This is a genomic window from Halomonas sp. DN3 (assembly GCF_024137905.1).
GTDB classification, from domain to species: Bacteria; Pseudomonadota; Gammaproteobacteria; order Pseudomonadales; family Halomonadaceae; genus Halomonas; species Halomonas litopenaei.
Genome location: NZ_CP099965.1, coordinates 3565836 through 3623253, shown reverse-complemented (window position 1 = coordinate 3623253; position 57418 = coordinate 3565836). Strand labels below are relative to the sequence as shown.

At 65.2% G+C, this 57418-nt stretch carries 48 protein-coding genes and 1 pseudogene (1 of these 49 running past the window's edge); 29 read left to right on the top strand and 20 right to left on the bottom strand.

The window, feature by feature from the left end; genetic code table 11:
• Both NKF27_RS15595 and NKF27_RS15590 read right to left on the bottom strand, forming a co-directional pair.
• Positions 1-821, bottom strand: the 5' portion of a protein-coding gene (locus NKF27_RS15595; RefSeq protein ID WP_253553019.1) for a lysine exporter LysO family protein. The gene continues 106 nt to the left of window position 1, outside the view; only the first 821 of its 927 coding nucleotides appear in the window; its start codon is at positions 819-821; its stop codon lies off the left edge, out of view.
• A 346-nt stretch (positions 822-1167) separates the two neighbouring features.
• On the bottom strand, positions 1168-1857 hold the full coding sequence (locus tag NKF27_RS15590) for a hypothetical protein (RefSeq protein WP_253553017.1): 690 nt from the start codon (positions 1855-1857) through the stop codon (positions 1168-1170).
• A gap of 172 nt (positions 1858-2029) precedes the next feature.
• Here NKF27_RS15590 and NKF27_RS15585 point away from each other — a divergent pair, with 172 nt between their 5' ends.
• From NKF27_RS15585 to yghU, 5 genes are all read left to right on the top strand, one after another.
• Positions 2030-2587, top strand: coding sequence for a DJ-1/PfpI family protein (locus tag NKF27_RS15585; RefSeq protein ID WP_045992037.1), 558 nt, complete (start codon positions 2030-2032; stop codon positions 2585-2587).
• A 196-nt stretch (positions 2588-2783) separates the two neighbouring features.
• Entirely contained in the window at positions 2784-3368 is a 585-nt protein-coding gene (locus tag NKF27_RS15580; protein ID WP_253553015.1) for a TetR/AcrR family transcriptional regulator, read from the top strand.
• 285 nt (positions 3369-3653) lie between these two features.
• Positions 3654-4760, top strand: coding sequence for an alkene reductase (locus NKF27_RS15575; protein ID WP_253553013.1), 1107 nt, complete (start codon positions 3654-3656; stop codon positions 4758-4760).
• 123 nt (positions 4761-4883) lie between these two features.
• The gene (locus tag NKF27_RS15570; protein WP_253553011.1) at positions 4884-5642 is read left to right on the top strand and encodes an SDR family oxidoreductase; all 759 of its coding nucleotides are present in this window, start codon (positions 4884-4886) and stop codon (positions 5640-5642) included.
• 178 nt (positions 5643-5820) lie between these two features.
• Positions 5821-6696 (top strand): glutathione-dependent disulfide-bond oxidoreductase, encoded by an 876-nt coding sequence (yghU, locus tag NKF27_RS15565; protein ID WP_253553009.1) that lies wholly within the window; start codon positions 5821-5823, stop codon positions 6694-6696.
• A 155-nt stretch (positions 6697-6851) separates the two neighbouring features.
• Here the strand turns inward: yghU and NKF27_RS15560 are convergent, their stop codons facing one another.
• Entirely contained in the window at positions 6852-7796 is a 945-nt protein-coding gene (locus tag NKF27_RS15560) for a glyoxylate/hydroxypyruvate reductase A (RefSeq protein ID WP_253553007.1), read from the bottom strand.
• 31 nt (positions 7797-7827) lie between these two features.
• Entirely contained in the window at positions 7828-9234 is a 1407-nt protein-coding gene (locus NKF27_RS15555) for a PLP-dependent aminotransferase family protein (RefSeq protein WP_253553005.1), read from the bottom strand.
• 210 nt (positions 9235-9444) lie between these two features.
• Here NKF27_RS15555 and doeA point away from each other — a divergent pair, with 210 nt between their 5' ends.
• The 8 genes from doeA (at position 9445) to NKF27_RS15515 (ending at position 18831) form a co-directional block, all read left to right on the top strand.
• Positions 9445-10644, top strand: a complete 1200-nt coding sequence (gene doeA, locus NKF27_RS15550; protein ID WP_253553003.1) for an ectoine hydrolase DoeA — start codon at positions 9445-9447, stop codon at positions 10642-10644.
• 258 nt (positions 10645-10902) lie between these two features.
• Positions 10903-11916: a N(2)-acetyl-L-2,4-diaminobutanoate deacetylase DoeB gene (doeB, locus tag NKF27_RS15545; RefSeq protein WP_124803228.1), complete on the top strand. Its 1014-nt coding sequence runs from the start codon at positions 10903-10905 to the stop codon at positions 11914-11916.
• Between the two features lie 114 nt (positions 11917-12030).
• The gene (locus NKF27_RS15540; RefSeq protein ID WP_045992028.1) at positions 12031-12516 is read left to right on the top strand and encodes an Lrp/AsnC family transcriptional regulator; all 486 of its coding nucleotides are present in this window, start codon (positions 12031-12033) and stop codon (positions 12514-12516) included.
• 244 nt (positions 12517-12760) lie between these two features.
• Positions 12761-14230 carry an NAD-dependent succinate-semialdehyde dehydrogenase gene (locus NKF27_RS15535; protein ID WP_108448275.1) on the top strand — a complete coding sequence of 490 codons (1470 nt, stop codon included), beginning with the start codon at positions 12761-12763 and terminating at the stop codon, positions 14228-14230.
• Positions 14231-14337: 107 nt separating this feature from the next.
• A complete protein-coding gene (locus tag NKF27_RS15530) occupies positions 14338-15747 on the top strand; it encodes an aminotransferase (protein ID WP_253553001.1) in 1410 nt (469 codons plus the stop codon).
• A gap of 157 nt (positions 15748-15904) precedes the next feature.
• On the top strand, positions 15905-16939 hold the full coding sequence (gene eutB / locus NKF27_RS15525; protein ID WP_253552999.1) for a hydroxyectoine utilization dehydratase EutB: 1035 nt from the start codon (positions 15905-15907) through the stop codon (positions 16937-16939).
• 58 nt (positions 16940-16997) lie between these two features.
• Positions 16998-17957 carry a cyclodeaminase gene (locus tag NKF27_RS15520; protein WP_253552997.1) on the top strand — a complete coding sequence of 320 codons (960 nt, stop codon included), beginning with the start codon at positions 16998-17000 and terminating at the stop codon, positions 17955-17957.
• 61 nt (positions 17958-18018) lie between these two features.
• Positions 18019-18831, top strand: coding sequence for a DUF1206 domain-containing protein (locus tag NKF27_RS15515; protein ID WP_253552995.1), 813 nt, complete (start codon positions 18019-18021; stop codon positions 18829-18831).
• 16 nt (positions 18832-18847) lie between these two features.
• Here the strand turns inward: NKF27_RS15515 and NKF27_RS15510 are convergent, their stop codons facing one another.
• Positions 18848-19720, bottom strand: coding sequence for a DMT family transporter (locus tag NKF27_RS15510; protein ID WP_253556490.1), 873 nt, complete (start codon positions 19718-19720; stop codon positions 18848-18850).
• Between the two features lie 666 nt (positions 19721-20386).
• On the opposite strand from NKF27_RS15510, the gene dctP reads away from it, so the two are divergent.
• The 8 genes and pseudogenes from dctP to NKF27_RS15470 all read left to right on the top strand — a co-directional run.
• Complete coding sequence (gene dctP / locus NKF27_RS15505; RefSeq protein WP_083970293.1) at positions 20387-21556, top strand: TRAP transporter substrate-binding protein DctP; 1170 nt, start codon at positions 20387-20389, stop codon at positions 21554-21556.
• Between the two features lie 93 nt (positions 21557-21649).
• Positions 21650-23845, top strand: coding sequence for a TRAP transporter large permease subunit (locus NKF27_RS15500; RefSeq protein WP_253552993.1), 2196 nt, complete (start codon positions 21650-21652; stop codon positions 23843-23845).
• Positions 23846-24137: 292 nt separating this feature from the next.
• The gene (locus NKF27_RS15495; RefSeq protein WP_108132478.1) at positions 24138-24527 is read left to right on the top strand and encodes a DUF4168 domain-containing protein; all 390 of its coding nucleotides are present in this window, start codon (positions 24138-24140) and stop codon (positions 24525-24527) included.
• 183 nt (positions 24528-24710) lie between these two features.
• Positions 24711-25196, top strand: coding sequence for an antitoxin Xre/MbcA/ParS toxin-binding domain-containing protein (locus NKF27_RS15490; protein ID WP_253552986.1), 486 nt, complete (start codon positions 24711-24713; stop codon positions 25194-25196).
• Positions 25196-25693: an RES family NAD+ phosphorylase gene (locus NKF27_RS15485; protein ID WP_253552984.1), complete on the top strand. Its 498-nt coding sequence runs from the start codon at positions 25196-25198 to the stop codon at positions 25691-25693. Before NKF27_RS15490 ends, NKF27_RS15485 begins: the two co-directional genes overlap by 1 nt.
• A gap of 181 nt (positions 25694-25874) precedes the next feature.
• Entirely contained in the window at positions 25875-27773 is a 1899-nt protein-coding gene (locus tag NKF27_RS15480; RefSeq protein WP_108448281.1) for a DUF294 nucleotidyltransferase-like domain-containing protein, read from the top strand.
• 5 nt (positions 27774-27778) lie between these two features.
• Positions 27779-28501: a 3'-5' exonuclease gene (locus NKF27_RS15475; protein WP_253552983.1), complete on the top strand. Its 723-nt coding sequence runs from the start codon at positions 27779-27781 to the stop codon at positions 28499-28501.
• 84 nt (positions 28502-28585) lie between these two features.
• Positions 28586-28696, top strand: a pseudogene (locus NKF27_RS15470) (3'-5' exonuclease); the annotation flags it as partial.
• A gap of 109 nt (positions 28697-28805) precedes the next feature.
• Here the strand turns inward: NKF27_RS15470 and NKF27_RS15465 are convergent.
• The 10 genes from NKF27_RS15465 to NKF27_RS15420 form a co-directional block, all read right to left on the bottom strand.
• The gene (locus tag NKF27_RS15465; RefSeq protein ID WP_108448282.1) at positions 28806-30476 is read right to left on the bottom strand and encodes a BCCT family transporter; all 1671 of its coding nucleotides are present in this window, start codon (positions 30474-30476) and stop codon (positions 28806-28808) included.
• 345 nt (positions 30477-30821) lie between these two features.
• On the bottom strand, positions 30822-31676 hold the full coding sequence (locus tag NKF27_RS15460; RefSeq protein ID WP_108448283.1) for a glycine betaine ABC transporter substrate-binding protein: 855 nt from the start codon (positions 31674-31676) through the stop codon (positions 30822-30824).
• A gap of 106 nt (positions 31677-31782) precedes the next feature.
• The gene (locus NKF27_RS15455) at positions 31783-32616 is read right to left on the bottom strand and encodes a proline/glycine betaine ABC transporter permease (protein WP_045992040.1); all 834 of its coding nucleotides are present in this window, start codon (positions 32614-32616) and stop codon (positions 31783-31785) included.
• A 5-nt stretch (positions 32617-32621) separates the two neighbouring features.
• On the bottom strand, positions 32622-33824 hold the full coding sequence (locus NKF27_RS15450) for a glycine betaine/L-proline ABC transporter ATP-binding protein (RefSeq protein ID WP_045992017.1): 1203 nt from the start codon (positions 33822-33824) through the stop codon (positions 32622-32624).
• 361 nt (positions 33825-34185) lie between these two features.
• On the bottom strand, positions 34186-35316 hold the full coding sequence (locus NKF27_RS15445) for a PQQ-dependent sugar dehydrogenase (RefSeq protein ID WP_213229219.1): 1131 nt from the start codon (positions 35314-35316) through the stop codon (positions 34186-34188).
• Between the two features lie 121 nt (positions 35317-35437).
• The gene (locus NKF27_RS15440; protein ID WP_045992015.1) at positions 35438-36313 is read right to left on the bottom strand and encodes an AEC family transporter; all 876 of its coding nucleotides are present in this window, start codon (positions 36311-36313) and stop codon (positions 35438-35440) included.
• Positions 36314-36329: 16 nt separating this feature from the next.
• Positions 36330-38579 carry an FUSC family protein gene (locus tag NKF27_RS15435; RefSeq protein WP_253552981.1) on the bottom strand — a complete coding sequence of 750 codons (2250 nt, stop codon included), beginning with the start codon at positions 38577-38579 and terminating at the stop codon, positions 36330-36332.
• A complete protein-coding gene (locus NKF27_RS15430; protein ID WP_253552979.1) occupies positions 38579-39442 on the bottom strand; it encodes an efflux RND transporter periplasmic adaptor subunit in 864 nt (287 codons plus the stop codon). Before NKF27_RS15430 ends, NKF27_RS15435 begins: the two co-directional genes overlap by 1 nt.
• Positions 39443-39661, bottom strand: a complete 219-nt coding sequence (locus tag NKF27_RS15425) for a DUF1656 domain-containing protein (RefSeq protein WP_253552977.1) — start codon at positions 39659-39661, stop codon at positions 39443-39445. It lies immediately after the preceding gene.
• 88 nt (positions 39662-39749) lie between these two features.
• On the bottom strand, positions 39750-40685 hold the full coding sequence (locus NKF27_RS15420) for a LysR family transcriptional regulator (protein WP_253552975.1): 936 nt from the start codon (positions 40683-40685) through the stop codon (positions 39750-39752).
• Here NKF27_RS15420 and NKF27_RS15415 point away from each other — a divergent pair.
• From NKF27_RS15415 to NKF27_RS15390, 6 genes are all read left to right on the top strand, one after another.
• Positions 40684-40914 carry a hypothetical protein gene (locus NKF27_RS15415; RefSeq protein WP_253552968.1) on the top strand — a complete coding sequence of 77 codons (231 nt, stop codon included), beginning with the start codon at positions 40684-40686 and terminating at the stop codon, positions 40912-40914. The two genes, NKF27_RS15420 and NKF27_RS15415, sit on opposite strands and share 2 nt — an antisense overlap.
• A 361-nt stretch (positions 40915-41275) precedes the next feature.
• Positions 41276-43177 (top strand): ligand-gated channel protein, encoded by a 1902-nt coding sequence (locus NKF27_RS15410; protein ID WP_253556489.1) that lies wholly within the window; start codon positions 41276-41278, stop codon positions 43175-43177.
• A gap of 169 nt (positions 43178-43346) precedes the next feature.
• Positions 43347-44330 (top strand): iron-siderophore ABC transporter substrate-binding protein, encoded by a 984-nt coding sequence (locus NKF27_RS15405; protein WP_253552967.1) that lies wholly within the window; start codon positions 43347-43349, stop codon positions 44328-44330.
• Between the two features lie 29 nt (positions 44331-44359).
• Positions 44360-45328: an iron ABC transporter permease gene (locus tag NKF27_RS15400; protein WP_301271194.1), complete on the top strand. Its 969-nt coding sequence runs from the start codon at positions 44360-44362 to the stop codon at positions 45326-45328.
• A gap of 101 nt (positions 45329-45429) precedes the next feature.
• The gene (locus tag NKF27_RS15395; protein WP_253556488.1) at positions 45430-46446 is read left to right on the top strand and encodes an iron chelate uptake ABC transporter family permease subunit; all 1017 of its coding nucleotides are present in this window, start codon (positions 45430-45432) and stop codon (positions 46444-46446) included.
• A 61-nt stretch (positions 46447-46507) separates the two neighbouring features.
• Positions 46508-47383 (top strand): ABC transporter ATP-binding protein, encoded by an 876-nt coding sequence (locus tag NKF27_RS15390; protein WP_083970345.1) that lies wholly within the window; start codon positions 46508-46510, stop codon positions 47381-47383.
• A 235-nt stretch (positions 47384-47618) separates the two neighbouring features.
• On the opposite strand, the gene NKF27_RS15385 is transcribed toward NKF27_RS15390, so the two are convergent.
• The gene (locus tag NKF27_RS15385) at positions 47619-48221 is read right to left on the bottom strand and encodes a hypothetical protein (protein WP_108132487.1); all 603 of its coding nucleotides are present in this window, start codon (positions 48219-48221) and stop codon (positions 47619-47621) included.
• Between the two features lie 384 nt (positions 48222-48605).
• On the opposite strand from NKF27_RS15385, the gene NKF27_RS15380 reads away from it, so the two are divergent.
• Both NKF27_RS15380 and NKF27_RS15375 read left to right on the top strand, forming a co-directional pair.
• Entirely contained in the window at positions 48606-50309 is a 1704-nt protein-coding gene (locus NKF27_RS15380; protein ID WP_253552963.1) for a multidrug ABC transporter permease/ATP-binding protein, read from the top strand.
• Between the two features lie 316 nt (positions 50310-50625).
• Entirely contained in the window at positions 50626-52764 is a 2139-nt protein-coding gene (locus tag NKF27_RS15375; protein WP_367399242.1) for a TonB-dependent siderophore receptor, read from the top strand.
• 227 nt (positions 52765-52991) lie between these two features.
• Here the strand turns inward: NKF27_RS15375 and NKF27_RS15370 are convergent, their stop codons facing one another.
• From NKF27_RS15370 to NKF27_RS15355, 4 genes are all read right to left on the bottom strand, one after another.
• Positions 52992-53558 (bottom strand): peptide-methionine (S)-S-oxide reductase, encoded by a 567-nt coding sequence (locus NKF27_RS15370; protein ID WP_253552962.1) that lies wholly within the window; start codon positions 53556-53558, stop codon positions 52992-52994.
• A 50-nt stretch (positions 53559-53608) separates the two neighbouring features.
• Positions 53609-55615, bottom strand: a complete 2007-nt coding sequence (gene fhuB / locus NKF27_RS15365) for a Fe(3+)-hydroxamate ABC transporter permease FhuB (protein WP_253552960.1) — start codon at positions 55613-55615, stop codon at positions 53609-53611.
• Positions 55602-56501, bottom strand: a complete 900-nt coding sequence (locus NKF27_RS15360) for an ABC transporter substrate-binding protein (RefSeq protein ID WP_253552958.1) — start codon at positions 56499-56501, stop codon at positions 55602-55604. Before NKF27_RS15360 ends, fhuB begins: the two co-directional genes overlap by 14 nt.
• A gap of 107 nt (positions 56502-56608) precedes the next feature.
• Positions 56609-57376 carry an ATP-binding cassette domain-containing protein gene (locus NKF27_RS15355; protein ID WP_045992323.1) on the bottom strand — a complete coding sequence of 256 codons (768 nt, stop codon included), beginning with the start codon at positions 57374-57376 and terminating at the stop codon, positions 56609-56611.
• Positions 57377-57418: the final 42 nt, after the last annotated feature.

Genomic DNA, 57418 nt, shown 5'->3' with positions numbered 1-57418 from the left:
ACCGGCAGGGTGAAGTCCATCGATGTGGCGCCGCCATAGCCGATCGCCAGGGGCGCGTAGCGTCGCATGACCAGCGGAATCAGCACGAAGGCCAGCAGTTCCCGGGTCAGATCATTGAAGAAGGCGACACCGCCCAGCGCCGGACCCAGGTGCTCGCCGATCAGGATGCCGGACAGCGAGTACCAGCCGAAGCCCGAGGCCATGGCCAGGCCCTCGTTCCAGTCGAGCCCGAGCATCGGCGCCGCGGCCAGCCCCCCTGCCAGCGAGCTTGCCGCCAGGGTCACGGCGATGAACAGGCCATGACGATTGAGCAGGATCTGCTTGAGCGGCATGCCGGAGTTGCGCAGCTGGCAGCCGATCAGCGCCAGCAGCACGTAGAGCACCCATTCGGCCAGGTGTTCCGCCAGCTCGAAGGGCGTCGTTCCCCAGCGTCCCACCAGCATCAGCCCGATGACCAGCCCGGCGATAACGACCCCGACCAGTGACAACGAACCGGCCATGGCCGCCAGCTTGCTGGTGGGGGCGCCGTCGACCACGCGCTTTTCGCCAAGGTCCAGGCGCAGTCGTCGCGACAACCACCACAGGGCGGCCAGATTGAAGGCCGAAATGACCACAAACAGCAACAGCGCCTGGCCGCCCATGCGCGACAGCTGGGTGCCCAGGTCGGGCAGGCCCGCCAGGCTTACCCCCATCAGCAGCAGGATCAGGTAGATCGATGCGCTGACGCCGCGATTGATCCAGGCCATGATGCTTGCGCGATGTACCGGCACCAGATAGCCCAGCACCAGCGGCAGCAGCACGATCAACAGACCGGTGAACATGAGGGAACGTCCTTGCTCGATGGAGGCGGTGCGCGTGGATCGGGCACCGCATCGATGAATTGCTGCGCTCGTGATTCCGTCCGTCGAGGATGAACAGGACAAATCGGTGGTCACCGGCGCGATCAAAAGCGCAATACTCTATGCAAGTTTCACAAGGGAGGAAAGACGACCAAAGCGTCAGTGGTCGACCGGTACGGCGCAATACTCTTGGCGTCGACCACGCATCCTGGCATCGAGCCGTTGGCCTTGGCGGACGGAAGGCCGGAGGGTGGTGACGCAGGGCAGCTGAATAAGCGCCTTGAAAGGCGCCCAAGCAGGTGTTCGAAGAAGAAAAAACGGAGCAGCTTCAGTTATCGGTCGTGGTCAATGAAGTCAGACTGAGCCGACTGACCCGCTCGCCGCGCTTGGTGTAGTCCACCCCCAGCAGCAGGCCAGGCAGGTCCGGGTGGAAGGCGACCTCCATGTGGCGGTCGTCCTTGCCGGGCTCGACCAGGCGGACCCGGAGGGCGTTCACCGTACGCCCGTTGACGTCGATGGCGGCGGTCGGAAGGGGGGTAACGACCAGGGTCTCGATGTCGCCCTTGTGATCGAGGTAGCGAATCTCGCAGCCGCTGACGCAGCGCTCTTGCTGGACACTACGCGACAGGTCCACCAGGGCGGTCTGACGGTCGGGGTGACGCTGAAGCTGACGGTTGTCCAGTCGGTAGCTCTTGCCGATGCCCAGCAGACGATAGCCACTGGAATAGCCCAGCGCACGCAAGTCGTCGCCGTTCTCGGCGAAGCGCGCGGTTTCCTGACCTTCGGCGATGGCCACCTGGGCGCGCATGTCGCTGCGCCAGTGATCGCCTTCGCGGTACACCCGATGATGCACGGTGGCATCGGGCCAGCCATCCACCGACAGGTGGTAGCGGGCATCGAAGCTGGCCATCGATGTGGCTTGTGCCGCAAACGGCAGCAAGAACAGCAGCCAGAGCAGCCCCGCGGCGAGGCGTGGGCGGAGAAACGGCGAGCGGTAGACGATGGAGTTGCTGGGCATAGTAGCGTCCGCTGCTTGAGTGGCATGTGGAAACGAGCTGTCACCTTGGGAGGTCGGTGTGCCCTGAAGGTTCCCCGGCAGGCTGGCACAAGCACGGTCCAGTGGTTACGCTGCATTACAGCATGGTCGCCATGACCCTGCGCCGCCCCTCAATGACCAAGGAGTTTGCCACATGGCACGTTTGCTGCTGCTCGCGGGAGATTTTGTCGAGGACTACGAAATCATGGTGCCCTTCCAGGCGCTGCAGGCCATGGGGCATCGTGTCGATGCGGTGTGCCCCGACAAGAAGGAAGGCGACAAGGTCAAGACCGCCATCCATGACTTCGAGGGCGACCAGACCTACACCGAAAAGGCCGGGCATCTGTTCGCGCTCAACGAGACCTTCGCCGATATTACCCTGGCCGACTACGACGCCCTGGTCATCCCCGGTGGGCGAGCGCCGGAGTACCTGCGTCTGGACGAACGCGTGCTGGAAGTGGTGCGCCACTTCGTCGACAGCGAGAAGCCGGTGGCCGCGGTCTGCCACGGTGCCCAGCTTCTGGCGGCGGCGGTGTCGCTGTCCGGACATCGCATCTCGGCCTATCCGGCCTGTGCCCCCGAGGTACGCCTGGCGGGTGGCGAATTCGTCGACATCGAAGTGACCGACGCCATCACCTGCGGCAAGTTCGTGACCGCGCCGGCCTGGCCCGCACACCCGGAGTGGCTGCGCCAGCTCAACGAATTGCTGTAGGCCCGCCAGGCGGGCCCTTCTGGCCTGGGTACAGGCCCAGGCCAGATGGGAGGCCTGGCCCCTGGATGCCAGGCCTCTGGGCTCCAAGTGCAAAGGTTCTTGGTAGAAGGAGCCTAGGTAGAAGGGGCCTCGGTAGAATGACCCTCGGTAGAAAGCCCCTTGACGACGACTAGACGACTGGTCTAGTGTCGGAGGCATGACAACCAAGGCTCCCACACGTGACCTGTTGATACAGGTCGGCATGAATACCTTTGCCGAGCACGGCTATACGGCGACGGGCATCAATACGGTGCTCAAGGCTGCCGGCGTGCCCAAGGGTTCTTTCTACCACTACTTCTCCAGCAAGGAGGCCTTCGGCCTCGCCGTGGTCGAGGTGTTTGCCGAAGACTACGACGAACGCTTCCAGGCGCTGCTGGTGCATTCCCACGACGCCCCCGTAGTGCGTCTTCGCCACTATTTCGAGGACGTGCGCCAGGCGATGGCCGAGTGTGGCCATACCCGGGGCTGCCTGATCGGTACCCTGGGTCAGGAAATGTCATCCCAGAGCGATTGCCTGCGCGATGCTCTGGACGCCATCTTCAAGCGCTGGGAAGGGTACTTTGCCAGCTGCCTCAAGGAAGGACAGGCAGACGGCAGCGTGCGTGACGATATTGCACCAGAGGCCATGGCAGCCTTTATCCTGGCGGGCTGGCAGGGGGCGCTGCTGCGCTCCAAGATGGCCAGAACCTGTGAGCCTTTAACCGAATTCGAGAATACGTTACTGGCCTGTATCAAGCGCTAACGCGTCAAGGTGAAGGCGTGGCAGGGTGGGTCCTCGATTCCCCTGCCGTTTTCTTGACCCTAAGCAATAATAGACTGGTCTATAAAAGTCCCTATTTTTGTACAAAACCGCTTGATATGTGATGCATGAGTTGTACGGTATGGGCAGAACGTTCGCTAGATCATTAGTCGAACACCTTGGGCAACCGCTGGCGACGAGCCAACGAAGCGCCAGCCACCGTTCAGCCGTGCATCCTCGCTGAGGCCGCAGCGCCTCGTGGTATCAGCTTCCCGACAGGAGATTTCCATGAGCGAGCAAGATCCCCTCTTTACCCCGCAGGTCCTCGGTGACATCAGCCTGCCTAACCGGGTGCTGATGTCGCCGCTGACCCGCTCCCGCGCGGCTCAACCGGGCGATGTGCCCCAGGCGATGAACGTCGAGTACTACCGTCAGCGGGCCGGTGCGGGCCTGATCCTGAGTGAGGCCACCCAGATCTCGCCCCAGGGCAAGGGGTACGCCTTTACCCCGGGCATCCATAGCCAGGAGCAGATCGCTGGCTGGCGCCGTGTCACCGACGCTGTGCATGACGCCGGCGGTCGTATGCACGCCCAGCTATGGCACGTGGGAAGAATCTCGCATCCGGAGCTGCAGCCTGGTGGCGCCGACCCGGTGGCGCCCTCGGCAATCAAGCCGGAAGGCGCCAAGACCTTCATCAGCGCCGAGTCGGGCATGGTCGAGGTACCCACCCCGCGTGCGCTCGACACCGACGAGCTTCCAGGCATCGTCGAGCAGTACCGCCAGGCGGCGATCAACGCCCGCGAAGCCGGCTTCGACGGCGTCGAGGTGCACGCCGCCAACGGCTACCTGCTCGATCAGTTCATCAAGTCCGACAGCAACGCGCGCACCGATGCCTACGGTGGCAGCCTGGAAAACCGCCTGCGACTGCCTCTCGAAGTGGTACGTGCGGTGGTCGATGTCTGGGGCAAGGGCCGTGTCGGGGTGCGCATCAGCCCGACCGGAAGCTTCAACGATGTCCACGACCAGAAGCCCGAGGAGACCTTCCCGGCCTTCGCCGCGGCGCTCGACGAGATCGGCATCGCCTACCTCGAGGTGGTGGAGGATTCGTTCCAGGGCAACCACGAGAACGGTCGCCCCGAGTCGATCATCAGCGCCATCCGTGAGCGCTTCAGCGGTGTCTATATCGCCAATGGCGCCTATACCGCCGAGGAAGCACGTGAGCGCATCGCCGCCGGCAAGACCGACCTGGTGACCTTCGGGCGTTCCTTTATCGCCAATCCGGACCTGCCGGAACGCTTCCGTCGCGGAGCAGAGCTCAATGAGCCGGACTACGACACCTTCTACGGCGGTGATGAAAAGGGCTATACCGACTACCCGTTTCTCGAAGACCGCTAGCGCTTGAAGTTCGCTGGCGCGATGACATCTTTTTCTCGATGACGGCCAAGCGGTTCGCCGTCTTGCCAACGTCATCGATCTGGAACATTTCAAGGGGCCTTGGAGGCCCGAAAGGAGGACCGCATGGACGTGAACAACCTGAACACCGACGGTATCAAGGACAAGGTCGTGATCATCACTGGTGCCAGCAGTGGGCTGGGTGAGGCCACCGCCAAGCGCCTGGCCAAGGGCGGAGCCCGCCTGGTGCTGGGCGCGCGTCGCGAGGACCGCCTCAAGGCACTGTGCGACGACATCAAGGCCGACGGTGGTCAGGCCGTCTACCGTGCCACTGACGTGACCAGCCGTGAGCAGGTCGAGGCCCTGGCCAAGCTCGCCCGCGATGAATTCGGGCGTATCGACGTGCTGGTCAACAACGCCGGGCTGATGCCGCTGTCGCCGTTGGACAAGCTCAAGGTCGACGAGTGGGAGCAGATGGTCGACGTCAACATCAAGGGCGTGCTCTACGGCATCGCTGCAGTGTTGCCGACCATGCGCGAACAGCATCAAGGCCACGTGATCAACCTGTCCTCGGTCGCTGGTCATGTGGTGTTCCCCGCCGCCTCGGTCTATTGCGCGACCAAGTTCGCGGTCAAGGCGCTGACCGAAGGCCTGCGTCAGGAATCCAATGGCGAGATTCGCGCGACCAATATCTCTCCCGGCGCGATTGACACCGAATTGACCCGGACAATCAGCGATGATGAGACCGCCGAGGGGGTCAACGAGCTGTACACCCTGGCCATCGACGCCGATGCAGTGGCTCGGGCGATCGCCTTTGCGGTAGAACAGCCGGGGGATGTCGACGTCAACGAACTGATCCTGCGCCCGACTCGCCAGGAGCTGTAAGGGCTGGCGTTCGACTGGCTCAGCCGTCCTGGAGACGCTGGTCCGGCCGAGGCGCAATACGCCTGGTCGCACGAGCGCGCTTCGTCCGACGCTATTTTTCGCTAGGCTTGTGTATCTTTAGTGCCTCAATGAAGCCCGGCGGTGCCGGGTGGTGCCCCACTCTACGAGAAGGAACATCATGAGCAACGATGCCGAGTATCAGCCGCCGAAAGTCTGGAAGTGGGAAGGGGAAAGTGGTGGCCATTTCGCCAGCATCAACCGTCCCATCGCCGGTGCGACCCATGACAAGGAGTTGCCGGTGGGCAAGCACCCGCTGCAGCTCTACTCCCTGGCCACCCCCAACGGGGTCAAGGTCAATATCCTGCTCGAGGAGTTGCTGGCGCTGGGCCATGATCAGGCCGAGTACGACGCCTGGCTGATCCGTATCGGCGAGGGCGACCAGTTCTCCAGCGGCTTCGTCGAGATCAACCCCAACTCCAAGATTCCGGCCCTGGTGGACCACACCACCACGCCGCCGACCCGGGTCTTCGAGTCGGGTTCGATCCTGCTCTATCTGGCCGAGAAGTTCGGCGCCTTCCTGCCGACCGAGCACAAGGCGCGTACCGAAGCGATGAGCTGGCTGTTCTGGCAAATGGGCTCGGCTCCCTACCTGGGCGGTGGTTTTGGCCACTTCTACGCCTACGCGCCGGAAAAGTACGAGTATCCGATCAACCGCTTCACCATGGAGACCAAGCGCCAGCTCGACGTGCTCGACCGTCATCTGGCCGAGCACGAGTACCTGGCCGGTGACGAGTACAGCATCGCCGACATGGCGACCTTTGCCTGGTACGGCCAGCTTGCCCTGGGTCGGCTGTACGACGCGGCGGAGTTCCTGTCCGTGCACGAGTACGAGCACGTCCAGCGCTGGGCCAAGGCTATCGATGCGCGCCCGGCGGTGCAGCGAGGACGCATGGTCAACCGCACCTTCGGCGAGCCGGAAGAGCAGCTCCACGAGCGTCACGACGCCAGCGATTTCGAACTGCGTACCCAGGACAAGATCGGCGACGACGCTTGATCCACTGAAGTACCAGCGCAGCTTTCAGCATCGACAAGGGCGCCTCCGAGGAGGCGCCCTTTTTTTGGATTCGGTCTGGGGCTTGATCCGGGGCCGGGTCTGGAATGTGAGGCGATCGCCGCCTCGTCCCTTACCGGCCCTTGCTGGCTCCTGCTTCAGTACCCCGCGTCGGGGTCGACGGTCTCGATATCCTCGCCCTTGTTCAGGGCGTCGAGGCTTGAGGCGACCTGATCGAGCGCCTCGCTCAACGGTGTCGGTCCCGCCATGTGAGGGGTGACGATGACCCGCGGGTGGCGCCACAGCGGGCTGGATTGCGGCAGCGGCTCTGTGGGGAAGGCATCGAGCAGCGCGCCCCGGAGGCTTCCTTCCTGGCGCTGGTCCTTGTCGCCCAGCGCTGCGAGCAGGGCATCCTCGTCGATCAGGGTGCCGCGCCCGGGGTTGATCAGGCTGGCCCCCTCGCGCATCTTGCCCAGCGTCTCGGCGTTGATGATGTGACGGGTCGAGGAGGTGTCGGGCAGCAGCAGGACCAGGGTCTTCACCCGGGACAACAGCTGGTCGAGCCCCTCGTCACCGCTCAGACATTCGATGTCATCGATGTCCTTCTGCGAACGGCTCCAGCCGAGCACCGGGAAACCATCGGCGGCGATGGCGCTGGCCACCTTGGCGCCGATGGCGCCGAGACCGAGCACGCCCACCTCCCAGTCCGGCTTGTCGATTACCTCGTGCTCGCGCCACTCGCATTGCTGCTGTTGGCGAGCGTAGCGGTCGAAGTCGCGCTGGAAGTGAAAAAGCCCGTAGCGAACATAGTCGGCGATCAGCTCGGCCATGCCGGCGTCGCGCAACTTGACGATGGGGACGTCGCGGGGCAGGGCGGGGTTGCCGAGCAGGGCATCGACGCCGGCCCCCAGGTTGACGATGCCCTTGAGTCCAGTGCACTCCCGCAGCAGCGTCTCGTCTGGCTTCCAGGCCGCCAGAAAGTCCGCCTGGGCACGTTGTTCGCGGTCGGTCTCCTGGCTCTTCCAGATGGTGGCATCTGGCAGCCGCTCGCTTAGCGCCTGCTGCCACTGGTCGGCCTGGTCGGTATGTACGATCACCTTCATGACAATTCCGCTCCGGTCGAATGAATGGGGTTCAGTAGACAATCTGCATCATGGGCGGCGGAGCGTCATCCAGCAGGCTGGCAAGACGCTTGAGGCCGTCCTCGAGACGCTCGATCTCGGGCTCCGCCCCGAGGCTCAGGCGCACTCGGCGTGGCGCTGGACTCTGTTCGACCATGAAGGGGGTCGCGGTGGTGATGGCCACCCCCTCCTGTTCAGCCAGCTGCTGGAGTTCCTCGGCCCGCCAGCTGCCCGGCAGCGACAGCCAGACGTGCAGGCTGGTAGGGCGGGAGTCCCTGCCATGGCTGTGCAGGATGCGTGCGGCAAGCTGCTGGCGCTCTGCCAGCAGTTCGCGTTGCTGCTGTGCCATGCGCTCGACGGTACCGTCCTCCAGCCATAGATTGGCGACCTCGAAGCACAGCGGTGTGGCCATCCAGGAGGTCGCCCGCAGGCGGGGCAGGGTGTGGTGCAGCTGACTGCGAGGCACCGTCAGATAGCCGGCGCGAAGCCCGGGCAGGGTGGCCTTGGTCAGGCTGGTGACGTGGAACGCGTGGGTGGGGATGCGCGCGCTGATCGGCATCAGCGGCTCGGGCTCGAGCAGGGTGTGGACGTCGTCCTCGATCAGCCATACGCCGTGGCGCTCCAGAATCGCGGCGATCTCGTCGCGGCGCGTCTCGTCCAGGGTGGCCCCGGTGGGATTGAGCTGGCACGAGGTCAGGCACACGGCGCGCGGCTTGAAGCGATGACAGGCAGCGTCGAGGGCGTCGGGTACGATGCCCTGGCTATCGATGGTGACGCCACGCAGCTGGAAGCCCAGGGTGCGCGACAGGGCGATCAGGCCATGGTCGGTCAGCGCCTCGGTCAGGACCAGGTCGCCGTGCTGGACCACGCTGGAAATCGCCAGCATGATGCCGTGGGCGCCACCGTTGGTCAGGATGCGGTCGTCCGCTTCGCCGGGCATGCCGAGGCGCTCGCTCAGCCACCAGCTGGCGCGCTCGCGCTGATGGGGCAGGCCGGCGATCGGCCGGCAGGCCGTAAATACGTCAGGATGTGCGCTGTCGGCCAGCGTTCTCAGGGCATCGCGAAAGTGCTGGTCATGGCTTGGCGGGCAGACCGGATGGGCGATCGACAGGTCGATCACCGCCTGTTCGGTTCGCGGCTCGCCGGCCCGCAGGTAGGCGGATTCGCGGTTGTCATCGAGGGCGTTGATCCAGGTGCCGCTGCCGACCCTGGCCTGCACCAACCCCATCTTTTCTGCCTGTGAATAGGCCCGTGACACCGTCTGCACGCTGACGCCTATGTGCTCCGCCAACTGTCGGTGGGGCGGCAGCCGGGTCCCTGGCGTAAGCTCACCGGAACGGATTGCGCGAGAAAGTGCCCGCGCAATCGCAAGATACTTGGGTTGGCTATCATCCAGATACGGCAGCAGGTCAATTGTCATGATCCAATAAAGCCTTTGACCGGGAGCTTATTCGTAGTGCTAGTATCAGCAAGACGGCATTGATCAGTCATTGTCATGACGCTGTTAAGAGCTTCTCATGACAATTGTGACCTGTCAGCACGCTACAGGGGATGCAATGTCGCTTCAAGGGCGCGCCGGACTCCTGTGAGTCCGGTTTTTCGGTGATGACATTGTGTGGCGAGTGGTTTCATGATTCAGGTATCCCTGCCGTTCACTCGTGAGGAATATGCTCAGCGCCTGCAAAAGGTGCGTGCCGAGATGGCCATGCGAGGCATCGATGTGCTGATTGTCAGCGATCCCTCCAATATGGCCTGGCTGACCGGCTATGACGGCTGGTCGTTCTATGTCCACCAGTGCGTACTGGTGGGGCTCGAAGGCGAGCCCGTGTGGTATGGACGGCGTCAGGACAGCAATGGTGCCCTGCGTACCTGCTGGATGGACCCTGACAATATCACCTACTACCCCGACTACTATGTCCAGAATCCCGAGATGCATCCGATGGAGTATCTGGCGCAGTCGATCATGCCGGATCGTGGCTGGTGCGAAGGCGTCGTGGGCATGGAGATGGACAACTACTACTTCTCCGCCAAGGCCTACCAGAGCCTGATCAAGGAGATGCCCCACGCGCGCTTCCAGGATGCCAACGCGCTGGTCAACTGGTGTCGGGCGATCAAGTCGCCGCGTGAAATCGAGTACATGCGCATCGCCGCGCGTATCGTCGAGGGCATGCACTCGCGCATCCTCGAGATGATCGAGCCGGGCCTTGCCAAGTCCAAGCTGGTCTCCGAGATCTACCGCGTCGGCATCGAGGGCTGGACCGACAGCGAAGGGCGCGTCTACGGTGGCGACTATCCCGCCATCGTGCCGCTGCTGCCCACCGGCAGCGATGCGGCTGCCCCCCACCTGACCTGGGACGACACGCCGTTTCGCGAAGGCGAGGGCACCTTCTTCGAGATCGCCGGCTGCTACAAGCGCTACCACTGCCCGTTGTCGCGCACGGTGTTTCTCGGCAAGCCGCCGCGGGACTTCGTGCGTGGCGAGTCGGCACTGCTCGAAGGCATCGAGAACGGCCTGGCCGTGGCCAAGCCGGGTAACCGTACCGCGGACATCGCCCTGGCCCTCGGCGCGGCCATGGACAAGTACGGCTTCGACCGTGGCGGTGCGCGCTGTGGTTACCCCATCGGCATCAGCTACCCGCCGGACTGGGGCGAGCGCACCATGAGTCTGCGTCCGTCCGACGAGACCATCCTGCAACCGGGCATGACCTTCCACTTCATGCCGGGGATGTGGATGGATGACTGGGGGCTCGAGATCACCGAGAGCATCCTGATCACCGAAAACGGCGCCGAGCCGCTGGCGGAGTTTCCGCGACAGCTGTTCGTCAAGTAGGGCAGGGTCGGCTGAACAGGGCCGGCTGAACAGGGCTTGTCGATCAGGCCCTGTTGATCGACCGACAGCGAACGACCCGGTGTGTTCGGCCCAGTGTGATCATCCCTGTGTGACCGGCCCGGTGTGACCGGCCCGGTGTGACCGGCCCGGTGTGACCGGCCCGGTGTGAACAGCCCGGTGTGAACAGCCCTCGGTGACCGACGTTGCCCAACACCACTACAATCAAACCTGACCGTTGTCCCTGTTTCTGGAGTCACCATGAGCAAGCGCAAGAGCCCCATCTCCGCCACCGTCGACTTCGACGCCCAGGGTGTGCAGCACGGCTTTCTGAAACTGCCCATTTCCAATGACGAGTCCGCCTGGGGCGCGGTGATGATCCCGGTGACCGTGATCGCCAACGGCGAAGGCCCCACCGCCCTGCTGACCGGTGGCAATCATGGCGACGAGTACGAGGGGATCACCGCGCTGCAGAAGCTCTCGACCTCGCTCAAGGCCGAAGACGTCAAGGGACGGGTGATCATCGTGCCGATGATGAACACCCCGGCGGCCCAGGTCGGCCGCCGCACTTCGCCGATGGACGGCGGCAACCTGAACCGCAGCTTCCCCGGCGACCCGGACGGCAGCGTGACCGAGAAGATCGCCGACTACTTCACCCGGGAGATGGTGCCCATGGCCGACGTGGTGCTGGACCTGCACTCCGGCGGCCGCACTCTGGACATCATTCCCTTCGGCGCCTCCCACGTGCTCGACAACCCCGAACAGCAGCGCCAGGCGCTGGAAGGGGCCAAGGCCTTCGGCGCGCCCTACGCGATGATGATGTTCGAGCTCGACGCCTCGGCGCTGTTCGACACCGTGGTCGAGAACCAGGGCAAGATCTTCATCGCCACCGAACTCGGCGGCGGCGGCACTTCCACGCCGGAGAGCCTGGCCATCACCGAACGTGGCATCGACAATGTGCTGATCCACTTCGGGCTCAAGGACGGCGAGGTGGCCATGCCCGAGACCCAGGTCTACCTCGATATGCCGGACGCCAGCTGCTACGTGCAGAGCGAGCACACCGGGCTCTTGGAATTGACCTACGCTCTCGGCGACAGCATTGCCAAGGGTGACGTGATCGCCCGGGTCTACGACATGACCCGCAGCGGTGCCGAGCCGATCGAGTACCGTGCCGAGCGTGACGGTATCCTGGCGGCTCGACGCTTCCCCGCCCAGGTGAACATGGGCGATACCATCGCCGTCATCGCCGAGGTGGTCGAGACCCTGGGCGACTGAATGGGTTAGTGCTCGGGGCACCGTCTTGCTCGAGCCCGCCCGCTGTTTCTCGTCATCAGCGCCCCGCCGAGAGCCTCTCGCGGGGCGGTCCCGTTCAACCACACAAGCCCGGCCATGAAACTCGACCGCTACGACCTCAAGATCCTCTCCATCCTGTCCCGCGACGGCCGCATCACCAAGTCCCGCCTGGCCGAGGCCATCAACCTGTCGGTGAGCCCCTGCTGGGAGCGCGTCCGCCGCCTCGAGAAGGCCGGCATCATCGAAGGCTACTGCGCCCGGATCAACGCAAGCGCCCTGGTCCGGCGCACCCCCGTGTGGGTCCAGATCGAACTCAAGGCCCACAATGCCGAGAGCTTCCAGCGTTTCGAGTCGCTGGTGCATGCCACCGACGCGGTCACCGAATGCGTGGCGGTAGGCGGCGGGGTCGACTACCTGATCAAGGTCGAGTCCGAGACCATCGACGCCTATCAGCGGCTGATCGATGACTGGCTGACCTCGGACGTCGGCATCGAGCGTTACTTCACCTATATCGTCACCAAGACGGTCAAGGCTCCTCGCGAGGGAGTCGATATCGACGAACTGGCCAACGGGGCGCTCTGAGCGCCACCGGCACAGGCCCGGAAGTTCCTGTCGGCTTGCAGGTTTTTGCTAAAACAGGCGTTGCAGAAAAAACCGCGTTTTCGCGGGCCTGGACAAAAAAAACGCCATCGACAGGCGTGCGCTTCAAAAAGTCCGACCCTGGCTTCTCCCTTACCATGACGGCAGTGCATGGCGCAGGCCATGACATCGTTTTCGTGTTCCGCCCCCTGACCTTGCGGCGGGACACACATGGGGAGGTAGTGTCATGAAACTCAGCGATCCGCGCCTGTTCCGTCAGTACGCCTATATCGGCGGCAAGTGGACCCACGGTGACGAAGGCCGCGAGGAAGCGGTGGTCAACCCCGCCAACGGCGAGGTGATCGGCCATATCCCGCTGCTCGAGCCCGAGCAGATCCGCGCCAGTGTCGACGTCGCCGACGAGGCCTTTGCCCAGTGGCGGGCGCTGCGCGCCGATGAGCGCTGCGAGCGGCTGCTGGCCTGGTACGACCTGCTGCAGGCCCATCGCGAGGATCTGGCCACCATCATGACGCTGGAGCAGGGCAAGCCGATGCCCGACGCCCGTGGTGAGGTCGAGTACGGCGCCAGCTTCGTGCGCTGGTTCGCCGAAGAAGGCAAGCGTACCTACGGCGAGACCATCCCCAGCCACATCCCCAATGCGGCGCTGGGCACCATCAAGGAGCCGGTGGGCATTGCGCTTCTGATCACGCCGTGGAACTTCCCGCTGGCGATGATCACCCGCAAGGCCGCCGCCGCCATGGCCGCCGGCTGCCCGGTGATCGTCAAGCCGGCCAACGAGACCCCGTTCTCGGCGCTGGCGCTGGCTGAGCTGGCCGAGCGCGCCGGTATTCCGGCGGGCATCTTCAATGTGGTGCTGGGTGACGCCGCCCAGGTGTCCTCGCTGTTGTGCGCCGAGGATCGCGTCAAGGCGGTATCCTTCACCGGCTCGACCCGGGTCGGCCGCCTGCTGCTCGAACAGTCGGCGCCGACGGTCAAGCGCGTGTCGATGGAACTCGGCGGCAATGCGCCCTTTATCATCGGCCCGGACATGGACCCCAAGGAAGCGGCCCTGGCCGCGGTGGCGGCCAAGTTCCAGACCGCCGGTCAGGACTGCCTGGCGGCCAACCGCATCCTGGTCCACGAGTCGATCCACGACGCCTTTATCGAGCATTTCACCGAGCGCATGGCCGCGCTGACCGTGGGCAACGGCATGGAAAGCGAAGTCGATCTCGGCCCGCTGATTCACCGCCGGGCGGTGGAAAATGCCCGCGCCACGGTGGATGACGCCCTGTCGAAGGGTGCCACCCTGGTAGCCGGGGATCAGTCCCAGGCGCCGGGCGAGAACTTCTTCATGCCGGTGCTGCTGACCGGGGTGACCCAGGACATGCAGGTGTGGCGCCAGGAGTGTTTCGCGCCGGTGGCCGGCGTCACCGCCTATCGCGATGACGACGAGGTGATCGCCCTGGCCAACGATACCGAGTATGGTCTTGCCGCCTACGTCTACACCCACGATATCCGCCGCATCTGGAAGCTGTTGCGGGCGCTGGAGTTCGGCATGGTATCGGTCAACTCGGTGAAGATGACCGGCCCGCCGGTGCCCTTCGGCGGCGTCAAGCAGTCCGGCCTTGGCCGTGAAGGCGGCGCGACCGGCATCGACGAGTATCTGGAAACCAAGTACTACTGCCTCGGCGCCCTGGGCTCCGTCTCCGGCAGCTGATGCCCTGAGCGGCAGTGATCGCCGGCCCGAGTGCGGGCCGGCCACCTTTCGATGAACAGATGACGCCGCCCTCCCGGCGAGGGCGGTCCAAGGAAAAAGGAAACGAGATGAGCACCCATCAGGACCTGATCGACCGCGACCGCAAGGTAACCTTCCACGCCTCCACCCACCTGCGTGACTTCGCCCATGGCGACGCACCGGGCCGCGTGATCACCGGCGGCAAGGGCATCAACATCGTCGACAAGGACGGTCGCGAGTTCATCGACGGTTTTGCCGGGCTGTACTGCGTCAACATCGGCTACGGCCGTACCGAGGTGGCCGAGGCCATCTACCAGCAGGCGCTGGAGATGTCCTACTACCATACCTACGTGGGCCACTCCAACGAGCCGCAGATCGCCCTGTCCGAGCAGATCCTCAAGCTTGCCGGCCCCGGCATGTCCAAGGTCTACTACGGCCTCGGCGGCAGCGATGCCAACGAGACCCAGCTCAAGCTGGTGCGCTACTACAACAACGTGCTCGGCCGTCCGCAGAAGAAGAAGGTAATCTCGCGTCAGCGCGGCTATCACGGTTCCGGTCTCGCCACCGGCTCGCTGACTGGTCTCAAGGCCTTCCACGACCAGTTCGACCTGCCCATGGCCGGCATCCTGCACACCGAAGCGCCGCACTACTACCAGCGCAGCGCCGAGCAGGAAAACATGAGCGAGCGCGAGTTCTCTGCCCACTGCGCAACCAAGCTCGAAGAGATGATCCTGGCCGAGGGCCCGGACACCGTGGCGGCCTTCATCGGTGAGCCGGTGCTCGGCACCGGTGGTATCGTGCCGCCGCCGGAAGGCTACTGGGAGGCGATCCAGGCGGTACTGAACAAGTACGACATCCTGCTGATCGCCGACGAGGTGGTGTGTGGCTTCGGTCGTATCGGTGCCGACTTCGGCAGCCATGCCTACGGCATCAAGCCCGACCTGATCACCATCGCCAAGGGCCTGACCAGCGCCTACCAGCCGCTGTCCGGGGTGATCGTCGGCGATCGCGTGTGGCAGGTGCTGGAGCAGGGCACCAGCGAGCTGGGCCCGATCGGCCACGGCTGGACCTACTCCGGTCACGCCCTGGGCTGCGCCGCCGCCCTGGCCAACCTGGCGATCATCGAGCGCGAGGACCTGACCGGCAACGCCCGTGATACCGGCGCCTATCTGCAGAGCCGCATGCAGGCCGCCTTCGGCGATCACCCGATCGTCGGCGAGACCCGCGGCGTCGGCATGCTGGCGGCACTGGAATTCGCCGTGGACCCGGAGACCCGTCGTCCCTTCGATCCCAGCCACAAGGTCGGTGCGCGCATCGCCGCCGCCGCGCTGGAGCAGAACCTGATCGCCCGGGCCATGCCTCAGGGAGACATCCTCGGCTTCGCGCCGCCGCTGGTCACCACCCGTGACGAGGTCGACGAGATCGTTGCCCGCGCCGAGCGTGCGGTGAACAAGGTCACCGACGAGCTGGTCAAGGAAGGCGTGCTGCAGACGGCCTGACGCCCGGCCTGACGTGAGCAGGTTCATGGGGCCGCTTCCTTGAAGGAGGCGGCCCCTGTCGGTTTACATGCAGGTAGGCGAGCGCCGAACCGCCGACAGGGCCTGCCCTCCCGGCCTTGGCAACCGGTCTTCACGATATGAGTTCAAGGAGAAGGTCATGAAGGTGGATTCATCCCCCTGCCCGAGTCACGGCGTGACCCTGGACGAAATCTTTCAGGCCCGGGGGCGCATCGCTGGCCAGGTAACGCGCACGCCACTGGTGTTGTCGCGGACCCTTTCCGAGCGCTTCGACGCCGAGATCTATCTCAAGCTCGAGACGCTGCAGCCCACCGGCGCCTTCAAGCTGCGCGGTGCCACCAACATGATCGCCGCACTGATCGAGCGCCATGGGCGCGAGGCCCTGGCCCAGGGAGTCACCACCGCCTCCACCGGCAATCATGGTCGTGCCGTAGCCTACGCCGCCTCCCGACTCGGGGTGCCGGCGGTGATCTGCCTGTCGCGGCTGGTGCCGGCCAACAAGGTCGCCGCCATCGAGGCACTGGGGGCCGAGGTGCGCCGCGTCGGCGCCAGCCAGGACGAGGCCTTCGAGGAGGTGGCGAGGCTGGTGCAGGAAGAGGGCATGACGCTGATTCCGCCCTTCGATGATCCGTTGATCGCGGCGGGGCAGGGCACCATCGGTATCGAGATCCTCGAGGACCTGCCGCGGGTCGACCGGGTCATCGTCGGGCTGTCCGGCGGTGGTCTGCTCGGCGGCATCGGCGCCGCACTCAAGGGCGTTCGCCCCCAGGCCAGGATCAGCGGGGTCAGTCTGTCGGCGGGGGCGGCCATGTGCGAAAGCCTCAAGGCCGGCAAGCCGGTGGCGGTGGAAGAGGTCGAGAGCCTGGGCGACTCGCTGGGCGGCGGCATCGGCCTCGACAACCGCTGCACTCTGGCGCTGGTCGAAGCGGTGATGGACGACCACTGTCAGGTGTCGGAAGGTGCCATCGCCCAGGCCATGGTGGACATGCTCGAATCCGAAAAACTGCTGGTCGAAGGCGCCGCTGCCGTGGGACTGGCGGCACTGGCCGAGGGCCATCTCGAGGTCAAGGGCGAGCGCGTCGTGCTGGTACTTTCCGGCAACGGGGTGTCACTGGATACCCTCGATCAGGCGCGCCGCCTGGCGGCGGATCATGCTCATGAAGGCCCGCGATAGACCGTCAAGACCAACCACCGACAGACAAGCCCAGCAACAACCCGATCAGGAGCCAAGGATGCAACTCTACAAGCGTGAGCAGATCAGCCAGGCGGTCGCCATCGACCAGGACGCGCTGGCGGCGGTGGAAGCCGGTTTCGCCGCCCTGGGTCGTGGCGAGGTGGTGCAACCGCCGATCCTGTCCATGGCCATCGAGGAGGCCAACGGCGAAGTCGACGTCAAGACCGCCCATATCCGTGGCAACGAGCGCTTCGCGATCAAGGTCAGCCCCGGCTTCTTCGACAATCCCAAGCTGGGACTGCCAAGCCTCAACGGGCTGATGATGGTGTTCTCCGCGCGCACCGGGCTGGTCGATGCGGTGCTGTTCGACGAGGGCTACCTGACCATGGTGCGCACCGCCCTGGCCGGCGCCATCGCCGCCAAGCACCTGTCGCGGGAGAACAGCCATCGGGTCGCGGTGCTGGGGGCCGGCGAGCAGGCGGTCAAGCAGGTCGAGGCGCTGCGGCTGGTGCGAGACATCACCGCCATCGATGTCTGGGCGCGAAGGCCGGAGGCCGCCGAGGAATACGCTGCCAGCATGCGCGACGCGGGTCTCGAGGTCACCGTCCACGACAGCGTGCGCGAGGCCTGCCGCGCGGCGGACATCATCGTCACCACGACCCCGTCGCAGACACCGATCCTCGAGGCGGCGGACCTGCCTGAAGGCGTCCACGTCACCGCCATGGGCTCTGACAGTCCCGACAAGCGCGAACTGGCCGAGAGCGTGCTGACCCGGGCGGACGCCTTCGTCTGTGATACCCGCGCGCAGAGTGAGTCCAACGGCGAACTCAAGGCCCTTGCCGGTCGCGAGGTACCCTTCAAGGTCCACGAACTGGGCGCGGTCATCGCCCGGGGCGAGCGTCTGCGGTTGTCGGACGCCACCATCACGGTATGCGACCTGACCGGTACTGGTGTCCAGGACACGGCGATCGCCGGGTTCGCCCTGACGCGTCTGTCGACTGAGGATTCGGCGCGATAGGCTTTGCCGTATCGGGCATTTTTGGGGAGGATGGGGGACCCTAATCCCGACAGGAGCCCCCATGCCCTCGTTGCAGTGCCTGCTGCGCCACCGGCGCCGACTGATCGTCATCATCGCCCGCCTGGGCTATACCGCCAAGGGGCTGGTGTACCTGCTGATCGGCGTGCTGGCGGCTCTCGGCGCTGCGGGCCTTGGCGGCGACAACGTCGGCACCAAGGAGGCGCTGGCGCACCTGGCTCGCCAGCCCTTCGGCACCCTGATGCTGGGGGCCCTGGTGCTGGGGCTCTACGCCTACGCCGCCTGGCGGGGCTTGCAGGGGCTGTTCGATGTCGAGCACCGCGGGCGTAGCTGGAAGGCCCTGGGCACCCGCCTGGCGCTGGTCATCAGCGGTGGCATCTACGCCAGTCTCGGCTGGTACGGTGTCGAGTTGCTCGACGATCCCCAGGAGACCACCGGCGGTGTCGAGGAGCGCACCGCCATGCTGATGTCGCACCCCGGTGGCGTCTGGCTGGTGGCGATCCTGGGGGCGATCTTTATCGGCGTGGGGCTGCGTCAGTCGTGGCGCGCGCTGGCGCGCAGCTATCTCAATCGCTGGCGTCAGCAGGACATGAGCCAACGCCAGCGTGATCTGGCCTCGGGCCTCAGCCGCTGGGGGCTGGCCGCCAGGGGGCTGGTGTTCGCGCTGATCGGCAGTTTCCTGCTGGTGGCCGCCTGGCAGGTCGATCCGGCCAAGGCCGAAGGGCTCGGCGGCACCCTGGATACCCTGGCCGCCCAGCCCTTCGGCCCCTGGCTGCTCGCCGCCGTGGCCGGAGGACTGATGAACTACGGTACCTACTGCGTCATCAATGCCCGCTTTCGCAAGGTGAAAGTGTAGCGCCTGCAACGGCCGTTCAAGACGCCCGTGGCTTCCTGGCCCGTACGGTCAGGGCGACGCCGGCGATGGCCAGCGCCATGCCGACCAGGGATACCGGCGGGAGTCCTTCATCGAACAGCCACCAGGCCTCCACCGCGGTGACCGGCGGCACCAGGTAGAACAGGCTGGCGACGCGGGACGCCTCGCCACGCTTGATCAGCATCATCAGCAGCATGATGGCGGCGATGGACAGCACCAGCACCAGCCAGCCCAGCGTCAGCACAAAGGTCAGCGACCACTCCACCTCGCGGGTTTCCAGCAGCAGGCTGCCTACGCCAAGCAAGGCCAGCGCCCCGAGGTACTGCACCACGGTGCCGCCGAGCAGCGGCATGCCGCTGCAATAGCGCTTCTGATACAGCGTCCCCAGCGAAATCCCCACCAGCGCCACCAGGGTGCAGGCCAGCGCCGGCCAGCCAAACCCCTCGAAGGACAGCGCCGACAGGTCCATCTTGCCTCCCAGCACCAGACTGACCCCGGCCAGTCCCAGGGCCAGCCCCAGCCACTGCAGCGCAGTCAGCCGCTCGCCCAGCAAGGGGCCCGCCAGCGCTGCGGTCAGCAAGGGTTGCAACCCCACCAGCAGGGACGCCAGTCCCGCCGGCATGCCCAGGCTGATGGCGTAGAACACACCGCCCAGATAGCCGCCGTGAACCAGACAGCCGGACACCGCCACATGCCCCCACAGGCGGGGACTCGACGGCCAGGCCGAGCGAGTCAGCCAGACGATGGGGACCAGCAGCGCCAGGGTGGCGGCGAAGCGAATGCTCAGGAAGGTGAAGGGCTCGGCGTAGGGCAGGCCGAACTTGGCACCGATGAAGCCGGTGCTCCACAGCACCACGAACACCAGCGGCATGGCCGGCAACAGCCAGGGCGGCAGGGCGGGGCGACTCACGGGCACCTCGCAAAAGGCGCGGCTATCGTGGACCTCGCAGAAGCGGCGGTAAGCGGGGGCTGGACGGTGATCACTGAGGGGGGCATCGCGGGGACTTCCTTGTGGTTCATGTCATCGCCAGGTGACGGCCTGGGGACGGGGGCGCGCGCCCCATCATGATGCCCTATCCAGACCCCCTCAAGGAGGGGATTGCCAAGCGTTGTTCTCGTGCTTTGGTCGTAGGTCGCGGCGGCAGAGTGAGATTGGTCTGACCGCGCCGATGCTTGTTTTTGCGCAGTTTATCGGCGAAATGGCCGCTGGTCAGACCAATAATGCAGGCAGGTTGCGTTGAATGGGGCCGTTGGCCGCCTGGGGCCTTTTCGCTAGCTTTCTTTTCGATGACACCCCGGGAGGGGGACGCCTCGCTTGCATCGAAGCGATGTCCCGTTCGTGCCCCGAGGAGGTCCTCGCAAGGACGCGCACGGGCAACGCCCGGCTCAAGAGCGCAGCGGCGCAAATCGCTTGCAACAGGCGGGCATCGCTTGCTGCGAAAGTGCCTCGAGCGCTCATGACGATGCCATGGATCGACAACAACAACACATCGGGTGCGGCAGATCGAGACCGTACCGATCCACCAGGAGTTATGCCATGTCCCGGCTAGACAAGCCCCAGCAAGACCTTGATACGGCCTCGCCAACGGCCTCCCTGTCCGAACGCATCGCGACCCCGGACCGCCGCCGCTTTCTGAAGGCTGCTGCGGTTGGTTCTGCCGCCGCGGTGGCGGCACCCTGGGTCGGCAACGTCCAGGCTCAGCAGGGCATCCGCATCCGCATGCAGTCATCCTGGCAGCCCGGCACCACCGGCTACCGCATCTTCGAGGAGTGGGCCGCCGGCGTCGCCGAGGCCACCAGCGGCGAGGTCACCATCGAGCCGTTCCCGGCCGGAGCCGTGGCCGGTGCCTTCGAGGTGGCCGACGCGGTGCGCAACGGCGTGCTCGATGGCCAGAACTGGTTCACCGTCTACTGGCCGGGCAAGATGCCCGCCGGGGTCTTTCTCACCGCCTATCCCATGGGCCTGTCGGTACCCCACCAGTGGGACATGATGTTCGGTGCCTACGGCGGTTTCGGCATCGCCAAGGACCTCTATCGCAAGCAGGGCCAGGAGCTGCTGGGCTACGTCCACCACGACCTCAACCTGATCCACTCCAAGGTACCGCTGAGAAGCTTCGATGACTTCGAAGGCGTGAAGATCCGCATGCCCGGCGGCATCGTCGCCGAGACCTTCGCCAAGATCGGTGCGCGTACCACGCTGCTGCCGGGCTCCGAGGTCTACCCGGCGCTGGAGAAGGGCACCATCGACGCCGCCGACTACACCGGTGCGGCGGTCAACTTCGAGCTGGGCTTCTGGCAGGTGACCGACTACATCATCATGGGGCCGCCCTCTACCCCCTGTCTGCACCAGGCGGTCGACCTGATGGATATCGCGGTCAATCGCCGGGTCTACGAGCGCATGTCCGACCAGACCAAGGACCTGATGCATGACCTGGTCGCGGCCTACTCCCGCGAGCACTACGCCGCCATCCAGAAGGCCAACGCCGAAGCCTGGCCCAAGTACCGCGAGAAGGGCGTCGAGATCATCCACCTGTCCGAGGACGACGCCGACCGCTTCCGCGACGCCGCGATTCCGCTGTGGTTCGAATGGGCCAACAAGGATCCGGACGCGGCCAAGCTGTTCCGCGCCCACCTCAACACCATGCTCGATCCGTCGGTGGCACTGATCACCGAAGAGGACATCAAGGACTTCGAGCTCAACGCCTAGGCCTGCACGTGTCGACCGGGGAGACCCGGTCGACGTCGATGAATATTCCGTGGTCGCCTGGCGAAACGCCAGGCGGCCAGCGGAGGAGCGTCAATGAATCTACAGATTGATTTCGTTCTGCCGCACTGGCTCTACTGGTCGGTGCTGGCAGGACTGCCGCTGATCGTGATGCTGCTGGTGGACCGAAGCTTCCGCCGGGGCGGCGAGGTGAGCGGTGGCGATACCGCCGAGACCCCCGTCGCGACGAGCGAGCAGGCCTACGCAGCGCCAGGCAATGTCGTGACCCGTGGCATCGACCGAATTTCCGGCTTTGCCGGGCGCTACGTGGCCTACTGGTCGCTGATCGCGCCCTTCGTGTTCACCTACGAGGTGGTGCTGCGCTACGCCTTCAACTCGCCGACCAACTGGGCTCACGAGTCGATGACCCTGATGTTCGGCATGCAGTACCTGCTGGCCGGTGCCTTCGCGCTGCGCGAGGGCGGGCATGTACGGGTCGATATCCTCTACCAGCGGGCGGCGCCGCTCAACAAGGCCGCACTGGACCTGGTCACCTCGATCTTCTTCTTCATCTTCACCCTGGCGCTGTTGACCACCGGCTGGCGTTTCTTCTCGCAGTCGGTCAGCGACGTCTGGTGGTTCGGTGACAGCTATGCCAACGAGGTGTCCTTCACCGAATGGGCGGTGCAGTACTTCCCGGTCAAGTTCATGCTGTTCTTCGGTGCCCTGCTGCTGCTGTTGCAGGGGATCGCGCAGTTGATCAAGGACCTCCAGGCTTATCGTCACCACCGCGAGCATCATGAAGGCTCGACGGTGTTTGCCAGCATTCTGGTGGTGCTGGCGGTGATCCTCGGCGCCTACACCATCCACGAAATCGTCAATATCGCCCTGACCGACTACGAGAGCCTGGCGCTCAGCCTGGAGAACTCGCTGTCCACGGTAGGTATCGGCGCGCTGACCCTGTTGATGTTCGGCACCCTGATGGTGGTGCTGGTGGCGGGGCTACCGCTGGCCTTCGTTACCGGCGGTCTGGGGGTGGTGTTCCTCTACCTGGTGGGCGATCAGCACATGCTGAACCTGATGCCTTCGCGCATCTTCCCGATGATGACCAACTACCAGCTCTCGGCCATTCCGCTGTTCATCTTCATGGCCTCGGTACTGGAGAAGGCCGGCATCATCGAAGAGCTGTTCGATGTGGTCTACAAGTGGATGGGCGGTCTCAAGGCGGGCCTGGCGATCGCCACCATCATCGCTTCGACGCTGCTGGCCGCCATGGTCGGGGTGATCGGCGCGGCGGTGGTGACCATGGGCCTGATCGCGCTGCCGGCCATGCTCAAGCGCAACTACCAGCCGGAGATCGCGCTGGGATCGATCATGGCCGGGGGTACCCTGGGTATCCTCATCCCGCCGTCCATCCTGGCCATCATCTACGGCGTCATCGCCCAGCAGTCGGTGGGCGAGCTCTACCTAGGCTCGCTGATTCCTGGCCTGTTGCTGGCCGGCATGTACGCCTTCTACTGCTGGCTAAGGGGCACCCTGAACGTCAAGGTGGCGCCGCCGATGCCGGAGGAAGACCGGGTCTCCACCGCCGAGAAGCTGCGCCTTTTGCGCAATATGCTGGCGCCTATCGCCCTGGTGTTGCTGGTGCTCGGCATCATCTTCACCGGGGTGGCGACCCCGGTGGAAGCGGCGGGTATCGGCACCTTCGGTGCGCTGGTGGTGGCGGCGATGCACAAGCGGCTGACCTGGCCCAACCTGCACGCCGCCTGCATGACCACCCTGGTGGCGACCGCCATGGTCATGTGGATCATCTTCGGTGCCAGCATCTTCGTCGGCTTCTACATCCTGCAGGGCGGCCAGACCTTCGTGCAGGAGCTGATCGCCGGGGCAGGGCTTGGCCCCTACGCGGTGCTGGCGCTGATGATGGTGCTGCTGGTGGCGCTGGGGATGTTCCTGGACTGGGTCGGTATCCTGCTGCTGGCGGTGCCGATCTTCGTACCGCTGATCAAGGGGCTGGACTTCACCGGGGTATTTGGCCTGCCCGGTGTGGACCCCGCCGACGTCTCGCTGTGGTTCGGGGTGATCTACCTGGTCAATATGCAGATGTCCTTCCTCAGCCCGCCGTTCGGCTATGCGCTGTTCTACATCAAGGGGGTGTGTCCGCCGCATATCACCATGGGCCAGATCTTCCGTTCGTCCTTTCCCTTCCTTGCGCTGCAAGCGCTGGGCCTGCTGCTGGTGATCATGTTCCCGGCGCTGGTCACCTGGCTGCCCAACCTGGCCTACGGCTAGTCGGGCGGTGTCATGACAACGCCTCCGGCCGACTTGGCCGGAGGCGTTTTTGCAAGATGTTCAGCAGTGGCAGGCAACACGCCTTTTTCGGTGCTTCGCCGAAGAATTGCGTGGCGTATCATGACGCTTATCTCCATGGCCTGCCGTGGCCTCTGGCGGTTGTCGCCGACCGGCGACGCAGAGGCGAAAATGGCTTGCATTTCGTAACACGATTGTGGGGAACCCTCATGCAACTGCGTCGTCACACTGTGCGAGCGATTGACGAATTCTCAACCACCTCCTGGAGGACTTCATGCAACGATTCACCGCCCTGATCACCGCCGCCCTGCTTTCTGCTGGTCTGATGAGCGCCACCGCCCATGCCCAGGAAGCAAACGCGCAGGCGTCAGGCAACGCTGACGTCGAGGCTGCCGCTCAGGCGCAGAATTTCTCTGATGCCCAGCTCGAGAAATTCGCCGACGCTTCCAAGGAGATCGCCGCGATTTCTCAGGACTACACCCAGCAGCTGCAGGAAGCCGAAGGCCAGCAGGCCCAGCAGGATGTGCGCACCGAGGCCAACCAGAAGATGGTCGAAGCCGTCCAGCAGAGCGGGCTCGAGGTCGAGACCTTCAACGCCATCGGTCAGGCCATCCAGCAGAACCCGGACATGATGAAGCGCGTACAGGAGATGGCGCAGTCGTGAGCTGACCGCCACTCTCGCCAGTCAAAGAGACTGGCCGCCTAGATCGACGCCCGCCGCCCTCGAGGTCGGTGGGCGTTGTTGTTTGCAGTGCTGAAGATGTTTGCACAGGGCGAAGAATCTCGACGTGACTGCCAGGTGGCGCTAACCTGATGACAGGTGGCAACGAAGGAGGTCGCCGTGAGCATGAGTACCGCCGAATGCCTTGCAGAGCAGTCGTCCAGCCTGCTCGAGCGGACGCTCAAGCGTCTGCTGGGTGCGCGAGGCCTGACGTCTCGTGGTCTGATGAGCCCCTCCGCCCTTGAGGTCCACGAGTTGATCGAGCAGGGGCTTTCTTCCGAGGACGTTATCCGCTTTATCGAGTCGGTCGAGTTGTTGCACGACAGAAAGTTGGTCAGCCAGGTCATCGGCATGTCCGAGCGAACCCTGTACCGTCGCGTCAAGGAACCGCTGCCGCTGAGCGCAGAACAGAGTGGCCGCGCCTGGCGTTTCGCCGAACTTCTCACCAGAGCGGAAGACGTTCTGGGTGCTTCCGACGAGGCTCAGCGTTGGATGCTCACGCCGGCAATGGCCCTGGAAGGGCGCAGACCCATCGATCTGATCAGCACCCAGGTGGGACATGCGCTGGTGGACGATCTGCTGACACGCATGGACTACGGGGTCTATAGCTGATGTCAGGAGGAGACGGCGCCGCCGGTTTCTGCCTGTGGCGGCTGGAGCGACGGCGTCATCTGGCGACCTGGCGCACGGGTGTCGGAGCCAAGCTGGCAGGAGGGCGCTGGAATTCCAAGGGGCGGGCCGCCGTCTACGGGTCTCTTGACCCTGCGACCGCGATCCTCGAGGTTGCCGTGCACAAGGGCTTCAAGGTACTGGATTGCGTTGCCCATGTGCTCATCTGTGTTCGGGTCACGGACCCCGAAAGCGTCTTCGAAGTGGCGGCGGCCTCATTGCCCAACCCGAACTGGCTGGTCCCCGGTTCGCCCAGCCAGGGCCAGCAGGCACACGGGGACCGGTTGCTCGCCGAGCATCCTTTTATCGTCGTGCCGTCCACGGTCTCACGTCATAGCCGCAACATCATCATGAATCCCGACACCGGCGGAGACCTTGTCGCGCCGGTGATCGAGGAAGCGTTTGCGCTGGATCCTCGGCTCAATCCTCCTGCCGCCTGAATCCTTGGGTACGAGTTGGCGATGGCTCGAGCGCCTTGCATAGCCCTACGCCGCATATGATTGATAGACACACTGCTAATGCTTTACAGCCGCTGGCCTCGGCTCCATGCTTCCGATAGTCAGAGGGTGGGGGACCAGGGAGCGTCCTGCTGCCAGCCACGGCGACCGCGCGGAGGACACCATGGAAGCGGAACTGTTGGAAATCAGCCAGCATATGGGGCGCTTTGCGCCCTTTGACGGGCTGTCGGAGGAGTTGCTGGACGAGGTCGCCGGGCAGGTGCAGGTCAGCTACTTCAAGGCCGGCTCGACCATTCTCGAGCTTGACGCCGTGCATCAGGAGTTCTGCTACATCCGCAGCGGAGCGGTGGAGGTCACCCGGCGCAACGGAGAGCTCTACAACCTGCTGGGGGAGGGCGACATCTTTGGCCACTTCAGCCTGCTGCGCCACAGTCGCGTGCGCTTCCCGGCCAAGGCGCTGGAAGACAGCCTGATCTACTTCATCCCCGAGGCGATGTTTCACCAACTGTGCGAAGCCGACGAGCAGTTCGCCGAGTTCGTCGAGGTGGATCGCCCCCGGCTCGAGACGGCGGTGGAAAGTCAGCGCAAGAACAACGACATGATGGTGACGCGGATCCGCAAGCTGCTGACTCGCTATCCCGTCATGGTCGAGGCGCGGGCCACGGTGCAGGAGGCGGCGCGCCAGATCAGCGAGTCCCAGGCCTCGGCGGTGCTGGTGCTGGACAAGCCCGAGAACAACCCGCGCTACACCTTCAAGGATAGTGAAGGTGGCTACTGGCAGGTCACCGGGATCCTGACCGACAGCGACTTTCGCACCAAGGTCGTGGCCGAGGGACTGTCGCCGGATACTCCGGTGGGCGAGGTCGCCGGCCGCCGCCTGATCGCGGTGCAGTCCGACGAGTCGGTGCAGGAGGCGATGCTGTGCATGCTGCGCAACAATATCCACCACCTGCCGGTGATGCACCGTCGTTCACCGGTGGGCATCGTGCATCTTTCCGACATCATCCGCTACGAGACCCAGAGCAGCCTTTATCTGGTCAGCAACATCTTCCATCAGCCGTCGGTGGAGTGTCTGGCCAAGCTGGCGCCGGACGTCCAGGCCGCCTTTGTGCGCATGGTTCATGACGGAGCCGACTCACAGATGGTAGGCAAGGCGCTGTCGACCATTGGACGCAGCTTCACCCGGCGTCTTCTGGAGATGGCGGAAGAGGAGCTAGGACCGCCACCGGTGTCGTACTGCTTCATGGCGCTGGGCTCGATGGCGCGTAACGAGCAGAGCATCGTCACCGACCAGGACAATGCTCTGGTACTGTCCGATGACTTCGATCCGGCGTTGCACGACGAGTACTTCGCGACCATGGCCAAGCGGGTCAGCGATGGCCTGGCCGCCTGCGGTTATACCTACTGCAAGGGGGACGTGATGGCCACCAATCCGAAGTGGCGACAGCCGCTGTCGGTGTGGAAGGGCTACTTCACCGAATGGATCGAGCGCCCATCACCGGAAGGGTTGCTGCACAGCTCGATCTTCTTCGATCTGGACACGGTCCACGGTGACAATCCGCTGGTGGAGGAGTTGCAGGACCTGGTCGCCACCAAGGCGTCGAAGCACAAGCGCTTTCTTTCCGCCATGGCGCGTAATGCGCTGAATCGGACGCCGCCGCTGGGCATCTTCCGCACCTTCGTGATGGAGAAGGATGGCAAGCACAACAACTCGATCAATCTGAAGCGTCGCGGCACGGCGCCGATGGTGGACCTGATCCGTATCCATGCGCTGGCCTGCGGTTCCCGCGCCCAGAACAGCTTTGACCGCCTGGACGATATCGATCGTACCCAGTTGCTGGCGCCCGGGGTCAGCGACAAGCTGCGCTACGCGCTCGAGTTTCTGTCCATGTCGCGGATTCGTCACCAGGTCATCGATCTGGAGCATGAGCACGAGCCCGACAACAATATCGAGCCGGAAAACGTCTCCAGCGAGGAGCGACACAATCTCAAGGATGCCTTCCAGGCGCTCAGCAACGCCCAGAAGTTCCTCAAGTTCCGTTATCCCATGACCAGCAGGTAGCCGCCATGCCGTTGCTTCGCCCCAAGACTCGCTCGGCACCGGATTGGCACGACTACCTGGTCGCCCGACGTCAGAAGAGCCGCCAGCAGGCGCTGGTGGACTTCTTCGCCGGGGCCGACTTGTCGCCGATCCTGCCGATTCAGGAGGCGCCGCTGATGGCACTGGACCTGGAGACCACCGGGCTCGATCCCAGGCGTGACGAGATCGTCTCGATTGGCCTGGTGCCCTTTTCGCTGTCGCGTATTCGGCTCGCCGAGCGGCGCTACTGGGTGGTGCGTCCCCATCGCACCCTGAACGCCGAGTCGGTGACCTTTCATCACATCACCCACGCCGATATCCAGGGGGCTCCGCGGATCGAGGAGGTGCTCGCCGATGTCTTCCGCGCCATGGCCGGCCACCTGCTGGTGGTGCACTTTCGCCATATCGAGAGGTCCTTTCTGGACGCCGCGGTACGCGCGGCCTGGAAGGAGTCACTGAGCTTCCCGGTGATCGACACCATGTCGCTGGAGGCGCGCATCCACCGTCAGTCGACCATGGCGCGCTTTCGTCGCTGGATGGGCCGACCACCCAGGTCGATCCGCCTGCACGACAGTCGGCTGCGCTACGGGCTACCACATTATCATGGCCACCACGCCCTGACCGACGCCATCGCCACGGCGGAATTGCTGCAGGCACAAGTAGCCGGCAACTACGCGCCGGAGACGCCCATCGGCATGCTGTGGAGCTGAATAAGGGAGTTGAGCTGCCCGTCATTCCGATCGAGCTCGCAACATGAATGCGGCAGCCCGAGGGCTGCCGCTCGCCAGCAAGACCACCATGGCCACCACGCCCTGACCGACGCCATCGCCACTGCGGAGCTGCTGCAGGCGCAAGTAGCCGGCAACTACGGCCCGGAGACGCCCATCGGCATGCTGTGGAGCTGAATAAGGGAGTTGAGCTGCCCGTCGATGCGTCAGCCATCTCGCCACAAGAAAAGCGGCAGCCCGAGGGCTGCCGCTTTTTTCATGCACTTGCTGTCTGCGTAAGGCTGGCCTAGACCGCCTTGGGCTCGCTCATCAGGCCCTTGATGATGGCGTAGCAGGCCACCAGCAGCACCAGGGTGAACGGCAGCCCGGTCGAGACCGCCGCCGCCTGCAGTGCGGTAAGACCGCCGCCCAGCAGCAGAGCGATGGCGATGGCGCCTTCGATGATGGCCCAGAACACGCGCTGCGGCTTGGGTGCGTCGACCTTGCCGCCGGCGGTGATCGAGTCGATGACCAGTGAACCGGAGTCCGAAGAGGTCACGAAGAACACGATGACCAGCACGATGCCGATGAAGGAAGTGATCGAGGCCAGCGGCAGCTCGCCGAGCATGGCGAACAGCTTGAGCTCGAGGGCGGCGTCCTGGACGCCCTGGAAACCATCGGTGATGTACTGCTCGATGGCGGTACCGCCGAAGGAGGTCATCCACAGCACCGATACCAGGGTCGGGACCAGCAGCACGGCGGTGAGGAACTCACGCACGGTGCGGCCACGGCTGACCCGAGCGATGAACATGCCGACGAACGGAGACCAGGAGATCCACCAGGCCCAGTAGAAGGCGGTCCAGCCCTGAACGAAGTTGGCGTCCTCGCGACCGAAGGGGTTGGACAGCGCCGGCAGCTCGGCCAGGTAGTGACCCAGGTTGGTGAAGAAGCCGGTGGCGATGGCCAGAGTCGGGCCCACCAGGATCACGAACGCCAGCAGCAGGAAGGCCAGCACCATGTTCACCTGGGACAGGCGCTGCACACCCTTGTCGACGCCAAGCATGATGGAACACAGCGCAACGGCGGTGATGCCGGCGATCAGCAGCACCATGGTGGTGTCGGTATTCGGCGTACCGAACAGCTCGTTCAGGCCGGCGGCGGCCTGGGAGGCACCGAGCCCCAGCGAGGTGGCCAGACCGAACAGGGTGGCAAATACCGCCAGGATGTCGATCAGGTGGCCCGGCCAGCCCCATACGCGCTCGCCCAGGATCGGGTAGAACACCGAGCGCATGGTCAGCGGCAGACCCTTGTTGAAGGCGAAGATGGCCAGTGACAGGCCGACGATGGCGTAGGCTGCCCAGGGGTGCAGACCCCAGTGGAAGATGGTCGCCGCCATGCCGAGATTGACCGCGGCTTGCTCGTCACCGGCGGCGGCGCCCAGCGGTGCCCAGTCGGTACGTATGCCGTTTTCGCCGACCGAGGTGCCACCCAGCGCGGTGGAGAAGTGGGTCATCGGCTCGGACACGCCATAGAACATCAGACCGATGCCCATGCCGGCGGCGAACAGCATGGCAAACCAGCCCATGTAGCTATAGTCGGGTGTGGCCTCGGCGCCACCGATGCGGACCTTGCCCAGCGGGGTGAAGATCAGTACCAGCGACAGCAGCACGAAGATATTGCCGCCGAGCAGAAAGACCCAGGACAGGTTGCTGGTCAGCCAGCCGCGGACGCCGTTGAAGAACGGCTCGGCGCCGCTCTGAAAGGCCAGGGTCAGGATCACGAAGACCAGGATCAGCAGCGACGAGACGGTGAACACCTTGCCGTGCAGGTCCACGTCCACGCCGAAGGACTTGGTGACGATATTGTCCTGACCGATGACGTAATCGGTATCGATCAGGTTGGCTGGCCCATCCGGGGCCGGAATACCCTCGCTGCCGGTGTCGGCAGATGAAGGCTTGTGGTTGGGGTCTTTTTCCACGTGCGATCTCCCTTGCGTTTAAAAATGGTAACTGTGGCGTCACGCCATCGACTCGGAGTGGGGTCGCGGCTGGCTCGTCTGTCATCGATACCGTACGGTCCAGCCTGCCTGAAGTGTGGCCTGCCTGAGCCAGCTTGCCAGTTGTGCCGTCAACGGCATCTGTTCCAAGGCCGCCGGGGCACGCCTGGGTCAGCTTGCCACGATCGTCCGAGACCCAAGGTTCTGCCGGCGACCGCTTGCACCGTGTGGGCGACGCAGGTGCTGGCCGCAACGACAGCAGGGGCACCCCGTGGCACCCCTGACCATTGCCACAGCATCATGACGGTGGCGTGGCATCTATCGGACTCAGGCTTCGCCGAGCCACTCCTTGACCACGTCCTGATTGTCCTCGACCCACTTCTGGGCGTTTTCGTAGGGATCGGTGTCGTCTTCCTGATTCATCAGCATGACTTCACCCATCATTTCCGTGGTCCACTCGAAGTTCTCGAGGATGGCGTAGGCCTCCGGCATGTCCTCTTCGAGGCCCTGACGGACGATGGTGTGGATCTGTTCGGCACCACCGTAGACGCCCTGGGGGTCCTCGAGGTACTTGAGGTCCCAGCGGGCGAACATCCAGTGCGGGGTCCAGGTGGTGACCACGATCGGCTCGCCACGGTCGATGGCGCTTCCCAGTGCGGCGGTCATGGTGGCGCCGCTGCCGGTGCGCAGGTCCAGGTCGAGCTCGTAGGCGTCGACCACTTCCTCGGTCAGACGCATCAGGCCGGCACCGGGATCGATGCCGATGATCTCGCCGTTGAACTGGTCGGCGTGTTCATTGAGCTCATCAATCGAGTCGACCTCGGAATCTGCCGGGACCGCAAGGCCCAGCTTGGTGCCGTCGAGGTTGACGCCGGCATCGACCAGCTGGTCCTGGAGGCGCGCGTAATAGTCCTCGTGGGTGGTCGGCAGCCAGCCCGCGAGCAGAGCGTCGGCGTCGCCGCTGGCGACGGACTGCCACATGGCCGCGGCAGACAGTGCGGAGGTCTCGACCTCGTAGCCGGCCTGTTCGAGCACAGCACGAACCACGTTGGTCGACGCCACGGTGGACGACCACTCGACGTAGGCCAGGTGCACGGAGCCCTTGTCCTGGGCGTGAACACTGGTGGCGGCGGCGCTGATGGCCAGGGCCAGACCGAGAGAACGAGTTGCCTTGGGTGACATGGTGCGACTCTCCTTGCGATAAGAGGTATTAGCGTGAAGCAGGCGACAGTGTCTTGCAAATGCCGCCCCGCGGGCTCCCCCGGCCGAGGGAGCCCGCGTCGAGCGTTTACTGCTTGCGCTCCTTGCGCAGGGACTGGGTCAGGCGATCCAGCAGCATCGCCAGGATGACCACCGCGATGCCAGCCTCGAAGCCATCGCCCGGACGCAGTCGCTGGATGGCTCGCCAGACCTCGCTGCCCAGGCCATCGGCGCCGATCATGGCGGCGATCACCACCATCGACAGGGCCAGCATGATGGTCTGGTTGATGCCGGCCATCACCGTCGGCAGCGACAGCGGCAGCTGCACCTTGACCAGCTTCTGGCCGCGGGTGGCGCCGTAGGCATCGGCGGCCTCGATCAGCTCCACCGGTACCTGGCGGATGCCCAGGGTGGTGAAGCGAATGGCCGGCGGCATGGAGAAGATCACGGTGGCAAAGATCGCCGACACCGAGCCGATACCGAAGAACGGAATCGCCGGGATCAGGTAGACGAAGGCCGGCATGGTCTGCATGAAGTCCAGCACCGGCATGATCAGACGATAGAGTCGATCGGACAGCGCCGCGGCGATACCCACCGGCAAGGCGATGACCACCGCCACCAGGGTGGCGATGACCACCAGGGTCAGGGTCTCGATCATCGGGTCCCACAGATCGAGGTTCCAGATCAGGCCAAGGCCCAAGACCGCGCCGATGGCGAGCCTGGGGCTTGCCATCTTCCAGCACAGGCCGGCGATGATCAGCAGAAGGGCCCAGTCGGGCAGCCACATCAGGGCGTCATTGAGGCCGTCGATACCGGTCTGGGTAATCCGCGAGATGCCGCGGGTGACGGCAGAGTATTCGGTGGTCAGCCAGCTCAGGCCGGTCTCGATCCAGTCACCGAGGGGAATGCGAGGAATCTCGATCGCCATTAGTGGTCTCCTGCCTGTGCCAGTTCATCCAGTACCGCGCCCTTGACCACCACGCCCAGCAGGCGTCGCTCGTCGTCGATGACGGCGATGGGGAAGCTCTTTTCGTTGAACAGCGCGAACAGATTGTGCAGCGGCTCGTCGGGTCCCACGGTGCGGAAGTCCTGGGTCATCACGCTATCCAGTCGATCCTGTCCGCTCTGGATGGCGCTGTTGGCGGCGTCGGCCTCGACCAGTCCCTTGAGCTTGCGATCGCGGCTGGTGACGTAGATCGAGTCCATGGCGTTTTCTTTCATCTTGCGCAGTGCGGTACGCGGGCCGTCGTCCTCGCGGGCGGTCGCGCGCACCGGGCGCATGGCGCTCTCGGCGGTCAGCACCCGGGACATGTCGACGCCCTCGATGAAGCGCTCGACGTAGTCGTCGGCCGGCTTGGTCAGGATCTCCTCCGGCGTGCCGATCTGCACCACCTCACCGTCCTTGAGCAGGACGATGCGGTCACCGATGTTCAGCGCTTCGTCCAGGTCGTGGGTGATGAACACCGTGGTCTTCTTCATGCGGTGCTGGAGTTCCAGCAACTCCTGCTGCATATCCTTGCGGATCAGCGGGTCGAGCGCCGAGAAGGCCTCGTCCATCAGCAGCACGGTGGAGTCATTGGCCAGCGCCCGGGCCAGGCCGACACGCTGCTGCATGCCGCCGGACAGCTGATTGGGGTAGGCGTCTTCCCAGCCATTCAGCCCGACCTGTGTCAGGGCGTCACGGGCGGTCTTGGCGCGGGTGTCGGCATCGATGCCGCGAATCTCCAGCCCGAACTCCGCGTTCTGCTGCACGGTCCGATGGGGGAACAGGGCAAAGTTCTGGAAGACCATCGAGAAGTGGCGACGACGGCACTCCAGCAGTGCCTTGTCGGAGAGCTGCGGAATGTCCTCGCCGTCGATGATGATCTCGCCTTCGGTGGGCTCGATCAGCCGATTGAGGCAGCGGATCAGCGTCGACTTGCCCGAGCCTGAGAGGCCCATGATCACCAGCAGTTCGCCTTCATGGACGTCGAAGTCGATGTTCGACAGGCCCAGGGTCTGGCCGGTCTTGTCCAGGATTTCAGGACGCTTGAGCCCTTCATCGCGTAGCTTGAGTGCCTTCTTCGGCTGGTCGCCGAAGACCTTGCTCAGCCCGCGAACCTTGATCTTGACGGATCGGTTCTCGCTCATGGGTAGGGGTGCCTTGTTGGGTTGCGTAAACACGTCCAGCCGGTCGAACGATGAAGGTCGACGTCACGTGCATCCTGGCGTCGGCGTTCATCGTCCAGCGCTGGCGCGGCTGCGTCAGGGGCGGCACTCCTTGCCGCATCCCCACGGCTGAACAGCATGCCAGCTTTCACCGTTGAGGCGCAGAAAGGTGCAATACCCTAAAGGTCTTTGAAAGATCATTCAAATTCAGCATGGGCGCACGTTGACTGAATCGAGAAAGCCCCGATGGGTGCGGTATTGGGTAGAAGTGGGGGAGAAGCCCATGCCGGAACGGCATGGGCAAGGGGAGCTATTTCCCTGTCGCGCTCCGTATCGGCGCCGCTCAGCGCACCCGCGTCAGCCGGATCAGACGACCGGGATCGCTGTCGGTCAGCAGGTAGATGGCGCCGTCGGGGCCGAGCCGCACGTCGCGGATGCGGCCGACCTCGCCATCCAGCACCACCTCGCGCTCGATGATGCTGTCGCCCTCGAGGCGCAGGCGCAGCAGTCGCTCGCCGCGAAGCCCGCCCGCCAGCAGATCGCCCTGCCAGGCGGGAAATTCTTCACCGCTGACCACGGCGAGCCCGGACGGCGCAAAGCGTCCTTCGAACACATGCACCGGATCGCGCATGCCCGGGGCACTGTCGACACCCAGCGGCAGATTGGTGGCGTAGTCGCGTCCGCGGGTCACCTCGGGCCAGCCGTAGTTCTCGCCGGGCAGAATACGATTGAGTTCGTCGCCGGTGCGCGGGCCATGCTCGGTCGACCACAGGGTGCCGTCGGCAGCCTGGGCAAGGCCCTGAGGGTTGCGGTGGCCGATCGAGTAGACCTCGGGGGCCGCGTCATCGTCGAAGCCCGGATTGTCCGGCGCGGGATCGCCGTCTGCGGTCAGCCTGAGCAGGCTGCCGGCGTGGTCTGCCGGGTCCTGGGCGCGGCTCTTGCTGACGCCGCGATCGCCGATGGTCAGCCACAGCAGGCCCTGGTCGTCGAACAGCAGGCGGCCACCGTAATGGCGGCCTGGCGTGGAAAAGCGATTCTGCACAAAAATTGGCGTTATCGCGCCCAGGGCGTCGTCCTCGAACCTGACCCGTGATACCGCCGTGGCGTCGTCCGAGTCGCCGTCCTTGCCGGGCTGCGCCCAGCTGAAGTAGAGCCAGTCGTGGGTGCCATCGCCGAATTGCGGATGTAGCGCCAGGTCAAAGAGCCCACCCTGGCCGCGGTGTGAGACCTGGGGCAGGCCGTCGAGTCTCTGGACATCACCGTCATCCACCAGCGCCAGGGTCCCGGGCTGCTCGGCGACCAGCATGCGCCCATCGGGCAGAAAGGCCAGCGACCAGGGGGTGTCCAGCTCATCGGTGATCAGCTCGAGCGCGACCGGGTGATGAAGCCCCGGCACCTGCTCGGGCAACGACGCCGCCTGGGCGCCTGCAGGCAATGACAATGTCAGCAGGGCGAGGGTGAGGCTTCGCAACATGGAGACTCCGCACGGCAAGTATGGGTTTCCGGTGGCGGACCGCTTCCCAGTCCCGGGCACGCCGAGCGGCGATGGCGTGCCAGGTCGACGGAGACGCTTTTCCTGCCAAGGTCAACAAGCGTTACAGCAGCAGCGCCAGCAGCACCGGTAGATAGATCAAGGATAGCAGTGTGGAACAGAACACCAGGCTCGCCACATAGGCGGGCTCGCGCTGGGACTTCTGGGCAAACAGATAGTTGAACACCGCCACCGGCATGCTCATCTGCAGCACCAGGATCGCCAGTGCCATGGGGGGCAGGTCAAGCCAGATGCCTATGCCCCAGGCCACGCCCGCCGCCAGGGGGATGCGCAAGAGGCTGAACCAGACGCCCGAGCGCAGGCTTCTGACCTGGATGCTGGCCAGCGACACCCCCAGGGTGATCAGCATCAGCGGCACGGTGAAGCCTGAAATCAGATCGACGCTGTTCTGCAGCCACAGCGGCAGTTCGGTGTCGGTGAACAACAGCGCGATGGAGATCAGGATGGCGTAGACCGTGGGCGTCTTGACCAGCGACTTCAGCGGATTGCCGCGACTGGCCAGCATGGTGCCCAGGGTGAACTGGAACAGCGACACCGTCACCATCACCGTGATGCCGAAGGCGAAACCTGCCTCGCCGAAGGCGTAGAGGATCACCGGTAGCCCCATGTTGCCGGTGTTGGGGTACATGGTGGGAGCCAGCAGTACCCGCCAGTCCTTGCGCAGTACCAGCGCCAGCACGAAGGCCAGCGCGGCCATGGCGCACAGCACCAGGGCGGCCGCCAGCATGGTGCGACCGAAGCTCGAGGCGTCGATCTCGGCACCCGCCAGCGAGGCGATCACCAACGCAGGCGTACCGATGTTGAACACCAGTTTGGTGACGAAGGCCACCGGATAGTCGAAACCGCGGCGGATCCAGAAGAATCCGAGACCGGCGCCGGTGATCACCGGCGCCATCACGGCGAAGAGTTGGGCAAACATGCGAGGATCTATCTCCTTATCGGTCGACACCCGGGGCCTTGGCACCCTGTCGGTCTGGAGTACGCTGCCGGCCAGCGACGCCGACGGCAGGCGCGGCTTGCCTGGCCTGTCGAGAGCGATCGGCCTGGCGCTCCAGCGACATCGTCAAGCGCTCTATCAGACCCGCCATCAGCCGGTACTCGGCGCCGTCATCCGCCTGTCGTTCAAGCGTCTGCAGCAGCCGGTTGCCGTATTCACGAGCTCTATCTGGTGCGTGGCCTCTGGCGCTGGCGCCGTAGTCGTCGGCGAGGGCGGCGGCAAGGTCGTCAAGGGCGAGGTCGAGCGCGTCACTGCGCCCGCCCAGGCGCCGTCGCAGATTGAGGCTGGCGTAGCCGAGGTCCAGCCCCACCAGGCCCAGCGAAAATAGATAGCGGCGTTCTTCCGGGAGGCTGTCGTCGTGCTGGGCGAGCCTGAGTAGGCGGTCCGCCATGGTACCACCGAAGCGTGACTCGGCTTCATGGAAGCTACGCCGGTGAAGCCCGTGGAGGTCGTTCACCGTGGCGCTGACCAGCCGGTGCTTGCGAATGGTGGTGGGGAGTCCTGGCGCCAGGCGAAAGGCCATCACCACGGTGGAGAGCCCGAGCAGCAGGGCGATAGCGCGGCCGAGGAAGCCGTCGATGGAAAAGTCCATGCCATTGCCGGGCATGGTCAGCAGGATGTTGCCGATGGTGAAGGCCAGGCAATAGCCCATCAAGCGGGGGTTGGCGGCGCCCAGCAGACCAAGGAACAAGGGCGGCATGAACACCAGCGCGAGGGTGACGAAGTCGTTGGCCTGGGCCAGCAGTACATGGCCGAACAGCAAGGCGCTGGGTACCGCCGCCAGCATGCCCTTGAGGAAGGTGGCGGCGACCGCTGCCGGGTTGTCGCGGGTCGCGAAGAAGGCCGAGAACAGGGTGCCGACCAGCATCGCGATCTGGCCATTGTCCCAGGCGGTGTAGCGCCAGACGATGGCCAGCAGGGCGAACACCAGTCCGGCTCGCAGTCCGTTGAGGGCGGCTTCCAGATGATCCCGGTGAAAGGCCAGCGCCGGCGCCTTGAGGCGGCGTTTGCCGGGGGTGTGGATCGCCTCTCGCGCATCGAGGATGACCAGAGCGTGGCCGAGGGCCTCGCGCAGGCCGAGCTGGATGCGCCGTTGCAGCAGCGCCTCTGGCGACTCGGTAGTGCGTGTCGGTGCGGGGTCGCTGGTGATGGGCCCACTGGGACTGTGCCCGCACCGGGCTGTGGTTTGGCCTGGGGTCTGGTCCGAGGCCTGGTCTAGGGCCGGGTCTGGGGCAGGGGCTATGCCCTCGTCCGAGTCTGCGGCCATGCACTGAAGGGCGCGATGCCTGAGCGCCTGCAGCCGCTGGCGGGCCTGGGCCACACCGCTGCCCTCGGCGCTGTGGCGCAGGTCGCTGGCCATGTCCTCGATCAGGCGCCGGGTGGGCGTTGGCAGCTCGGCGCCATGGGAGCGCAGCAGTTGCTGCAGCGCGTGTAGGATCGCCAGCAGACGGGCGGTGCGCACCGTCAGTACATGGCTGGCGCGTAGCCGGCCGATGCCTTCCGGGCCTTCGTAACGTGCCGCCTGGCTGTCGGTTTCCAGCTGGGTCAGGGGCTGCAGGCTGGCGGTCAGGGTGGCTTGCAGGGCAGCGTTATCGGCGCTGTTGTCCAGGCGCAGGGCGCCGTGCAGGAAGGCCTGATTGACCACCTGATCGGCCAGGCCGGCGAGATGATCACGGACCTGAATCGGCCACAGCAAGGCGCTGACCAGGGTGGCGCAGATGGCCCCCAGCGCCAGCTCCGACAGGCGCGCCACGGCCACCGCGAACAGGCCGGTGGGGGCGCTGGCGGTGATGACCACGATCAGCATGGCGGTGACGGCCGCCATGATGCAGCCGAAGGAGGCGTTGTTGCGGGTCACCGAGGCGGCGTAGGCGCACAGGATGATCCAGGCGGTCAGACAGATCAGTGCCGGTGTCGGCGACTGCACGAACAGCGACATGATGGCGATGCCGGCGAGGCAGCCGACGACGGTGCCGGTGATCTGGCTGATGCCTTTCTCCAGCACCATGCCGCTCATCGGGCGAATCTGCAGAAAGGCGGCGGAAATCAGCGCCCAGTAGGGGCGATCGAGGTCGCACCAGAGGGCAATGTACAGCGCCATGGCCATGGCCAGGGTGGCCTTGATGGCGAACTTGACCGCACTGGCCGGCGGCGTCAGGTAGGCCTGCCACCATACCGAAAAAGGCATCAGCGAGGCTCGGACCGGACCCGCACCGTGGCGGTCATGCCGGCGCTCAGGTCGAGGTTCGCCGGCACCTCGTCGAGGGCGATGCGTACCGGGATGCGCTGGGCCAGGCGCACCCAGCTGAAGGTGGGCTCGACCTGGGGCAGCAGCTGGGCGTTGGGGGTGGCGTTGTCATTGGCGATGGCTCGACCAATGCTGTCGACGTGGCCATCCAGCTCGACGTTGCCGCTCATCAGAATGACCTTGGCCGGATCGCCCACGGCCAGAGCGGGCCGTTTGGTTTCCTCGAAGTAGGCGGTGACGTAGTAGGAATCCTCCACCACCAGCGCCAAGACCGAGGTGCCTCGATTGACGTAGTTGCCCTGAGTGAGCTGCAGGTTGATCAGGTGACCCGGCGCCGGGGCGGTGACCTCGGTACGCTCCAGGTCAAGACGAGCGCTGGTCAGGTCGCTGCGGGCCTGGTCGAGGGAGGCGGCGGCGACGTCGCGGTCTCGATTGGCGCTTTCACGATTCTCTGCGCTGATCGCCTGGCGGCTGAGCTGCTCTCGCCGCGACGCCTCGTGCTGCTTCAGAGCAAGCTCGGCCTCGCGCTGGGCGACGATGGCAGAGGCCTTGGACAGGGCGGCCTGGTAGCGGGCATCGTCGATACGAAACAGCACCTGGCCTTTGTTGACGTGGTCGTTGTCGTCGACCGCAAGGGCGATCACCCGGCCCGAGACGTCGGGTGCCACGGTGATGATGTCGGCGCCGACCCGGGCGTCACGGGTCCAGGGGCTGTACAGATAGTAGCGCCATAGCCACAGGCCGGCAGCTACGGCGGCGGCGACCACCGCCAGGGTGATCAGCACGCGCAGGGTCTTGCGCATTCAGGCGCCTCCGCTGGCAAGCGCGCCCCACCAGGCGACCCCGGCGGTGCACAGAACGAAAAGAGAGGTGTCCAGCCACGCCTCGTACCACAGCCGAGAGCTGCCGCACAGGCGGTGCAGGGCGAAGCGCAGCACCGCGGCGAGCAGCAGTCCGATCAGGGCGTAGACCAGCAAGGGGCTGAAATAGATACCGCCAAGCGCGACTTCCTTGAGCGCCATGCAGGGCCTCCCCGAGATTCAGCCGTATGGCTGTGAATCGTGTAACCGAGACCAAGCGTAGCAAACATGCAAGGAAGGCGGGAGGGGCTCACCCCGCCTGACGGCGGGGCAGGGCGGTGGTCTCCAGGGCTCGCCAGGCGTCCGGCACGGCGTCGCGCAGATGGTCGAGCAGGGCGCTGACCTTGCGCGGCTGATGGCCGAAACCGTAGAGCAGGGTCACCGGCAGCGGCGCCAGCGACCAGGCTTCCAGGCAGCGCACCAGTTCGCCGGGGTGATGGCGTTCTCTGGCTTCGGTGGTCCACACCGGCAGGATGCCGAGCCCGCGCCCCCGGGCGATGGCGTCGATATGCAGCATCGACTGGTCGACGCGAAAGCGTGACGCCGGGGGCTGGAAGTGCACCGTGCCGCCATGACGGTGGGTCAGGGTGATGCCGCCCTGACTGTCGCCCATCAGGTCGATCCAGGCGTGGTGGCCAAGGGCGTCGGGTGCCTCCGGGGTACCGTGCTTCGCCAGATAGTCCGGATGAGCGTAGATGCCGCGCTCCAGCGCGCCGAGGCGCTCCTGGCGCAGGTTGCCTTCGTCGGTCTCGCCAAGCCACACGCAGATGCCCTGGAAGTCGGGATCCCGTGGCGCCGTTTCGCCGGTACTCAGCGTCAGGCGTATCGCCGGATGACGCTCCAGAAAGGTCTCCATCACGCCGCCCAGCCAGCTTCGCGTCAGGGTGCGATGGGCTTCGACATGAAGCTCGCCGCTGACGTCCTCGCGCAGGCTGTCCAGGGTGCGCTGACCTTGTTCCGCCAGTTTCAGGATTTCCCTGCTGATCACGTAGTAGCGCTGCCCGGCCTCGGTGGGCAGGAGCTGGTTGGCCTGACGCTTGAGCAGCGGCTGGCCCAGCCGCGACTCGAGCTGGCTGATGCGCCGGCTCAAGGTCGACTTCGCCAGGCCCAGCTGGATGGCGCTCTGGGTCAGGCTACCGGTCTCCATGACACGGTTGAAGGCAAGCAGTTCGTCGAGATCTGGCATGGCATCACGCAAGCGGGAAGAGGGGCAACACGAACCGGCAGTATGCCACGAGATCGTGCGGATGAAAATCATTCTCCATTGTATTGACGACCTCTACCGTATGCCCCACTGCGCGCTTCCTGCGTGTGGCGTGACGCAAGACGGCCAAGCCAGCGAAGACAAGGCAGGCAAGGCAGGCAAGGCAGGCAAGGCAGGCAAGGCAGGCAGGGTAGGCGGGGCAGACAGGTAAGACAGGCAAGGCAGCTTTTGGAGGGGTTGCGAGAGTTGCAACGTCGCGTTCACGAGCAATTGTGCAACTTTAATGGAAGAATCTAAATGATAAATATTCACATTCATTATTGGGCGCGGGTCGTCTCGACCCTGGGATGCGGTCCTGGATCGCCAGCCCTCTCCTGTGCCACCGGGTGGATTGCCGCCCTTTTTCGGAGTCAAAGAAGAAGATGTCGCCTCAGCGCTTGTCAGCTCAACCTCTGCCGTCTCGAAACCTGTCTCCTCGTTGCCTGTCGCTGGACCCTCTGTCGCTTCACCCGCTATCGCTTCACATTCGCCGCCTGGCGGCGGGGCTGTCGGGGATCGCCCTGTGTGGCGCAGTGCCGGCGCTCGGCGCCGAAGACATGGCGCTTGATGACGTGGTGGTCACCGCCTCAGGCTTCGATCAGAGCGTGGCCGATGCGCCGGCCTCGATCAGCGTGGTGACCCGGGAGGATCTGGAAAAGCGCTACTACCAGGACGTTACCGACGCCCTGCGTGACGTGCCCGGGGTGATCGTCACCGGCGGCGGTGGTGGCGACAACGGATACGACATCAGCATGCGCGGCATGCCCGCAGAGTACACCCTGCTGCTGATCGACGGGCGCCGCGTCAGTACGCGTGAGACCCGCCCCAACGGCAGCGCCGGCTTCGAGCAGGACTGGCTGCCACCACTGCAGGCCATCGAGCGCATCGAGGTGGTGCGTGGTCCCATGGCGACTCTTTACGGCTCCGATGCCATCGGTGGGGTGATCAACGTCATCACCCGCAAGGTGGCCGATGAGTGGCACGGCAACCTGCAGCTCGACACCATGCTGCAGGAAGACAGCGCCTCCGGCGACAGTCGCCAGGCCAACTTCTATACCTCTGGTCCGCTGGTCGAGGGGCTGGCCGGGCTGACCCTCTACGGCCGTGCGACCCAGCGCGATGAAGACAATATCCTCTATGGCTACGAGGACAAGCAGGTCCAGAGCCTGACCGCGAGGTTGTCGCTGACACCCAGCGTCAACCACGACCTGGCGCTGGAGGCCAGTCGCACCGAGCAGGAGCGCGAGGCGCTGGTGGGCAACAGCGTCGATCCGGACGGTTGTCGTGGCGCCTGTGAGGACAGCTTCGACGACTACACCCAGGAGTACGTCGCCCTGACCCATACCGGGCGTTTCTCCTTCGGCACCAGCGAGACCTATGTCCAGCGCGAGGTGTCCGAGAACGAGACCCGCGAGATGGAGATCACCAACACCAACGCCAAGTCGAGCCTGGTGGTGCCGCTCGGTGCCCATATCGTCACCGTCGGCGCAAGCTTCGAGGAAGAGGAGCTGGACGATCGCACCTCGAACCAGATCTCGGATCTCACCAATGTCCGCAACAGCCAGTGGGCACTGTTCGCCGAGGACGAATGGATGCTGCTCGACGACTGGTCGCTGACCGGTGGCGTGCGCATGGACCACGACGAGAACTACGGCTCCGAGATCAGCCCGCGGCTTTACAGCGTGTGGCACATGACCCCCGACTGGACCCTCAAGGGTGGCGTGTCCACCGGCTATCGCTCGCCAGACCTCAGGGAAATCACCCCGGACTGGGGCCAGGTCAGCCGTGGCGGCGACGTTTATGGCAACCCGGATCTCGAGCCGGAAACCTCGCTCAACAAGGAGCTGGGCCTTCTCTACAACGGGGCTGGTGGCCTGTCGGCCAGCGCCACGCTGTTCCACAACGACTTCGATGACAAGATCACGCGGATCGAGTGCCCGGCCGATATCTGCACCGACGGCCCCAACCAGTTCGGCAGCAACCCCACCTATCGGGTCAACGTCGACGAAGCGGTCACCCAGGGGGTGGAGCTGTCGCTGTCGACGCCGCTTGGCGACGCGCTCGAGCTGTCGGCGAGCTACACCTACACCGACTCCGAGCAGAAGAGTGGCGAGTACGAAGGCGAGCCCCTGACCCAGCTGCCGGAGCACGAGTTCTCGGCCAGTCTCGACTGGGAGATCAATGATCGCCTGTCCCAGTGGACCCGAGTGACCTACCGTGGCGACGAGAGTCAGCCCACCACCGGCCCGTCCCAGAGTGAAATCGTCGCGCCGGACTACACCTTCGTCGACACCGGCCTTGGCTATCAGTTGACCGATGCCGCCCGCGTCAACGTCGGCATCTACAACCTGTTCGATGAAGACATCGACTACGACGAGTATGGCTACGTCGAGGATGGCCGCCGGCTGTGGCTGGGGCTGAACGTCGATTTCTGATCCCTGGAGGGGCCAAGGGAAGGGAAGAGAATGCCTGTCCGCCATGATCGAACGCATCGTTGCGCGAGCCTGGACGAGAAGGGCAGGTATTCTCAAACGAGATTGATTACTATAAGCGTCAATAGTGATGCCCCGCCCCGTTGCGGGGGAACCGACAAGGAAGATGAGCATGCGTGGAATGTCACCCCTGGCCCGAGGCGCCGTCGCGCTGGGCCAGAAAGTAGGTCCGGGGATCGGCCTGGCACTCGGACTCAGCCTGGCCACCCTGGGGGTGGCCAGCGCCCAGGAGGAAGCTCGCGTCCTCGACACCGCCTTCGGTGAGGTCGAGATCCAGGGCCAGCCCGAGCGTGTTGTCACGCTCTACGAAGGGGCACTGGACACGTCCCTGGCCGCGGGAGTGACGCCGCTTGGCGCGGTGGCAACCCGCGCCGCCGAAGACGTGGCCGACTACCTGAGGGATGAGGTGCCCGACATCCAGATCGTGGGCACCGCCGGCGAGGTCAATGTGGAGGCGGTGGTCGGGCTCGAGCCTGACCTGATCCTGGCTTCCTCGCGACTGTCCGAGGATACCTACGCGCTGCTGTCGCAACTTGCTCCCACCGTGGTGCCGGCGACCGAGGGCTTCGACCCCGAGGCCTGGAAGGACGAGGCGCGGCTGTTCGGCAGGGCGCTGGGCCATGAAAGCGAGATCGATCGCGCCATCGAGACGGTAGAAGCGCGCGCCGCCGGGCTCGCCACTAACGTTGAGGCAGAGACGTCCCAGGACAGTGCCTTCCTGATTCGCTGGATGCCCCAGGGACCTCTGGTGATGTCCACCGAGCTTTTCACCACTGGCTTGCTCGCCGCCGTCGGCCTCGACGTCAAGGACGATCAGCTGGTGCCGGCGGGACGGCCCCACAGCGATCCGCTGAGCCTGGAGGCGCTGTCCCGGGTCGACGGTGACTGGTTGTTCGTCGCGACCCTGGACGCCAACGGGGCCGAGGCACTGGACCAGGCGATGCAGAGCGACGCCTTCAAGCGCCTGTCGGTGGTCGGCAACGACCGCGTGGTGGCGGTGGACGGCCAGTTGTGGACCAGTGCCAGTGGTCCCATCGCCGCCCAGGCGGTGCTCGATGACATCGAGCAGGCCCTGGAGGGTATCGTGACACCGTGAGTGCAGAGCGCAGATTAACCGCAGGAATACTGTTCGGCCTTGTCGTTCTACTTGGGCTCGCCATCATGGCGAGCCTTGTCGTGGGTGCCGGGGAGATCGGCCCGGTGCTGTCGTTTCAGGCGCTGCTGGGCCTGGGCAACGAGGAGGCACGCTTCGTGGTGTGGGACCTGAGGCTGCCGCGGACCCTGGTCGGCCTGGTGGTCGGGGTGGCGCTGGGCGTTTCCGGTACCCTGCTGCAGTCGATCACCCGTAATCCCCTGGCCGAGCCGGGCCTGCTCGGCGTCAGCGCCGGCGCCGCCTTTGCCGTCGCGCTGATGTTGCTGCTGGGTGGCAGCCTGCTGGAGCTGCGCATCGGCGTCGCCCAGCTGGGGGCCTTGCTCGGCTGTCTGTGCGTGCTCGGGGTCAGCCGCATCCGTGGGCTCGGCGCCGATCCGGTGCGCCTGGTGCTGGCGGGGGCAGCCTTTTCGGGGCTACTTGGCGCGATGACCTCGTTGATCCTGATCACCGACCGGCGCGCCGCCGACGAGATTCGTTTCTGGGTGGTGGGTAGCCTGTCGGGACGGCGGCTCGACGACCTGCTGGCGGTACTGCCCAGCATGGCGCTGGCGGCGCTGGTGCTGGTGATGGTGGTGCGGCCGCTGGCCAGCCTGGCGCTGGGCGAGCGCGCCAGCGCCGGTCTCGGTCACCATCCGGGGCGACTGCGGCTATTGGCCATCCTGATCGTCGCCCTGCTGGTGGGCGGGGCCACCGCCATCGCCGGGCCGATCGCCTTCGTCGGCCTGGTGGTGCCCTTTATCGCCCGTGCCATCGCCGGCCCGGAGCTGCGTCGCACCCTGTGGCTGTGCCTGCCGCTGGGGCCTCTGCTGGTGCTGACCGCCGATGTGATCTCGCGCCGCCTGGTGGCGCCCTCGGAGATGCCGCTGGGGGTGCTGACCGCGCTATGTGGGGCGCCGGTGCTGATCAGCGTCGTTCGCGCCCGCCGTCTGCCGAGCCTGTGACCATGCTGGATGATCGTTCCTTGTCTGCCGCCGCCACCCGCTCGTCGGATGAATATCGCCAATGTCACGGCCGCCGCGATGCCAGCGCCACCCCCGACGGCATGTGGCTGCTGCGCGGTGGGCGGTTCAGCCTGCTGGTCGATCGACGCCAGCTTATCGGCGCCCTGTTGCTCGCTGTCTTGCTGGTCGGGGCGAGCCTGGCCTATCTGTGCCTCGGCGAGAAGCCGCTTTCGCCGGGTAAGATCTGGGCGGTCATCAATGGGCAGGGCGCGATGCTCGATACCTTCGTGGTGGAACAGCTCCGCCTGCCACGGCTATTGGCGGCGCTTGCCAGCGGCGCCGCCTTCGGGCTGTCGGGCTGCCTGATGCAGACGCTGGCGCGCAACCGTCTGGCCACGCCCGGCATCATCGGCATCGACAACGGCGCCACCGCCTTTGCGGTGGCCTCGGTGGTGGGGATGGGCTTGAGCCTGGCGCCTTCTGCCATGGCGTTGACCGGGGCGGCCACCGCAGCGGCCCTGACTTTCGGTCTGGCCGCCGGGGGCGGTGCGAAGGGCGGTGCCAAGGGCTATCGCTTTATCGTCGCCGGCATCGGCGTCGGGGCGATCTTCGCCGCGGTGACCCAGCTGATGCTGTCGCGTGCCGCCATCGATGCGGCCAACGCCGCCTACCCCTGGACCGTGGGCACCCTGAACTCACGGCCGGCCGGAGCCGTCGTCGTTCTCGCCATCGGTCTTGCGCTGCTCACCCCGGTGGCGCTGTGGCTGTCGCGCTCGCTTAGCTTGATGCGTTTCAGCGACGCCGTGGCACTCGGTCTGGGGACGCCGCTCAGGCGTCGCAGGCTGCAGGTGCTGGTGGTATCGGTGGCGTTGACGGCGCTGGCGGTATCGGTGGCGGGGCCGGTCGGCATGGTGGGGCTTTTGGGTCCGGAAATCGCGCGCCATCTGTGCGGCAACCGTCAGGTCCCGCTGACCGGTGCGGCCCTGGCCGGGGCGGCGGTGATGGTGCTGGCCGACCTGGCGGGACGATTGATGCTGGCGCCGCTGGAGCTGCCGGTGGGCATCGTCACCGCCGTGGTCGGTGGCCCCTGGCTTCTGTGGATACTGATTCGCCGCTGAATTCATATTGACCCGCTCCCGGGCCAATGGCGGCCGGGGGCGCTTGTGCAAGGGGACCTTGATGTCACTGACGTTGTCTTCACGATCCGATGGGATTCCCCGGGCTGAGGTGGCTTCGCACCCGGATTCGGGCCAGCAGCGGGACACCGCAGTTCCGCATCCCTATGTGGTCGAGGATCTGGTGCTCTGCCACGGCCGTCACAAGGTCATCGATGGTCTCGACCTGACGATCCCGCGGGGCAAGCTCACCGCCATCGTCGGCCCCAACGGCTGCGGCAAGTCGACGCTGCTGGCCGGGCTTTCCCGCCTGCATGCACCAAGTGGCGGGCGCGTCTGGCTCGAAGGCCAGGACCTCAAGCGGTTTGCGGCGCGCAAGCTGGCCCGCTGCATCGCCCTGTTGCCCCAGGAAGCGTCGGCCCCGGAGGGGCTGAGCGTCAGCGATCTGATTCGCTTCGGGCGCCAGCCCCACCAGGCCTGGTATCGCCAGTGGAGCGAGGAGGACCAGGCGGTGGTGGCGCGCGCCATCGCTGCGGCGGGGCTTGAGGACCTGGCCGAACGCGCCCTCGATACCCTGTCCGGCGGTCAGCGCCAGCGCGCCTGGATCGCCATGACCATCGCCCAGCAGACACCGATCATTCTGCTCGACGAGCCCACCTCGGCGCTGGATCTGGGTCACCAGCTGGAGGTCTTCGAACTGCTGCATCGGCTGGTGGAGCGAGGGCGTACGGTGATCATGGTGGTCCACGATCTTTCCAGCGCCTGCCGCTACGCCGATCACCTGGTCGCCATGCGCGATGGGCGCCTGGTGGCAGAGGGCGAGCCGGAAAAGGTGGTGACGCCGGCACTGGTCAGGCAGCTTTACGACGTGGACTGCTCGCTGGTGGAAGACCCGCTGACCGGCAAGCCATTGCTGGCAGGGCTTAGTCGGAGAGCTTAGCCGGAGGGCCTAGTTGGCGCGAGGCCTAGTCGCCAGGTCTTGGTCGGCAGGGCCTGGTTGGCGCGGGGCTTAGTCGGCGCGAGGAATAGTCGGCGGCGGGTCATGGTCGGCGGGGCCGAACGGATATGCAGGCCTTGAGGGAAGCGAATTCGGGGAGCCAGACGCAACACACCCGGCGCGAAGGCCGGGTGTGTTCTCTGGCTGACGGGCGCTGCCCGTCAGCTTCGGATCGCTCTTAGTTGGTAGCGTCCTGAGCGGCGTCCTGGGCATTGTCGCCCGCGCCTTCGATGGCGTTGCCGGCGCTGGTCAGGGCGTTGGCGGTAGCAGACTTGGTGGTCTGCCAGGCGCTCTGGGCGCCTTCCTTGGTGTCCATCCAGGCCTGCTGAACGCTGGACTTGGTCTGGTTCCACCAGGTGTCGGTGTATTCGGGCAGCTGTGACACCTCGTCCTGAGTCATGTCCAGATGAACGCTGTACTCGATGTTGTCGAGGCTGTCGCCGTTGGCAGTCTGCACGGTGAAGTTGCCGGTTTCGACCACATACTCGTTGCCGCCGAGGTCAAGCAGGTCGCCCGCTTCGACGACGATGGCGCGGACCTTCATGTCGTTGTCGAGAAGGATGTCCTCGACTTCGCCCACTTCATCCTCGCTCGAACCCTTGGCGAAAACGTCGGCGTCCATCAGCTCATCGGCGGAGTAGAGGCCCTGAGCCTGCTGCTGGTTACCGGCGCCATTATTCTGAGCGGTGTTCTGCTCGGCGAAGGCGTTGGTGCCCACGGCCATGGTGCCGGCGAAGACGGTGCTTGCGATAGCGGTAGTCAGCAGATTCTTGCGGATCATTCCATTTCTCCTTCTCGCGGATGGTTCCAGCGATGTCATCGGTCGCAGCGGGTTCCTGTGCTGCGACTTGCGATGTTGCACGAATCATTGTGGAGGTTATGTACAAGATTTCAAGCCAGTCTTGTGAAAGAAACATGCAAGGCTCTGTTGCCTATCGATGACGCCACCACAGAGCTTGTTTCAAACGTACTCGAGAGAGCCGACCTGGCGCTATTTCAGGGATGATCCCTGTTTGAAAAGTCAGGTGCGCATGCGGCTTTCCATGGTGTGTTGCCTCTGGGACAATACCGGCCCCTTGCCCGCATTATCATGGCCAGGGCGACGATCGACACCGTATAAGCGGTGCGAAAGCGCCGTCCGGCCCGCCCCTCGAGGTCCTGTTTCGTGGAATTGTTGAGCGTCGTCTTTCGTCATTATCGCTGGCCCTTTATCGGCGTCATGCTGCTGAGCCTTGCCAGTGCCGGACTGGGTATCGGCGCCATCGCCTTTATCAACCGCCGCTTGATCGAGGTGTCCGGAGATGCGCTCGGCGTGCTGCCGCAGTTTCTCGGGGTGATCGTGGCATTGCTGGCCGTGACTCTGGCCTCCCAACTGGCCTTGACCACCCTGGGCCATCACTTTGTCTATGGCCTGAGAGGCCGTCTGGTCAAGCAGATCCTCGACACCGATATCGAGCGCCTCGAACGCCTGGGCAGCGCCGAATTACTGGCCAGTCTGTCCAGTGATATCCGCAATATCACCATCGCTTTCGTACGCCTGCCCGAGCTGGTTCAGGGCTTCGTGCTGACGCTGGGCTCGGCGTTGTATCTCGGCTGGCTGTCCCCCGGACTGCTGTTGGTCACCGCGCTGTGGGTCACGCTGACCATGGCAGGAGGGGCCTGGCTGGTAGGGCGGGTCTATCGCCATCTGGCCCAGGTTCGGGCGACCGAGGATTCGCTCTATCGCGACTATCAGGCGGTCATCTATGGACGCAAGGAACTGGCGCTCAATCGCGCCCGGGCGCGAGCCCTGTTCGAGGACACCTACGATCGTGATGCCCGCCGCTATCGTCACCACGTCATCCGCGCCGACACCTATCACCTGAGCGCGGTCAATGTCTCCAATATCATGATGCTCGGCGCCATCGGGGTGGTGTTCTGTCTGGCCAATGGCCTTGGCTGGGCCACCACCGAGGTGGCGGCAACCTTCTCGTTGACCTTGTTGTTCCTGCGTACCCCGCTGATCTCGGCGGTGGGCGCACTGCCGACGCTGCTAAGCGCCCAGGTGGCCTTCGACAAACTGCGTGGACTCGATCTGGCCGAGGCCAAGGGCGACTTCGGGGTGCAGGAGGCAGATGGCGAGCGCTGGCAGCGGTTGCACCTTGAAGGCGTGGCCTTTCGCTACCCCGAGCCCGCTAAAGCGTCCGACGAAGAAGACGGGGCAGGGCGAGCGTCGAAAGGCCCGGGCTTTTCCGTGGGGCCGCTGGACCTGACCCTGCGGCGTGGCGAGCTGGTATTTCTGATCGGCGGCAACGGCAGCGGCAAGTCGACCCTGGCGAAGCTGCTGACCGGTCTCTACCGGCCCCACCAGGGGCGTCTGTTGATCGACGACCAGGAGGTGGGGGCCGATGAGCTGGGCGCCTATCGCCAGCGCTTTTCCGCGGTGTATACCGACTTCCACCAGTTCGACACCCTGATAGGCCCTGGCGGTGACAAGGCCGACCCCGCGCTGGTCGAGGACTGGCTCGAGTACCTGGCGATGCGCGAGAAGCTTCACTTCGACGGCCAGCGGGTCACCAACCCGGAGCTGTCCCAGGGGCAGCGCAAGCGGCTGGCACTGTTGATGGCGGTGGCCGAGGAGCGAGATATCCTGCTGCTCGACGAATGGGCCGCCGACCAGGACCCGCAGTTCCGACGGGTGTTCTATCGTGAGCTACTGCCGCGACTCAAGGACATGGGCAAGACGGTGTTCGCCATCAGCCACGACGATCACTACTTTCAGCACGCCGACCGCTTGTTCGAGATGCGCTCGGGGCAGCTTGTCGAACTCACCGGGTCCAGCCGCGAGGCCGCCAGTCGGGATGCGGTGGCCCGGCTCGATCCGCTGTAGGGCGATTCGCTCAGCCGGTAGAGCGCTCTCGCCACCATCCAGCGGTTCATCCATCCCCCCTGCCTGGCTCCCTCGCACCCGAGTACGGCTGGCTGGGGCCTTCGCCTGCCTGCGGTTGACGGGACGCTCTGGTGCCGCTGATGGCGCGAGGTGGTTTCGCCAGCCCTTGATCGACATCGGCCTTTTGGCAGGATTTCTGTAAATGAAAGCTGGTCTTGATTGCGTGTAAAAATGAAAACAATTAGCATATCGAGCATGTTTCACGAACGTTCAACGTCGTTCGTTGTCGTCTTCGATGCGCTCCGAGGCCCACCGCATGCAACCCGCCAGTCCCCGTCCATCCGCCAGTTCACGGTTCACCGACTTCCTGCCCGGCAGCCCTGTCTCCCGTCGCCCGCTTGCCATCGCCGTGCGCCTCGCGCTGGGGCTGGCCCCGCTTGCCGGGGCGGGGATGGCGTTTGCCCAGGAGGAGGCGGTCACCGAGGTGACGAGCGACACCATGGTGGTGAGCACCTCGGCGCTGAAGGTCGAGACCCCGGTGCTCGAGACGCCTCGTGCTACCTCCCAGGTCTCCCGCGAGGAGCTCGACAACCGCCAGGTCAACAAGTACGACGAGGTGCTGCGCTACCGCAGCGGTGTGGTATCCCAGCCGTTCGGCCAGGACAACAAGGCCGAGTGGTTCTATATTCGCGGCTTCAATGGCGAGGACTCACTGTACCAGGATGGCCTGCGTCAGTTTCGTGAGGGCGGCTACTTCTGGTGGAGCACCGAGACCTTCGGCCTCGAGAGCGTCGAACTGCTCAAGGGGCCGGCCTCGATCCTCTATGGCGAGGCGCCTCCCGGGGGTGTCATCAACGCCATCAGCAAGCGTCCCACCGACGAGCCTCAGGGGCTGATCGAATTGCAATACGGCAGCGACGACCACGAGCAGGTGGGCGTCGACGTCTCGGGGCCTGTGGCAGGGCGCGATGATGTGCGCTATCGCATGGTCGGACTGTTCCGCGAGAATGATGGCCAGATCGAGGACACCGACAATCAGCGGGTCTATCTGGCGCCGAGCCTGGAGCTCGATCTGTCGCAGGATACCAGCGTCACCTTCCTGGCCAGCTACCTGAAGGACCACGGCACGCCTACCAACGGCTTCAAGCTGCCCTACGGCACCGTGGACAACACCCCCTTCGGCAAGCTCGACCCCGAGGACAACCTGGGAGAGCCGGACTACGAGCGCCAGGAACACGAGCAGTGGGCGCTGGGCTACGAACTGTCCCACCGTCTCGACGATACCTGGGACATCGAGCAGAACTTCCGCTACAGCCATCTGGATCTGCTCGAGCGTGACGTCTATGTGTCCTACCTGCTGGACGACCGCAATGCCCAGCGCGGCCTGACCTATCGCGACGGCGACTTCGACGCGGTCACGGTGGATACCCGCGCCATCGGCCGCTGGTACAGCGATCGCACCGAGAACACCCTGCTGGTCGGCGTCGACTACCAGGATCTGGATATCGACTACGACAACTACGACGACTTCGCCTTCGGTTCGCCTTTCGACATCTTCGATCCGGAGTACGGCAACTTTACCCCGAGCTCCCGAAACGGAACCGATCACGAGGAAGGCAAGGAACAGCTCGGCTTCTACGCCCAGAACCAGCTTCGCCTGGATGACCGCTGGATCTTCCTGGCCGGCCTGCGTCATGACAGCGTGGACGTGACCAACCGCATCGATGGCGAGGACAACGGTGGCGGCAGCGAGGACGAGACCACCTTCTCCGGTGGCGTGATGTACCTGGGTGACTACGGCATCTCGCCCTACTTGAGCTACAGCGAGTCCTTCTCACCGCAGATCGGCACCGATCCGGATGGTCGCGCCTATCGTCCCAGCGAGGGCGAGCAGTGGGAAGTCGGCGTCAAGTATGCCCCGGACTGGCTGGATGGCTATATCACGGCTGCGGTGTTCGACCTCGAGGAAAGCGATACCCTCTATACCAGCGGTGAGTCGGCCAACCGTCAGGGCGGTGAGCGCGAGTCCCAGGGTTTCGAGATCGAGGGGGTGGGCTATGTCACCGACGACCTCAAGGTCACCGCCGCTTACACCTATACCGACGTACGCGTCGATATCAGTCGTGAGGAGCGCGACCTGCGCGCCGGCCTGATCCCGCGTAACCAGGCCTCGTTGTGGTTGGACTACGCGGTCCCCGGCGCCTTGCACGGTCTGAACCTGGGGGGCGGTGTGCGCTATGTGGGCGAGACCAAGGACAGCCCGCGCTACTCTGATGCCACGGTGGACTCCTACACCCTGTGGGACGCCAAGGTCAGCTATGACATCACGCCCCAGTGGACCGCCCAGGTCAACGTCAACAACCTGACCGACGAAGAGTACGTTTCAGGCTGCGAATACTGGTGCTACTACGGCGAGGAGCGCAGCGTGGTCGGCAGCATCAAGTACCGCTTCTGATCCAGTGGCGGGCTTTCAGGATCGCAAATCAACTCTCTGAATCGAGACGCCCGACCGGTTTTCCCGGTCGGGCGTCTTGGTGTGGAGGCTGCCGGTGGAAGGGCTGCGGGCCTAGGCGGGGCGAGTGCTATCGCTATTCCTGCCTTTCTATAGCCATATCTCTCTATCTTTCTATCTTTCTATCTTTCTATCTTTCTATCTTTCTATCTTTCTATCTTTCTATCTCTCTAGCCCTGGCTCTGGCTGCCCTCCGCCGTCACCCCGGCCCGGGCCAGGCGCTCGCCGTCGGCGACGTCGCTAAAGCGCTCGAGCAACAGCTCGAGTTTTGGGGTGATCCAGCGTTCGCAGAAGGGTCGCGAGGGGTCGCTGTAGAAGTAGTCGTGGTAGTCCTCCTTCGAGGCGCGAAAGTCCACCAGCGGCAAGACCCGGGTGAGAAGGGGCGCGTCGAAGTCATCCTGCAACTGGGCCAGGGTGTCTCGAGCAGAAGCTGCCTGAGACTCGGTCAGCACATAGACCGCCGAGCGATAGCGGTCGCGGCGCTGGTGGTCTGCGGTGGCCCGGTGGGTGTAAAGGTGGATCTCGATCAGCACGTCGAGGGGCAGGCGAGAGGGGTCATAGTCCACCACCACGGCTTCATGAAAGTCCGAGTGCTCGCCGTCGGCGGCGACCCAGCCCTGGTGGACCGATTCGACCCCGCGCAGCGACTGATAGACCGCCTCCAGGCACCAGTAGCAGCTACCGCCGAGGGCCAGACGGGCGAGGGAAGGACGGAGCAGGGGCAGGCTGTCGTGCATCGGGATTCCCTCGTTTGCTGAGCGGTTTTGTCACCGAAGACACCTTTAGCTTACAACTTTCGCAGCCCCCACATGAAGTAGCTGCCGCCGATCAGCGAGGCGACCAGGCCTGCCGGGATCTCCTGGGGAAACAGCAACTGGCGGCCGACCCAGTCGGCCAGCACCATCAGCAGCGCCCCGATCAGCGCCGCCCCGGCCAGGTGCGCGCGAGCCCGGGACAGCCCCATCAGACGCGCCATATGAGGCGCCAGCAGGCCGACAAAGGACAACGGACCGACGATCAGGGTAGCCACCGCAGTCAGTATCGCCACCGTCGCCAGCAGGCCCAGGCGGGCACGCTCGACGTGGATCCCGAGTGCCTTGGCGGTGGCAGCGCCCAGCGGCAGGATATCCAGCCAGCGAGTCAGCGCCTGAGCGGCGACGGCGGCCAGCGCCCCGATACCCAGTACCACCAGCGCCGAGACCGGGTCGACGTAGTAGGTCGACCCTGACAGCCAGGCGATGACCTGCTGGCCACGTGGGTCTCCGCCGGCCAGCACGATCGAGCGCACCGCGTCGAACAGCGCAGTGATCGCCACGCCGCTGAGCAGCAGGCGCTCTGGCTGGAAGCCGCTGGCGCGATTGAGCGCCACCAGCACGCCGAGCACGACCAGCGCGCCAACGGTGCCGGCGCCCACCAGCGTCAGGTTGCTCGGCGCTGGCACCAGGAAGATGGTGAGAATCAGCGCAATCGCCGCGCCACCGCTGATGCCCAGCAGTTCCGGGCTCGCCATGGGGTTGGCGGTGACCCGCTGGATCAGGGTGCCGGCGATGGCCAGCAGGGCGCCGCTACCGGCGGCGGCGAAGATGCGCGGCCAGCGCCAGTCGAGAACGTCGCCGTCGAGGCTCGACGACCAGCCGGTGCTGGACTGGCCGATCAGAATGCCGACCAGGGTCGCCAGGGCCAGCAGCACGGTGAGCACCAGCAGCAGGCGCCCGGGGGCCTCGGCACGCAGGGCCTGCGGGTTCGAGCTGGGCGGTGGACGCCGGGCGGTTAGGCGCAGGCGCGGGATCAGCCACAGCAGCAGCGGTGCCCCCAGGGCGGCGGTGGTCGCCCCGGTGGGCAGCAGGGTAGGCAGGGCGTCGACGCCGCCCTGGAGGACCAGGTCGGTGATCGCCAGCAGCAGCGCGCCGAACAGGATCGACCAACCCAGCCGCGCCGGCAGACGCCGGGCGCCGGCCATGCGCGCGATGTTGGGCGCCGCCAGGCCGATAAAGCCGATGATGCCGACCACTGCCACCACACAGCCGGTGATGAAGACCGCGAGCCCCAGCCCGCCCAGGCGCAGCCACTTGAGCGAGACGCCGAGGCTGCGTGCGCTGGCGTCGTCCAGTTCCAGCAGCGCCAGCGGGCGCAGCAGCCAGATGGCCAGAGCGCCGGCGATCACCAGACGCGGCAACAGGTAAAGCACGCCGTCCCAGCCGTTCTGGGTCAGCGAGCCGGCGCCCCACACCAGCACCCCCTTGAGCGCCTCCTGGTTGAACAGCAACAGCACCACCGCCAGGGCGCCGAAGTAGAGGTTGACCACCAGGCCGCCGAGTACCACGACGCCGGGTGACAGGCCACGGCGCCAGCCGAGGGCGAACACCAGTCCCATGGCCAGGCCACCGCCGGCCAGCGCCACCCACTCGCGGCCCAGCACCAGCAGGCCAGGCGCCATCAGGGTGGCGACCATCAGTGCCAGGTTGGCGCCGCTGGCCACCCCCAGGGTGGTGGGGGCGGCCAGTGGATTGCGCAGCACCTGCTGCATCAGCACCCCGGCCAGCCCCAGGGCGCCGCCGGCGCTCAGCGACATCACCAGGCGCGGCCACCAGCTATAGTGCAGCACCAGCGACTCCGGGTCTGGCGGTTCATTGGCGCCGAGCGCCCCCGAATCGGTCAGGGCAGCAAGCGCCGCCAGGGGGCCGCCCAGCTCGGCCAGGGAGTAGAAGGCGGCCAGCATGCAGGCCACCGCCAGCACCAGGCCGGTGATGCCCAGCGCGGAGGTACGGCGGGCGCGGGATTCAGCGGCGAGCATCGATATTTCCTTGTGCCTGATCCGGTGTGGTGGCCTGTTCGCTGGTGTCGGGAGCGCTGGTGCCGAGAGCGTCACCCAGCAGGGTGGCAAAGCGCCTGGCCGAGGGCAGGGCGCCGAAGCTCCACACCGGTGGCAGGGTGACGACGTCGTCGCGCTGGACGCTGCCCAGATGGCGCCACAGGCCACTGTCGGCCAGCGCCTCGCGGACTCCGGCGATATAGGGTTCGACCACCACGATGCGGGCCTCGGGATAGTTGGCCAGCTGTTCGATGCCGATCAGGCTGAAGCCCCAGGCGTTGGTGGTGCCTCGCCAGGCGTTGGTCAGGCCCATGCGCTTCAGCACCGCCTGGTAGAGGCTGTGCTCACCGAACAGGCGCACGTGGCGTTCATCCATGAACTGGAGCAGCAACAGCGGGCGGGTGTCCTCGGGCAGCCGAGCGGCGATGTCCGCGATGTAGGCCTCGGTCTCCTCGATCAGCGCCTCGGCGGCGTTTTCGCGATCCACCAGTTCGCCGAGCTGTCGGGTCAGCGCCAGAGACTGCGACCAGAAGGTGCCCTCGCCGCTGTACATGGCGAGCTGCTTGACCTCGGCGATCGATGAAAGGCGCGGCGCCAGGTTGGCGAACATCGGCGAGATCACGATGGCGTCGGGGTCGAGTTCGGACAGCAGTTCCAGATTCGGCTGGGTACGCAGGCCGATGTCGGTGGCACCTGGCGGCGCCTCGAGCCCCACCCAGCTTTCGTAGTCGCCGACCTGGGCCAGCGCCACCGGTGGGGCGTCAAGTGCGATCAGCGTCTCGGCCAGGGTCCAGTCCAGGCTGGCGATTCGCGGCGCGGCACTGGCCGGAGACACCAGCAGCCAGGCCGACAGCGCCAGCCACGCCAAGCTATGGTAGCCACCCGAGCGAAAAAGGCCGGAACGCAAGCGCAGGGAAGCCAGGGACACCAGAGAAGGGCGGACAGTCAGAGCACGGCGGACATTCAAGGACAACCTCATTGCACCAGCGCCACCGCGTGTTCGCCGGAGGGATGGGGCATCACCTGCATCGGCACGCCGTAGATGTCCTCGAGCAGGTCGCCGGTCATCAGCGTCTGCGGGTCGCCTTCGGCGATGACGCGGCCGCTGTGCAGGGCGACCAGGCGATCACAGAAGCGTGAGGCCATGTTGATGTCGTGCAACACGATGACCACGCCCAGGTCGAGCTCTCGCGACAGCTTGCGTACCAGGGTCATCACTTCCACCTGATGGGCGATATCCAGCGCCGCCAGCGGTTCATCGAGCAGCAGCAGGCGGCTGCCCTGGGCCAGCAGCATGGCCAGCCACACCCGGGTACGTTCGCCGCCGGACAGGGTGTCCACCAGGCGATCGGCAAAGCCCTCGGTGTGGGTCAGCGCCATGGCTCGCGCCACGTGTTCGTGATCGTCGCGCCGCGAGCGACCCAGCAGCCCCTTCCAGGGATAACGACCAAAGGCGATCAGCTCGCGACAGGTCAGGCTTTCGGCACTGGGGAGGTGTTGCGGCAGATAGGCCACTTCGCGGGCGAAGGCGCGGCGCCCCCAGGCCTCGAGCGGCTGGCCGTTGAACAGGATGCGCCCCTCGCTGGCCGGCTGCTGCTGAGCCATCAGCTTGAGCAGGGTCGACTTGCCGGAGCCGTTGTGGCCGATCAGTCCGTGGACCCGGCCGGCATCGAAGCTCAGGCTGGTCGGCGACAGCAGGGTCTTGCCCGGGATCGCGAAGGAAGCGGACTGAAGATCGAACATGAAGACGGCTCCGCTGGGTGACTGGGGCAGGGTGGCTTGGGC

What these genes read in the sequence shown, in the direction of transcription:
- NKF27_RS15555 (WP_253553005.1), bottom strand. Translation starts at nt 9,234, where the DNA reads ATGACAATTGACCTGCTGCCGTATCTGGATGATAGCCAACCCAAGTAT.
- NKF27_RS15485 (WP_253552984.1), top strand. Translation starts at nt 25,196, where the DNA reads ATGTCAGGAGGAGACGGCGCCGCCGGTTTCTGCCTGTGGCGGCTGGAG.
- NKF27_RS15395 (WP_253556488.1), top strand. Translation starts at nt 45,430, where the DNA reads ATGTGGCTGCTGCGCGGTGGGCGGTTCAGCCTGCTGGTCGATCGACGC.
- NKF27_RS15535 (WP_108448275.1), top strand. Translation starts at nt 12,761, where the DNA reads ATGAAACTCAGCGATCCGCGCCTGTTCCGTCAGTACGCCTATATCGGC.
- NKF27_RS15570 (WP_253553011.1), top strand. Translation starts at nt 4,884, where the DNA reads ATGGACGTGAACAACCTGAACACCGACGGTATCAAGGACAAGGTCGTG.
- NKF27_RS15590 (WP_253553017.1), bottom strand. Translation starts at nt 1,857, where the DNA reads ATGCCCAGCAACTCCATCGTCTACCGCTCGCCGTTTCTCCGCCCACGC.
- NKF27_RS15430 (WP_253552979.1), bottom strand. Translation starts at nt 39,442, where the DNA reads ATGCGCAAGACCCTGCGCGTGCTGATCACCCTGGCGGTGGTCGCCGCC.
- NKF27_RS15460 (WP_108448283.1), bottom strand. Translation starts at nt 31,676, where the DNA reads ATGTCACCCAAGGCAACTCGTTCTCTCGGTCTGGCCCTGGCCATCAGC.
- NKF27_RS15425 (WP_253552977.1), bottom strand. Translation starts at nt 39,661, where the DNA reads ATGGCGCTCAAGGAAGTCGCGCTTGGCGGTATCTATTTCAGCCCCTTG.
- NKF27_RS15480 (WP_108448281.1), top strand. Translation starts at nt 25,875, where the DNA reads ATGGAAGCGGAACTGTTGGAAATCAGCCAGCATATGGGGCGCTTTGCG.
- NKF27_RS15520 (WP_253552997.1), top strand. Translation starts at nt 16,998, where the DNA reads ATGCAACTCTACAAGCGTGAGCAGATCAGCCAGGCGGTCGCCATCGAC.
- NKF27_RS15405 (WP_253552967.1), top strand. Translation starts at nt 43,347, where the DNA reads ATGCGTGGAATGTCACCCCTGGCCCGAGGCGCCGTCGCGCTGGGCCAG.
- NKF27_RS15475 (WP_253552983.1), top strand. Translation starts at nt 27,779, where the DNA reads ATGCCGTTGCTTCGCCCCAAGACTCGCTCGGCACCGGATTGGCACGAC.
- NKF27_RS15530 (WP_253553001.1), top strand. Translation starts at nt 14,338, where the DNA reads ATGAGCACCCATCAGGACCTGATCGACCGCGACCGCAAGGTAACCTTC.
- NKF27_RS15450 (WP_045992017.1), bottom strand. Translation starts at nt 33,824, where the DNA reads ATGAGCGAGAACCGATCCGTCAAGATCAAGGTTCGCGGGCTGAGCAAG.
- NKF27_RS15585 (WP_045992037.1), top strand. Translation starts at nt 2,030, where the DNA reads ATGGCACGTTTGCTGCTGCTCGCGGGAGATTTTGTCGAGGACTACGAA.
- NKF27_RS15355 (WP_045992323.1), bottom strand. Translation starts at nt 57,376, where the DNA reads ATGTTCGATCTTCAGTCCGCTTCCTTCGCGATCCCGGGCAAGACCCTG.
- doeA (WP_253553003.1), top strand. Translation starts at nt 9,445, where the DNA reads ATGATTCAGGTATCCCTGCCGTTCACTCGTGAGGAATATGCTCAGCGC.
- NKF27_RS15495 (WP_108132478.1), top strand. Translation starts at nt 24,138, where the DNA reads ATGCAACGATTCACCGCCCTGATCACCGCCGCCCTGCTTTCTGCTGGT.
- NKF27_RS15490 (WP_253552986.1), top strand. Translation starts at nt 24,711, where the DNA reads ATGAGTACCGCCGAATGCCTTGCAGAGCAGTCGTCCAGCCTGCTCGAG.
- NKF27_RS15515 (WP_253552995.1), top strand. Translation starts at nt 18,019, where the DNA reads ATGCCCTCGTTGCAGTGCCTGCTGCGCCACCGGCGCCGACTGATCGTC.
- NKF27_RS15575 (WP_253553013.1), top strand. Translation starts at nt 3,654, where the DNA reads ATGAGCGAGCAAGATCCCCTCTTTACCCCGCAGGTCCTCGGTGACATC.
- NKF27_RS15370 (WP_253552962.1), bottom strand. Translation starts at nt 53,558, where the DNA reads ATGCACGACAGCCTGCCCCTGCTCCGTCCTTCCCTCGCCCGTCTGGCC.
- NKF27_RS15375 (WP_367399242.1), top strand. Translation starts at nt 50,626, where the DNA reads ATGCAACCCGCCAGTCCCCGTCCATCCGCCAGTTCACGGTTCACCGAC.
- fhuB (WP_253552960.1), bottom strand. Translation starts at nt 55,615, where the DNA reads ATGCTCGCCGCTGAATCCCGCGCCCGCCGTACCTCCGCGCTGGGCATC.
- NKF27_RS15415 (WP_253552968.1), top strand. Translation starts at nt 40,684, where the DNA reads ATGGCATCACGCAAGCGGGAAGAGGGGCAACACGAACCGGCAGTATGC.
- NKF27_RS15435 (WP_253552981.1), bottom strand. Translation starts at nt 38,579, where the DNA reads ATGCCTTTTTCGGTATGGTGGCAGGCCTACCTGACGCCGCCGGCCAGT.
- NKF27_RS15445 (WP_213229219.1), bottom strand. Translation starts at nt 35,316, where the DNA reads ATGTTGCGAAGCCTCACCCTCGCCCTGCTGACATTGTCATTGCCTGCA.
- doeB (WP_124803228.1), top strand. Translation starts at nt 10,903, where the DNA reads ATGAGCAAGCGCAAGAGCCCCATCTCCGCCACCGTCGACTTCGACGCC.
- NKF27_RS15510 (WP_253556490.1), bottom strand. Translation starts at nt 19,720, where the DNA reads ATGCCGCTGGTGTTCGTGGTGCTGTGGAGCACCGGCTTCATCGGTGCC.
- NKF27_RS15385 (WP_108132487.1), bottom strand. Translation starts at nt 48,221, where the DNA reads ATGATCCGCAAGAATCTGCTGACTACCGCTATCGCAAGCACCGTCTTC.
- dctP (WP_083970293.1), top strand. Translation starts at nt 20,387, where the DNA reads ATGTCCCGGCTAGACAAGCCCCAGCAAGACCTTGATACGGCCTCGCCA.
- NKF27_RS15390 (WP_083970345.1), top strand. Translation starts at nt 46,508, where the DNA reads ATGTCACTGACGTTGTCTTCACGATCCGATGGGATTCCCCGGGCTGAG.
- NKF27_RS15440 (WP_045992015.1), bottom strand. Translation starts at nt 36,313, where the DNA reads ATGTTTGCCCAACTCTTCGCCGTGATGGCGCCGGTGATCACCGGCGCC.
- NKF27_RS15420 (WP_253552975.1), bottom strand. Translation starts at nt 40,685, where the DNA reads ATGCCAGATCTCGACGAACTGCTTGCCTTCAACCGTGTCATGGAGACC.
- NKF27_RS15500 (WP_253552993.1), top strand. Translation starts at nt 21,650, where the DNA reads ATGAATCTACAGATTGATTTCGTTCTGCCGCACTGGCTCTACTGGTCG.
- NKF27_RS15580 (WP_253553015.1), top strand. Translation starts at nt 2,784, where the DNA reads ATGACAACCAAGGCTCCCACACGTGACCTGTTGATACAGGTCGGCATG.
- eutB (WP_253552999.1), top strand. Translation starts at nt 15,905, where the DNA reads ATGAAGGTGGATTCATCCCCCTGCCCGAGTCACGGCGTGACCCTGGAC.
- NKF27_RS15560 (WP_253553007.1), bottom strand. Translation starts at nt 7,796, where the DNA reads ATGAAGGTGATCGTACATACCGACCAGGCCGACCAGTGGCAGCAGGCG.
- NKF27_RS15540 (WP_045992028.1), top strand. Translation starts at nt 12,031, where the DNA reads ATGAAACTCGACCGCTACGACCTCAAGATCCTCTCCATCCTGTCCCGC.
- yghU (WP_253553009.1), top strand. Translation starts at nt 5,821, where the DNA reads ATGAGCAACGATGCCGAGTATCAGCCGCCGAAAGTCTGGAAGTGGGAA.